The following is a 57,671-nucleotide window of genomic DNA, read 5'->3' on the forward strand; positions in this document are numbered from 1 at the left end:
TATCCCGCAGCCCGCCCCACGCAGGATTTTGTGCCGATGATCTGGGGCAAGGAAAGTGTCCGCCAGAACGCGGTCGCAGAGGTACAGTACGAACTCGAGCTGACCCGGGCCGCGGAACTGCTTGGCTTCAATGAGCCCGACCATCCCGAGCAGGCAGACATGAAAGTGTCCTCGGCCATCAAGTATTGGCCCGAGCTCGAGGCATCCGGGCTGCGGCTGGGCTCGCCGGCGCCCGTTCAGGCACTGGGCGACTGGCTCAAGGAGTTCATGGATGAAGCGTCCTCGAAGGATCTCAGGGTGGACTTCATCACTATGCACTCCTACCCTTCCCCGGACTCCGAGTCCTTCCTGAACAGCGTCCAGGAGCTCTACGACCGGTACGAAAAGCCCATCTGGATCACCGAATACGCCGTCGCGGACTGGAAAGCCTCAGAAAAGTCGCCCACGCGCTACACCGAAAAAGAGATCATGGCGTTCATGAGCGAAACGGCCGCAGGGCTCCGCCAGATGCCGTTCGTGGAGCGCTTTGCCTGGAAGACCCGGGCCGAAGGGGACCCCATCATGGGCGCCTCGGCCCTGTTCCGCAAGGACGGATCGCTCTCCCCCACAGGCGAGCTCTACAAGTCCCTGTAGGGGGCGCGCCGCGCCCGGGACGCCAACATCCGACGCCGTGGTGAGGCTCACCGTCCACTGAGAAAACCTTGCGTTTTTCCTGCGCTTACCCGGGAGTTTCCTGCGTGTTTTCCGTGCTAGGTTTGCTCGAGCTTGAGTGCCGGGGGAGTTGATGCACGTCGCCCGTGGTGCCGGCTAACAATCTGGTCCCTACCGAGAGCGACTCATGGAACGCCGTAAGTTTCTTACCATGCCCTTGGCAGCTATGGCCGCCCCGGGGGCTCTGCTGGCTGCCAACGCGGCAACCGCCGAAGCGGTTGTGAGCGTCCCTTCCATCACCACGCCCGCCAACACCTTGAAGGGTTTCGGGCATGGCGGCAAGGACGCTTTGGCGCTCCAGCAAATCAAGAGCCTCAACCTGAAATGGCACTACACCTGGGGTTCGCACCCTAACGTGACCACCACCCCTGCCTTCGTGCCCATGATCAAGAGCGCCAAGACGATGCTGGAGCAGGACGCCCTTGGCTATGTCACACGCCAGTTGGCCGAAACGAAGGCCACGCACCTGCTCGGCTTCAACGAACCCGACGTCGTGGCACAGGCGAACATGAGCGTGGACCAGGCCATCAGCCTTTGGCCCAAGCTTCAGGCAACGGGCCTACGGCTCGGCTCCCCTGCCACGACCAGTCCGAGCAGCACCTGGTTGGCGGCTTTCATGGCGAAGGCAAAGACGAGAGGCCTCCGCGTAGACTTCATGACCACCCACATCTATGCCTGGCCCCGGGCGGACGACTTCCTGAACAAGCTCACCATGATGCACGAGAAGTACGGGAAGCCGATCTGGGTCACCGAATACGCGGTGGCGGACTGGGACGCCACCGCGTCCAGGCCCTGCAAGTACTCCCGCGCCCAGACAGAGGACTTCATGCGGGCCACCGTAGCCGGAATGCGTGCGCTCCCCTTCGTGGAACGCTTTGCCTGGAAGACCCGCCCAGCAGGCGACATCAAGATGGGATGCTCCACCCTGTTCAACGCGAACGGCACCCTCACCAGCACCGGACGCCTCTACGCGGCGCTGTAAGGCTCTGTAGAGCCTCCCAACAGCGTTCCGGGCCTTGCGGACCTTGGAGCGGCTGCTCTAGCCAAGGAGGCCCCACCGGAGATTTATCCGGTAGGGCCTCCCTCATGTTCGAAGTTGCCGTGCGGTGGAAATATACGGGCAGACTGCTTCGAAGGCACTGGCCGGCCGTTATCGCGGGGGCGCTCCTGCAGCGCCGGCTTGGTGTAATCCGGTGCCTCCGGCCGGGGGCGGCGTTGGCGGGCCTGAACCCGGTCGATGATGTCCTTATCCGGACAGGCAGGCAAGGGCAGGAGCCTAAGGAGCCGGGGCCATCTGTTTCACAGCGTCCGTGGGTTGCCATTAGCAGCTCCCTTGGCCTGACGCCTTCTCGGGGGTGCGATGGCAGTGTCACATGTGAGGTTTGGGAGGTCGAATCAGGGCCCTACTGGGTTCGTTCTGGCCCGGTATCTGCGTGCTGCGGGCATCAACTGCGTCGTTGCGGCGTCCTCGAAACTGCTGCCCCGGGGACCGCGTGAAAACCGACCGCCGCGACGCCCGCGTGTTGGCCGAAATGCTCGCGGTCGGCTCGGTCACCGAGGTCCGCATCCCGGATCCGGACGAAGAAGCACTGCGGGACCTGTCACGGCTGCGCTCCGGCACGGCCGGGGACCTCGCGCACGCCCGCCAGCACTTTGACGAACCGGCACTGCAGTTCACCTACGACGCCGACGTCGAACAGGCCGGAACTGCTCACCGCGCACCCCAGATTCCCCGTGCCATCACGGAGGACCCCTAGAAACCGCCCAGGGGCCGCGGGCCTGCCGACAGTGAACATTCCCGCCGCCGGCGGGATAGTGGTCAGTGGCCGGAACGTCCCGATCCCCGTCGCTACGGGCAACAGCTGACCAGCTAGCCAGCAATGGATGAGGTGTTACCCAACGCGGGACAGTAGATGCTCAGGGCAAGGTTCTCGATTTCAAGCGAAGACCCCTCGAGCGGGGGCTTGTAGCCGTCGAAGCGCCGCTGGCAAGCCTCCGCAGCCCGACCGTAGAACGTCTCGGCCTGCTCGGGAGGGACGTTAGAGCTCAGGCCCGAGCCGTCCATTTTCTCGTGGAACAGGGCTTCCTTGTCAGCGGAATGCCACTGCTTTGCAAGCTCGATAATCTTCGCTGAGTCCGCGGGCGTCGCCTTCGTGTAGTCTCCGGTGAAGTGGACCTTGCCCTCGGCGAGTTGGTTGGGAATGGCGGTCGGCGGCAGTTGCCCCGGAGGCAGCGCCGCGTCCGGGACCACGGCCGAGTCCGTGGATTCGGCCGCGGTCCCCGGCGGCGGCGCTGACGCCGTCGTGGCAGCCGGGCTTTCCGGGGCCGAATTGGTGCCCTGAGACTGACCGGTGCATCCAGTAAGCCCAAAGAGGCCGATTAATGCTACAGCAGTGAGTAGTGAAACCTTCATGGTTGTTTCCCTGGTTCGTTGATCTGAAAACGCGAAGCGGCGTACGGCCGCGCGCTACCCCGCCACTTTAGTGCCAGTGGACTCTTTGGTGACCGTGGAGTAGCCGGTCTTGGAGCCTGTGACCTTGACGGTGATGGTCCTCCCCGCGTCACCAGTGCGGACCTTATAGGTGGAAGCTGTGGCATCACTGATCAGAACGTGCGAGCGGTACCAACGGTACGTCAGCGTCACCGGCGCAGGTCCCCAGGCGCCGGGCACGGCCGTCAGGGTGGACCCTAGCGCCGCGGTGCCCGTGATCTTGGGAATCGGCGCGGCGAGAGTGCCCTTGGCGATGGTAGCGGTGGCGGGGGACGTCTTGGAGGCCGTGTTGAAGGCAGTCTTGGAGCCAGTGACCTTCACGGTGATGGTCCTGCCCGCATCACCGGAGCGCAGCTTGTACGTGGCACTGCTGGCATCGCTGATCAACGTACCGGACCGGTACCACTTGTAAGTCAAGGTCACCGGCGCCGGGCCCCAGGTTCCGGGCACGGCGGTCAGGGTGGACCCGACCTTCCGGGTGCCGGCAATCGTCGGCGTGGGAGCCGCGAGGGTGCCCTTGACGATCGAAGCCGTGGCGGCAGATGTCTTGGAGACCGTCGGGTAGCCGGACTTGGAACCGGTGACCTTCACGGTGATCGTCGCACCCAGATCACCGGCGACAGGAGTGTAGGCGGCGCCGATGGCGCCGCTAATCGCGGTCCCCGAGCGGTACCACTGGTACGCCAGGGTCACCGGCGCCGGGCGCCAGCCGCCAGGCACCGCTGTCAGAATGGCCCCGACCTTCGCCGAACCTTGGATCGACGGCATCTGAGCGTTCAGGGAGCCGTTGTCGACGACGGCGGCGGCGGTGGCCTGCTGGTATCCGGATAGGTAGTTTTTGCCCAGGAATTCGACGCCGGTCCGGGAAAAGTGGATTATGTCGCCAGTATTCGTGCCRCCAGCCATGGCCGCGGCAAATCCGGTGTACGGAACCCGCGACGGGGTTTCCCGGTGCGATCTGTCGACGTTGAGCCGGACCGGATCTGCTGCGATTCCCTCAGGTGCCATTTGCCCCACCACGACGGGGAGGTTCGGGACCGCCAACTGGGACCGGAAGTAAGCAATGACTGTATCCAGCCTGGCATTGTAGCCGGAAGTGGTCAGCGTCGCGTTGTTTTCCCCCTGGTGCCAGAGGACGCCCTTGAGCTCAACCGTACGACCGGACGCCTTGGCCGCCGCGATGCCTTCGAGGGTCTGTTTTACCGCCAGCGCGGAAAGATCGAGTTCCGGGGCGGAGGCCGCGCCGGGAATCCACGTGAGGGTGGACGCGGCAGTGGTGAATCCCGTGCCGCCGTGCGCCGCCGGGATGAGCAGCACCCCGACGTTGCCGGGCTGGGTCTTCAAGTACTCACGGGCAAGAGTTGTGGCCGGCGAAAGCCCGGTCGCGATGTCGTGCATGTCCAGGGGCACACCCGCCTTCTGAAGCTCGCGGTCACTCGCGCCAAACTCAAAAATCCGAGGGTCCGCGGGGTCATCCGTGCTACCGGCGGGCAGGCCCCGCCCGGACATATTCGACTGCCCCGCCGCCAGGAACACATGCAGGACGGTGAGCGTCTCCGCTGCCCGCGCAGGCGCCACGCCCGCGAGCATCAGGGCAGTAACCGCCAGGCCGACCAGCAGCCCTCGAATCCCGCTCGCCAAATTCCTCATTACGGATCCCCATTCCGTCAATGGGCGGCGCACCACCCGAACCTGCAAAGACGCAGAACCCTTAACCCTAGCCCTAAAACACCCTGCCCTGTCCGCGGTTGACGGTCGAGTCGCCGATTAGTTCCTTTCTGCGGTGTCCCTGAGTCTAGATCGGTGACGGAAACCACCGGCACCTATATGCCCTGCTAGTCATTGCATTGGTGGTCGGCCTGATCTTCGGAGGGCGGCCGCCGCCGAGGTCAATACATCTCGACGGTGACCAGATGGGCGTCGACCAAAAACGAGGTTCTGGCCTTGCGCGGGCATCTGCTGTGTGAGCAAGTGACGCTGGTGGTGATGGAAGCCACCAGCGACTATTGGAAGCAGTTCTATTTCCTGCTGGAGGACGGGCTGAACGTGATGCTTACGAACGCCCAACAGGTAAGGAACATGCCCGGGCGCAAGACCGACGTCTCGGACGCGGCGTGGCTGGCCCAGCTCGGCGCGTTCGGACTCGTGCGTGCCTCGTTCGTTCCGCCCGAGCCCGTCCGTCAGCTCCGGGACCTGACACGCACGCGCAYGATGTCCATCCGGCAGCGCGGCAGTGAGATCCAGCGCCTGGAGAAGCTGCTGGAAGACGCCGGGATCAAGCTGTGTTCCGTGGCCACGGATCTGACAGGTGTCTCCTCCAGGGCGATGCTGGGGACCCTCATTGAGGGCCAGGGGATCCGGCCGTACTGGCCGATCTTGCCGTCTACAGCCTGCGAACGAAGATTCCCGCCCTGACCGAAGCACTCAACGGAAGATTCAACGCCCACCATGCGTTCCTGGCCGGACTGCACCTGAACATCATTGACGGACACACCCTGGCCATAGAACAGCTCAGAGCCTGGACTGAAGCAGTCCTGGCACCCTTCGGCCCGGGACCTGCCGGTGTACTTCGGCGCCAAATACCGGCGCCTCGCGGCCAGACGGGGACCCATGAAAGCCCTTGTAGCCGTCGAACATGCAATACTTACCGCGGTCTGGAACATGCTCAGGACCGGGGAACTCTACAGGGCCCCGGACCCGACTACTACACCCGCCTGCAACCGGCCAAAACGCGGGCACGCGCAGCCAGCTCGAATCCATGGGTTTCACGGTCACCATCGAACCCACACAACAAACCGCCTGACCGACCCCTTGGGCGGCCCGATACATACTCGCCCACGCCGTCGCACACCATCCGCGGTCACCTTAATTTTCGTGGGAGCCTTGACACTGCAGTCACCAAAAAGACTCGCCAACACCCCCGTCACCGCGACCGGCGGGCATAGACGAACGTCCCCCGGAACCAAAACTCCAGGAGCCGTTCATCTATGCCTCTTGACAACCGAACCTACATAAATCAGTTGGCGGAAGCGGCCAGGTCCAGCAGTTCGCTCTTGTGGCCGAGCGAGACGATGTCCCAGCCGGCAGCGCTCCACTTGTCGTGGTCCAGGACGTTGCGTCCGTCGAAAATGCGCTTGCGCGAAACCGCAGCAGAGAGTTCCGCAGGATCGACGTTCACGAACTCGGTCCATTCCGTCAGCACCATGACCAGGTCGGCGTCAGCCGCTGCCGTGGCGAGCGAATCGACGTAGTTCAGGCGCGGGTACCGTTTGCCGGCGTTGGCGTTCGCAGCGGGGTCGTAGACGCTGACGTCCGCTCCGCTGTTGAAGAGCCTGGCCGCCACGTCGAGGGCCGGTGAATCGCGGACGTCGTCGCTGTTGGGCTTGAACGCGACGCCGAGGACGGCAATGCGCTTGCCCTCGAGCGAGCCGAGCAACGTTTCGGCAACGTGGACCGCACGGTCACGACGGCGGAGGTTTACTTCGTCGATTTCGTTCAGGAACCGCATGGTGCTGTCCAGGCCGAGCTCGGAGACCCGGGCCTGGAGCGCGCGGATGTCCTTGGGCAGGCAGCCGCCGCCGAAGCCGATGCCGGCGTTGAGGAAGCGGCGGCCGATCCGGGCGTCGAGGCCGATAGCATCCGCCAGGGTGCGGATGTTGCCGCCAACGGTCTCGGTGACCTCGGAGAAGGCGTTGATGAAGGAGATCTTGGTCGCAAGGAACGCGTTTGCAGCGACCTTGACCAGTTCCGCCGTCTCGAAGTCCGTGGCGATGAACGGGGTGTCGCGGCTGATGGCGTCGGCGTAGACCTCACGCAGGGTGGTCTCGGCAGCRTCGGAGTCAGAGCCGATAACCAGGCGGTCCGGACGCAGGGTGTCCTCCACGGCGAAGCCTTCCCGCAGGAACTCGGGGTTCCAGGCGAAGTTGACCTGAACGCCGTCGCGCGATTCTTCGGCGACGAGGCCCTTCAGGCGACGTGCTGAGCCAACCGGAACGGTGGACTTGCCGACGATCAGGGAGTCCTTCGTGGCGGCACGTGCAATCGCTGTCACGGACGCGTCAACGTAGGTCATGTCGGCAGCGTGCTCGCCGGCCCGCTGAGGGGTACCGACGGCAATGAAGTGCACGTCACCGAAGGCGCCGGCTTCTTCGAACGAGGTAGTGAAGCGCAGGCGGCCGGATTCTGTGTGCTTGCGCAGCAGTTCGGGCAGGCCAGGTTCGTGGATGGGTAGTTCGCCTCGGCTGAGGCTATCGATCTTCTCTTTGTCGACGTCGACACCCAGAACTTCGAATCCGAGTTCCGCCATGCATGCCGCATGGGTCGCGCCGAGGTATCCCGTACCGATCACGGTTAGTCGTAGTGTCACTAGTCCCCCAGTAGCCGCAGTTGATTTCTTTGCCTTGGGCGCCAAACAGCGCAACCAAACGCGTCCACTATATAACTGTTGCTCGCGATATCCGATTTCAGTTCGCCACCGTGACCAACGTCATCCCTCTACAACTGGTGTCGCGCACTTGAAGGCCGGATGTCTTGAGTACTGACGCATGATGCTCGCGGGTCTCGATTCCCAAATGGCCGCGGACATTGACTTTCCGACGACAGAGCAAGGCCTGCAGACGACGAGCGGCGCCGGGCTGGGCGGTGGAAGCGCTGGTCCGCTTAGCGGCTCCCAAGCCCGACAGGACGTCAATCCACGTCCACGGTGCCGCTGGATCATCACGGAACGACCAATCACGGAACGATGGACTTCGGGCCCTAATCAGCTTGCTCTGATGTGCTGAGCCCAGAGGCTATACGTAGAGGACGCTACTTATGTCGCAATAGTTCGATCTTCTGTTGATGTTGTGACCCCAGAACCCACCGCCATTCTTGTGGTGGGTCTCGGTAAGTTCGCCGTAGAAGCCCTCTAGCAGATCGTTGAAAGTCGGAATCACGTCGACGGAACGGAGCCCTGCGAAGAAATCAGCCTTTTTCTCCTGAGGATTCAACCAATTACCGCCGCGCCCCTGATCCACCTGTCCCACGGAGAGCTCGTATTGACGCCTCTGCGCGGCCCTCTCCAAGGACATTTCTTGATCCACACTTCTCAGATGGAGCAAACCCAAAGACGTCTCGTACGCAAAGTCCTCGCGAGATCGGTGCAGCCCAGCACCGAATTCACTGCGGGCCTTCCAGATTACGGGCTTTGTGTACCCGGAGGCGAAGAATCCGTAGCCGCGCTGCAATTCAATGTCCTGAGACGGATCAAAAGGCGCCTCTTTCTCCGTGTGCTGGACAATTTCGAAGCCGATTGGCGCGGTTATCCCGTCCAAGGACTGCAGCTTGGGCAACACTTCATCGGCGCCGATCCCCAAGCCGACGAGCAATTCGTCGCAGTCCGTTGCTACGACGATGTCATAGCAGTGCAACAACATCTTGGCAAAGCCGGACATCGCCATCGCCTTGAAGTCGTCGTCAAAGGGCACTGGGGGGATACTGACAAAATTGAGGTTTACACCGTTGTAGCCGGGGCTATTGGCCAGAGACTCCGACAGCGATGGGCTGGAGGCGTGGTCGATCACGTAAAAGGCCGCTTCTGGACAGATGCGAAGCCCGTTTTTTACCCACGCCTCAAGCAGGATGGTCTCATCCCGTGCCATCGTAAGGAAGGCAATGGGAGCCTGGCGGCTTCTCGCCGGCCAAAACTCAAGGCGAAAATCCGCCATTCTAAACTCCACTCGATAGTGATCCAGGCAGATGCTGAATAAGATCAACGACAGTCGCCCTCGCTTCTGAGGGTGTGCGCGGTCGAGGCCCCCAACAGCATAGAACAACTCAAGTGGCTTCCGTACTTTCGCCGTCGCCTCGGGCTGCAGCACCCGTGCGTCGTCGCGCGCCCGCTTTGCAGCGACCGGTGTGAAGGGCTTCCTGGCGCCGTGATGGGCAATCGATTCGTTGAGATAGGCTGAATCGCCCTATTAATGTCCGAGGCTGCGAAGCAGAGGGGTGAGCGGCCACACGGAGCGCGATGCGGTTAGAACCAGGACGACGGCTCAAATCCAGTATGACCAGGATGAAGGAGCCGCAGTGAAGGAATCGGCTCGATTTCGTAGAATCCGACGCACAGTTCGAGGCCGGCGGTACGGCCGTGCTGATCGAGAGGATTCCACCAAGATTAATGGGTCTGAGTCGGGAGTCCATCAAGCGGCGGTCGGTCCCTCTCCTCAAGTACCGAGCAGTGCAACACAAACTAGTCATCGCCAGGATCGCCAGGTGCGCAGCCCAGCCCAGCCCCGCCCAAGCCGGAAGGCTGGGCCTACCGGCAGCCGTTCACATCCAATCAGGCCCGCGCTGATGCCCTGCAGCCATGGCTAGACGTCTACCACATCCACCGGCCCCACAGCAGCCTCGGAGGCAACCCACAAATCAGCAGGTGCAACCAAACTACTGACTGTGTACATCTAGGCTGACGCGTGCGCCGCCTCATATCCGGCCACAACCCGCCGGGCATGTTCGTAACCTCCGTCTGCCAAGGCCTTGAGAGTTTCCAGCGCGGACTGGTCACCCGAACTCAACCGCACCTCCGCCGCCCGCGAGGTGTGCCACGGGTTGCCCGCTGATCGCTCATCATGGAAGGCGGTTGCGGCTTCCTCAAACTCAGCCAATCGCCGCGTTCCATAGAAGTGCTTACCGCCGCGTCGGACGGCGGCCTGAATGTTAAATGCCTGGCTGCCATCGCCGCTGAGGTGGCCGATGACGTAGGCCGCCAGGCTAAAGACGGCCTTTGTAGAATCCTGCACCAGCAGAGCGGGCAGGAGTTGTGCATAGCGGGCATCGCCCTGTGACGCGCCGCCGGAGAGCCTCGCCACGAGGTGCTCGTCGGCCACTATCGTCGCGTTCGGCGACAGATCCTGCCGGAACTTGTCGAGGTCGATATCAAACCCGGACAAGGCTGCAGCACGACCAGTCAACATGGCAGCATCGAGGGCCCGGATGATGCGTTCGCTGTAGCGGAGCATGCCTGTGTCGTCGCCGCCGGAGGCGAAGGTGAACTCGCCGAAGACGGGACCGTTGGGCCCGTCGTAACAATCCACCTTAACAAACCGGGTTTCGAGGTTCAGCGACAATGTCGACGCCATTTCCAGCATCGCCCCCGCGAACCGTGGGAGGACGTGCTGCTCCGGCAGCCATCGATTCTCATCAATCGAATAGTCCTTCCCGAGCTCGAGCGGGATAAATGCCCCGTCGAACAGGGCAACCCGCGGCGGGGACACATTCCGGTCGATTTGGGTGATGTGGCTGACCTGTCCCCGGAAGGCATAGATCTTATAGTCCAACGGAACGGGCTTGCCTGCCGGCAATGACGGAATGCATTCCTCAGCGAGCCAGTAATCAGGCGCGGCACCCACTGCCTTGATGTCGGCGGCAGCGAGGACCTTCATCCTCAACAGGTCGAGGTAGGAGCCTTCGCCGAGTTTCTCAAGCACGTAGACACCGGAAGCCGAATGGCGGTTCGGCTGCTTGATCACGAGCCTGTCCCCGAACAGCTCCCCCGCTGCCAAGGCCTCGGCCGCGCTGCTTGTCCGCGCATACCGCGGGACGGCATATCCGGCCTGCTCAACGTACTTGTAGGCCGTTTCCTTGTCGTCCAGTTCCCACGGTACGGGATCCAGCCCAGGATCGTTTCGCTGGTTGAACCTCTGGCGCATCAGCCCCAGGAACGAAATCCCGTCCATGTGCAGTTCCTTCCCTAACTCTTCGCGCGTGGGCGGACATTGTTTGCCGACCGCCGTTCGGTGGAGTGTCAACCGGCACTCTGCGCTGAGTGCGGTCATCATAATCTCCCCGCGATCTAGCGGTGGCGGAGCACCCAATCGGAGTTCTTGACGGAATTGACCCATCAGAGTGTCGGCGTGATCTCATCGCATATCCTACGCTGGCGGCGGACATGCTGCGTACGCTCCCGGCGGGGACAGCCGGGAAGGCCCTGGAGGCCCAGCATCTGAAGGCACACTGGCCTCGACCACGGCCCGCGACACCCGGCGAGTAGCGCGCCCTTGGTGTGGAAGAATCGAGTCCAGAAAACAGTGATGAGGGAAAAATGCTCAAAGGCTACGTCGATTCAATCTCACCGAACAAGCGGTCGCTCACTGGCTGGGTTCAAGTAGGAGAGGGCGGTGAAGACCCGGATCTCTGGCTCGATCTCGACGGCGAACAGGTTGGAAAAGCTGTCTTCGGTGCCGAACGCGCGGACGTCCGTTCCGCTCTGGGGCTGGCCAACAAGTCCTTCACCCTGACTCTCGAGACACCTGTCCAGAGTCAGAACGTCCTGGCGAAGGCTCACCAAGTAGCTGCGGTGGCCGACGGCGTGAGGAGTTTCATTCCGCTGGGTGGCAGCGCCTACCACCAGATGCTGGCAGATTTCGTCCGGGCCTCGGCCGCCAACGTCAGGGGTGCGCGCGAGGTGATACTTGATGCCCTCGAAGTCAACGAACTCAAGCTCTCAAAGCACTTCGCGGAAGTGAGGGAGTCGTCGGAGGCAGGCGAACTCTCCTACCTTGGATTTCCGGTCGGGTTGCGGTCCAGTGACGACGTCGGACAGATTGGCAAGGACGGCCACCTATTCCTGACGGGCGGCAGCAACGCGCTGCGAGACCAGTACAGGGCGCCCGAAGACGCGGCGGAGGAGGCCCTGCTGGAAAAAAGGGCCACTATGTGGGCCTCGGCGATCCGCACCAACAGCGAGGTGCTGGACGATCTGGGAATCCCGTTCCTTCAGGTCGTCATACCCGAGAAGTTGACGGCCCTGCGGCACCTCGCCCCGCTGGCAATAACTGGCCCGACCCCGCTGTACCGTCGCCTCGATGAACTCATGGCGAATGAGCCCAACTACGTGAGTTTCCTGAGCATGTTCGAGGGCTGGTCGGGTGATATCGGAGCTTGGCAGCGGAACGACACTCATTGTTCCCCGGCCGGCACGTTGGCAATGGCACGTGCACTTCTGGATCGGCTCCCCGGCTGCGATCCAGCCATTCTTGACGGAGTCGAACTGACGGGAACCATATACCGCAACGGCGATCTGGCGCCGAAGTTCTTCGATATCCCGCTCTGGGACAAGCAGCAAATTCCTGCCCCTGGAACACTGGGTGATCCAGAAATCGAACTCGCGTTCTCTCATAGTCCGGGAAATTTCGTCGGCTCGCACAACGTCTGGACTAACGAGAGCGCGCCGATCAAGAAAAAGGTGGTTGTCTTTGGCAACTCATTCTTCGGTAGCGTGACGAGCCCAACCCGGTTGAGCTGGTGGTTCGCCCGTCTCTTCAGCGAATACCACCTGAAGTGGGAAAACACCGTCGACATGGACTACGTGCGGGACGTCCGTCCTGACTATGTCATCGCGCAGTCAATCGAGCGGTTCCTGGTACGGCCACCGAGGATCCCAGGCACGAGCTAGCGGCATAACCGAAGACCCCGGCAGATTCAGTCTGCCGGGGTCTTCGGTTACCGTCGCGAAAGACGTAAGTCCTCTCGTGCTGCCCCAGGGCTTACTTCTGGCTTCCGGCAAGTCGTTGGGTTGCCCGGAGCCAGTTCCGCACGTAGTGTCCGACCAGGTTCTGCTGCCGCGAATGCGCACTCGCCTCTGCTCCTTCCAGCGTCGAAGGCGCCGCCGGGCGTTCGTCCAATGTCAACAACACTTCCTGAAGAGCAGTCGACAGCGTGAATCTCGACAGGTCCCCGGACTTCAACTCGACCGCAAAGTCGGTCGCTGCTTCAATGCCGCTGGCCAGTTCGGTTGCGATATCTTCCGGACTCTTGACTGCGAAGCCCCTGCCCGAAAAGTTATGGAATTCCGCCACGGCAAAGTTTTCAGCATCCAGCCAGCCAGGGCCACCGAATTTGTCGTAGCAATATACCGGCACACCGGCCAGCATCGCGTACTGTACCGTCTTGCCAATTGTCACCACCCCGTCCAGCGCAGCAAGCGTCTCGGGCGTGACGCGGGCGGCGACCGAGTTGGCCACATCGCCACTGCCAATGGGCAAAAAATCCACTCCGGCCGGCGGGTCTTCCAGCACCTTACCCAGCTCGCCAGGGACATGGTTAGAAACGACGCCGATCAACTGCTTCCTGCCCCGGCTCGGCTTGCCCGCCGATCCGAAGGCATCAGGGGCGGGGTTGGCAAATACCTTCATCCGGGCCGGGTCAAACGCCTCTGCCGCCCCGTCTGCGAGATGCGCCTCCAAGGTCTCTGCAGAGTTGTAGACGTGCAAGCCCGCAAGCTTGGCCTCCACGACTGCTGACCACGACGATTCCAGAGGGTGGGCAGACGACATGTGATTGAACACAAACGCCGTCACGCCCGGATTCTGGAGGAGCCACTGAGGGACGATCTGGTGATGGATCCATGCCAGTTGCGGCGGATCGCTCTCTAGCACCTTTGAAAGCTGGTCGTCGTCGATGTCGAAGTAGGAAATATTGGCGCGGTCGGTCAAATGCGACAGTACCGGCCTGCCAGCGCTCCATGTTCCGATGGTTACCTTGGAGCCCGCAGCAGCAAAATGCTCCGCGAGCTCCAAAGTGACCATTTCCGAACCGCCGTAACTTACCAAGTGAGCTTGGGAAATAAAGACGTGGGTAAGCGGCGATGTGCTGTTATTCATGTGCGGGTCTCTCAGTTGGTTCCCGTTGCCTTGGCGAACAGTCGTATCTACAGGGCAGGCGTGCTGTCGTTGTCGGCACCATCCGACACTGATTTCCGGTGCGCCCGGGCTGCCTCCAGCAGGGTCTCGGCACGCTTGTCAAAGTTGTGTTCGTCGCGGATCATCTGGCTGATAGCAGCCATCTCCGAATCATCGGGGAAGCCGCTCGGATCAGCCAGAATTTCGGCAAGCTGCTCGAGCGAAGCATATGTCCGGACGGCGCCCTTGAAGATCTCGTCGATACCGTCCACGTCGTCACTGATCACCCTCGCACCGGAGGCCACGGCATCGTAGAGGCGGTTGTTGGCGAAGCCCCACCTTGCCATGTCTTCAAAATGATCGTTGAGGACAATTGTGGACGAGTTGTAGACAGCAGCAAGGTCATCGTTGTCGATGAAATCGGCCACCACCAATTCTGCCGGGATGAACTGCTCCCACCGGGGGCCCCACACACTGACATTTTGGCCAAGGCCAACACAATCGGCGACGATCTTGCGCCCAATTGGTTTTCGCGGGCCCCCCACGAAAGTCAGGTCGAACTGGGGGCTTCCCTCAGTCGCCGCCGTCGGGTGGAATCGCTTCGGATTCGTGGCCTGAGGCAGGTAATGGGCTTCGATCCCCCACTCGCTGCGGACATACTCGCACCAGATTCCGGACGCCCCGAAAATGAGGTCGAACTCAAGGAGTTCTTCTTTGGCAATCAAGTCCGGCCGGCTGATCGCCCACAGGATATTTGTCTTTCCTGGCTGAGGATCGCAGCGGTGCAGGCCGCGAATGACCACCACAACATCGTCCAGGTGATTGGAGGGCCGCGCGAGGGCTGCGGCCCTGTCGACCACAACCTCCTGGCCGCGGGCAGTGAGTGCCTCTGCAAGGTMCGCCGCATACGGAACGTCGCCCCAGCGGTCTCCGCCGACACTGAACTCAGCGCCGATCTTGATCGCCCATCGCAGACGCTCCGCCGGATCCGACCCGGAGGTCTGCCTGACGACTACCGGCGCCGCAGGCTGGAGCCTCGGGTTTCGTGGCGCAGTGAACGCAACGACGTCCAGGCCAATGTCACGGTAGTGGGCTTCAACCGGCCGCGCAGGCTCCTTGGATGCACTCAGCCAATCCGCATCCGCGGCGGACAAGGAAGGGTGCTCCGCATAAGCATCCGCCGAATGGTCTACTGCGACCGCTGCGCCCTCCACGACGAACTCCCCTGCCCCGGAGTTGCCGAGCCTCCGCAGAAAATCGGTCACTGCCGCTTCGCCGGCAAAGATCGTATTGAATCGTCCTAGCCGTTCGAACGCCTCCCTTCGCACCACAAAGGCGGCTGGTGCCAACTCGTCAACCACCCTGCCGCCGTGGCGCCGGGCATCGGCAATGTTCAAGCCCCGGAACAAGGGGACGGCGAGGCTGTTGCGGTGCGCAACAGCGCCARCGGAGATGACGACTCCAGCGGGATCGGTCAACAGGGGCTGTGCCGCAACGACGGATGGATGGTCAAGCTGTTCCAGGAGCTTGTCTAGGGCACCGGCGCGAAATTCGACATTTTCCTTGGCGAACAGTAGGTTCGCTCCGTCAGCGTGGACGGAACCAATGTTGTAGGCGATCGCTTCCGTGTAGCGTCGCGGCAGCTTGATGTATTTTAAGCCGGACAGGCCAGCGAGAGCGGCCCGCAGGCGCAGCGAAGTGCGGAAGCCCTGGACCTCGTCGAGCACAACCAGTTCGACCAAGTCGGCGTCGACAGTTTCCTGGATCCGGCGAACATTCCGGATCGCCTGGTCGATGTTCTCCGTGATGCGCATTATTACCGACAGGGAAGGAACCCTCACCCGTTCCGGAACAGAATCAGGAACAAACCGCCCTTGAACGTTCTTGCCCAGTACCGCGTATTCCCAGTTCCCGGACTCCTTGCGGGTGATTCTGTCATCGTTGTCGTCGTCTACGTAATCGCAACCGATAAAGGGGAAGTACTCGATGCTGGTCGTCTCGGTAATCCGAAGGACGAGGTCATAGTCAACCCAGCGGCGCAGAGAGTTGTCGAAACCGCCCAACTCCCGGATAAAGGACGTCCGCACCACGAGAACATTGAGATCCACGTAGTTGCGCACCAAGAGTTGATCAGCCGTGATGGGTTGGCCGGTGAATTCCAGCCGGCCGTTCAGCATGCGTACGGCAGAGTAGCCCGCCTGGCCGCCGCTGGCAATGAGCCCGGCATGCATGTTCCTAAGAAAATCCGGTCGCCAGGTGTTGTCGGAATCCAGGAAGGCCAAGAAATCTCCCCGGGCCTCCTCGATACCCCGGTTTCGGGCTGCGCAGACTCCCAGGTGATCCGCCTCAATCAAGCGGATTCGGCTGTCCAGAAGTGCGTACGCGCGCACGACGTCCCGCGTCCCATCGGTACTGCCGTCGTCGACTACGATGAGTTCCCACGCCTTGAGGCTCTGCTGGCGTACCGACTCGATGGCATCCAGAATCGCAGTTTCCCGGTTCCAAGCAGGCATGACGATGCTCACTACCGGTGCCGACCCATTTGACGCCAAAGGTACATGTTTGACGCTCTGAAGCCATTCCTTCTCCGTCACTTCGGACCACGTAGGGAGGCGCAGCGGTTTCTTGCCAACCTCGTAAGTCTTGGCCGTCAGGGCGTGGGCAATAACGATCGCCCTTACTGCCGGCCAAGCCGGGGCTGAGCCGGGCAGCTTGTCTGGAACGGGCAGGGCTCGTGCCTTACCGGGACGGTACCGTGACAGCAGCACGGAACCCGCTGTGCCAGATTCGTCGAGTCCAGCGGGGTCAAAAAGCCAAGACCACGGGTGCTCGCGCGACTCCGGGCTCCGCAGGTAGGCCAGCAGGGACTCGACATCGCCGGTCTTGTAACGGTCCCGAACGGGCGCCGGAAACATCCCAAGATCAAACAATGGATGGAAGCTAAGTCCAGCCTTCATGCCATATTGAACGAAGTGACGTGCAGCCGCCGTCTTCGAGACGAAGTCCCTCCCGCACTCTGCGGCGTAGTACTCGGCGTCGAACACTTCCGTTTTGATCAGCCGCAGGCTGCGGGCTGAAATGGGGTCAAGGACTTGGCTCGAGGCGTTCATTAGTCACGTTTCCTTAGTCTGTTGCAAACTTAGCTGGCGTGCCGTCCGGCGGCAGCATCATCAATCTGGCTCCAACTCGCCGCCCGTGATCCGGACAGCGAGCCGTCGTCAGCCGGCCTCATCGACGCTGACCACGGTTATTGCGGGGCTTCTACGCGAATCTCATTTCCCGTCGTCGGCGAGGACCCCGAGCTCCTCACCGAAGAACGCCTTGTGCGCATCCTGGACGTTACTGCGGAAGCGTCCGCGGGACGGCGGTTCGTGCCCTTCCTGAAGCTCCTGCGGCACGAAGTTAATGCGGCCGGATTCGTCCAGTCCGCCCAGGACGGGATCCACGCCGCGCGCTTCGGCGAAGGGGGTGTAGTGCTTCTCGAAGTGCGAGGCATCAAGGGTGTTCTGCACATACCAGACGAAGTTCCGGTCCCGCGTGTTTGAGTAGAGGTGCCGAAGGTCCAGCCGCATGCGGTTGTTCTCTTCCATGCTGTCGTAGCTCTCGAACTCGGGAAAGCAGACCCTGGAGAAGGTCCGAACGGCCTGCCGCTCGTAGTCCCCCACTCGGGTTTGCGGCGAGAAGCAAACAGCCAGGGAACCGCTGATCTGCCGGGAGATGGCCAATGATGCGAAGCCGCCGCCGCTGGAGCCGGTCAGCAGGATTCGCTCGTATCCTGCGACCGCTGCAATCTCTTTGATCAGCTCTGCCACGTCCGAGGTTAGGTCCTGTGCTTCATTGCCGACGTACCACGCCAGCGGAATGCTGCTGCTGAGGTTCAGGCTGGAATCTGCGATAAAGAGCTGGGCGGCGTCAATGGATGCCAGCGACTTCCGCCATTCAAAGCGCGGGAGCTGGTACTTGGACCGCTGCAGTGAGCCGTGGAAAGTGACGATCAGAGTCTTCGACACTCTGGGCGCGTACAGTGCCACGATATCGAGCGGACCGCCGGAAGCAGCCGGGACCACGAATTCATACGGCTCCGCCGCATTGTGGTCAATCTCGCTGGCCGAGGCGATGCGGCGGATCTCTACATTGTTCCGCTCATCCCAAGCCGTTTCCTGGGTGGTGTTTTGCAAATTCACGGAGCCTCTCCTGCTTCAAAAGCGCCCACATTGGAGCCTGTCAGTGCCAGCGGAGCTTCCTCCGCCGGGGTGTCGGGAATTGTCAGCGTGTCCGGCTGCGCCACGTGGTCGCCGATGGACTTTTGTCCGTGCCCGGACTGCGTGATGATCCGCAGTGTCCGTTCATTGAGCGGAATCCACCGTATGGGGCCGCCAAACACGGCCAACAGGTTGCGTTCCACAGTCCCGACCTCGTACTTGTGTTCATCCGTTTCCCAGTTATAGGGCGGCTCGTCTGTCCACACAGACACTCGTTCCGCCGCATGCCCGCTGCGCAACTCGCGGCTGTACTGGAACGCGGTGGGATCGTAGACGTTGACCGCGGCAGACTGCACACGGTCCGTAACCTCCACCCGGACAAGACGCCCGTCATGGAAAGCCTCCATGACCTCGTCAGAGAATGACCGGTCGATGGCGGCCGTGTGAAGAATGCTCGGGTAGTGCATGAGTCCAACCCGCTGCCCCTTTCCGACCGCAGACGCCAGATGTTCCAGCATCAGCACGCCCACGAGGGAATCAGCGCCGAAATCGCCGACAAGCAGGATATCAAGTTCCAGGTCCTGCTGCTTCGCACCCGCCGGCAGGAACCGGGACGGTGCCGGGAACACCCGCTCGGCAAGCGGGAAGTCCAGGTAGCCGGAGTGTTCGCCCGCCTTGATCCTCTTGTGCCAGTGCTCGTAAGAGTCACGGTAGGACACGCGGTCCGGCGACCTGTAGCCGAGGCGGAAATCTTCCATGGAAAGGTTCGAGGCGCCGACGAGGGACAGCGTCAAGGGCGCCTCGCTTACCTCGAAGGGCTCCTCGCTATTGACGAGGGCCTGGTAGCGGAGAATGAACTCCGTGTCGGCGGCTTTGCGGACGGAATCCCAGTGACCCAAGTGCTCCCGGATGGTGGGAGTGTGGAACATTGTGGATACGTGGGCCGGCGTGATGAAGGCTCCGCGCCATCCGCGGTAGTGGAAGAAAAGGTCTTCGTCCGCGCGCGTCCAGGGAGCGGACACGAGTCTTCCGTCGGTCTGCTCCTGTGACCCCCGGACCAAGAGGGCGATCTTCTGCGGGTGCTGCCAGTCGTCGCCGTCGAAAATCGTCATGAACTCGCCCTGGGCCATGGAGTAGCCAATATTGCGCGACGTGTAGGCACCTGCGTTGGGCTCGTTGAGCACCACCTTGATGCGCCCGTCCACTGCCGGCCATTTGTTGAGCCGTTCGGCCGCATCCCCGCCGGAACCGTCGTCAACGATGATGATTTCGATGTTGCGGTAGCTCTGGTCGACGGCCGACTGAATCGCGAGATCCGTGTACTCGTCCGGCTTGTAGACGGGCATGACAATGCTGACGAGAGGTCCGTCCGTGACCGGTGCCGGCGCTTCCGCCTGCAGGCGGAGGAAGGCCGGGGCGGTACCTTCGGCCAGCGAAAGCCGGGACAGCCCCGCCAGCTGGTAGATGTCGTTGATTTCGGCGAGCCACTCGTCGACATCGACTGAATTGTCCTTGAACGGGTTGGCTGCGTTGGCCCGGTAGAGGTGGAGGTCGTTGGAGTTCATTTCGTCGGCCTTGTAGAGGCCCTGAAGCCGAATTACTTCCTCCCCCTGCCCGGTCCGGGCTAAGGCGTCAAGGAAGAACTCCCCGCGCCGCTTTTCCCGGAACGGCTTGGCTCCGAGTCGCTGAAAGACGTACTTGTACAGCGTGGCTGCGTTGAGGATGTCGTCCTGGAGGATGTTCTGCCGGAAGCAGAGGTCGCCCAAGTGCAGCAGCACGGAGCGCGGTGTCTTGTCCAGGACGGGCTTTACGCTGCGACGGGTCTTCCCCCCGATCCGGTACATTTCCAGGGCTACGGCCATGTCCCGCCAGCCCCATTGGCCGGTGGTTGCCGTGGCGACCAAGATATCGCGGCCGTCAACGGAACGCAGCTTGGTGAGGCGCTGGGCAAGCCGCGCCTCCGGGATGCGGGAGCGTGCACCCCACTCGACAAGGGCACCGGGGCGTGTGTCCTGCTGAACCGGAGCGGGCTTTGCCAGTGCGGCAGATGCCCGCTTCGCCGCCCGCCGGGACGCCTTCAGCAGACGGTCCACGTAGAGCGCGCCGACGGCCAGCGCGGCCGCGAAGACCAGCACCAGCAGGCCTAGGAGCCACGGGTTGCGTGCGTATGCAGCCACCACTACCAAGGCAAGGAGGACGGCGAACGCGGCGGCGGCCACCTTTTTCTTCGGGGACAGCCGCGCAATTCTGCGGAGAGCTTGTTGAAATTTCATTCCCTGAGCCTTCTAAGTATGCGAGTGAGTAGTAAGTGCGGATTGAGCCGGGACTGGAACTGGCACCCGGGCGAAGTGGCTGCGCATGGAACCCAGCCGCGCTCCGGAAGGTGAGCTCGGAACAGCGTCGATCTGCGGCGGCGGCTGGAATCCGTCCCACTGTTCGGCCACACTCTGTAAGAAGATGCTGTCTTCCGGATTCCAGGTATGGCCGCCGTGCGAATCCGCCCCGGAGTGGCGGTGCATCATGTAATTCTGCCCGTGGGAGCGGTAGATGAGTCCCCCGGAGGCCTGGACTGCTTGTAGGAGGCAGCGGTCAACGGCGCGATGGACGGGCCGCCATCCTCCCAGCTGACGCAGCTCATCCCTGCCGAGCATTATAGTGCCGCCCGCGACGTGGTCCGAATATTGCTCCCCGAGTGGGGGCCTGCGCGTGGTGATGTCCAGGCTCTCCAGGTAAACGAACTCAACCTGCGCGCCCACCAGGGTGGCGCCGCTGAATTCCTTGGYGTGGACGAGGTCGCGCAGGTGGTGCGGGCCGTACCAGTCATCGTCGTCCATCTTGCAGACGAGATCGCCGCTGGCGGCGCGCACGCCGGCGTTCAGCACGTCGCCAAAAATCATGTCGGCCGGAACGGTGCGCACCTGCAGCTCGCCGGAAAACGCCTCGACGGCGCGCCGGACCTCGGGCAGGTCGGTGTCGAACCCGTGCAGCACCACCACCACTTCCAGTGCCTCCCAGCTCTGGCGTGCCAGCTGGTCCAGGGCGGATACCAGCTTCTCGGGCCGGCGGGTGGCCAGCACCACGCTCACGGAGGGCACGGGAAGCAGCGGCTTGCCGAGCTGGCCCAGCAGAGTGTTCCAGACGGCCCGCGGGCTGTAGAGGTCCAAGGCCGTCCGTCGAAGCTCGATCGACTTCGATTCCCGCAGCACCCGGGGGTCGCCGGCGTCGAAGGCCTGAATGCGGTCCACCAGCTGCTCGCCGAGCAGGGACCGGACGGGGGCAGGCAACGCCGTCGTCAAGAGGGGCACGCCCGCGACGGCCAGCTGGCTCAGGCGCCGCGCCAGCTGCCAGTCCAGGCCGCCAAAGAGGTCTCCATCAACCTCAACGTAGTTGTGCTCCCGGAGGGCCGCGAGATCGGCTTCGCTCAGCTCTCCCCGGCGGCCGAGCTCGATCGGCCGGAGTGCCCGCGTCGCCTTATCCGGGTACGGCAGGAATCCCAGGGGAGACACGACGGCGGTGTCAACAGGGGGCAGTACCGTCCCCGGCGGAGTCCAGACCGGCGGTGTGACACGTAAGGGCTGGTCCGAGGCTTGCTCGCTGAGCTGCTGGGTGAGCTCGCCGGGTCCGATCAGCACGTCGACGGAATAGATGTCATCCGGCTCGGGCTGCAGGAGCTCTTCGGTCATGAAGCTGCCGAGTGCGTCGCCGGCGAGCCAGGCGGTGGCGGCGGGATCGGTGATGCCGACCCGCAGTCCGCCCAGCACCGGCCGCGGCGCGGCAGGCGAACAGCAGCCCAAGGCGGCGAGGGCCGCAGCATGCACATTCACCCATTTGCCGCCTTCGACCACCACTGCGAAACCGAGCCCCGGCACGGTCATGGCGGATGTGCCGGCCTTGACCTGGAGGCTGCGCGGAGTCCAGACCGGCAGGTCGGCGGCCGGGAAGAGCCCGCGGATGACCAGTACGAAGCGTTGCGCCCGTCCCTCGCTGCGGAACAAGGGAAGCAGCATCCGAGCCTCAGAGAGCGATTGCGTCTGCACAACGTAGTTGTCCCACCACAATTGATCAGCAGGAAGGGCATGATCCCAGTCGGCCCCGCTCCGGGGATCGCGGTGCTCCCAGTCCGTGCGGGCGTAGTCCAGCCCGAGGTCCAACGCCAGCTGCGCCATGGAGTGGTCTGCGGAGCCGACCGCGACGCTCTTGATCTGCATGCTGCTAGCTCCCCGCCCGGCCTGTGCGGGCCTTGAGCCGGCCAAGGATATAGGCCGGGCCCTTGCGGGCAATAGCGCGGGCACGCGAGACGCCGCGGTTCGGGGCAAGCCCCTGCTCCAGGCGGCGGCGCTCGATTTCGGACTTCCTCAGACGGGCCTCCAGCAGGCGGATCTTCTGCTCATAGTCCAGGCGCGTGGCGCTGTCGGCCAGGTCCCGGACCACGATATTCAGGTCAAGGGTTGCCGCGGCGCCCTTGCGCAGGTGCAGTTTGGGCTTGGGCCGCCGGAAATCGTGCAGGCCCAGGGCGCTGCCGGAAACCCAGCGTTCGCCACCGGCGCTGCGCGCGGACTTCTCCGGGTCGCCGGCTTCCGACAGCTCCCGAAGGGTCGCCGTCTGCCACAGTTCGATTGCGCCCGGCTGCCCGTCCACCAGGGCCCTGAGGACCATAGCCTGGGTCTGGCGCAGGGTGTCGATCATGGCTTCCAGTGAGTGCAGGCCCAGGGCCGTTCCGGCGCTGAGCACCAGCGTGTAGGCGGACTCGGCAAGCTGTTGTCCGTCAGCCCGGAGAAACGAAAAGCGGCGGTCGGTGGAGAGCCAGTCTTCCAGCTTGGGCCGGCTGCCGTCCTCGACCAGAATGTCGACGGCGAAGTCCTGGCAAGCAGAGCCGAAAAGCGAGGCGACGGTTCCAGCAACTTCCAGATCCGTAGCCTTCGCGGTCCGGATCAGGATCCGGACAAGCGGGGTCTCGCGCCGCGGCGTGTGCAGGGCCTTGAGTGCAAAGCCGGCATGGCGCAGCTCTTCCTCAATGGACGCTGACACGGCGTGGCTTCCCCTATCCACCGACGCTGGCCCCTACGGGCGTGTGCGGCCGGCTGGCGTCCGCGGGCTCCTGCTGGTTCCAAATGCCCTTGGTATCGATGACGAGTTTTCCTTCGAGGGACAGGGGGTCCAGGGTCAGGAATTCATCGTGGTCCACCAGGAGCATCACGAGGTCCGCCGCGGCGACGGCTTCCTCCATGCCGTGGAGCCTGGTGAGGCCGGATGCTGCCAGCGCCGTCGGGAGTTCCTCGACGTTCGGGTCAACCACCAGGATGGCGCTGTCAGGCAGCTGCCGGACGAGTTCCTGGACGATCGTCACCGACGGCGACTCGCGGACATCGTCGATGTTGGCCTTGAAGGCCAGGCCGAGGACAGCCACGGTGGCGCCCGGCTGGTCGGCCAGTGTCTGCACTGCCTGCCGGACCACGTGGTACGGCTTGGAGTCGTTGACTTCGCGGGCCGTCCGGATCAGGGCGGAGTGCTCCGGGACGGCGTCGACGATGAACCAGGGATCAACCGCGATGCAGTGTCCGCCCACGCCGGGGCCGGGGCGAAGAACGTTCACGCGCGGGTGATGGTTCGCCAGCTCGATCAGCTTCCAGACGTCGATGCCCAAGTTGTCGCAAATCAGTGAGAGCTCGTTGGCGAAGGCGATGTTGACGTCGCGGAAGGTGTTTTCCACCAGCTTGGTCATTTCAGCGGTGGTGGCATCCGTGAGCAGGATTTCACCCTGGCAGATCACCTCGTACAGCCGCTTGGCCAGCTGGGCGCCCTCTTCGGTGAGGCCTCCTATCACGCGGTCGTTGGTGACCATTTCGACCATGATCCGGCCCGGCAGAACGCGCTCCGGCGAGTGCACAATGTGGACATGGTTTAGTCCGGGGCCCGCTTCGAGGGACAGGTCCGGCCGCAGTTCCATGAGGTAGGTGCCGAGGCGTTCGGTGGTGCCTGGAGGCGACGTCGATTCCAGGACCACGAGTTCGCCGCCGCGGAGCTTGGGCGCGAGGGCCTCAAGGGCGCTGCGGAGGTAGGAGAGGTCGGCGCCGTTGCCCTCCGCCAGCGGGGTGGGCACGGCAATGATGAACGCGTCGGCCACAGGCACGGTGGACATGGCGACGAGGTTGCCCAGGCTGACCGCACCTGAGACCACCACACCCATATCGGGTTCCACAAAGGGAACCTCTCCCCGGTTGACGGCGTCGACGGTCGACTGCTTCACATCGACGCCGGCTACGCGCTTGCCTTTGGCGGCAAAGCTGGCCGCGGTGGGCAGGCCGATGTAGCCAAGTCCGATGACGGCAACATCAAAAATCGTCTCGTCCATGTTTCCCTAAACTAAAATATGGTCTTCGGGTGAACCGAAGAACTGAATCTTTGAAGTAGCCAAAAGCTCTTCATTGGTGATGGGCCAGGTGTGCGACGACACGTTGGCGCCGCGCATCTGGCAGTAGTTAAAACGGTCCGCCGAGTAGATCCGGGCTCCCGACTCGACAATGTCGGTCAGGAAGCGCGAGTCCTCTCCACGTTGCAGCTGCTGGAACGGAAAGCGCCTGAACGTGTCAGTGGCGGCGAAAATTGTAGGTCCGGAGACTGCTTCCACGTAACGGTGTTCCAATTGCGGGTTGCGCAGGATCGTAGCACCAGCTCCGGCCAGATGCATGTAATGCGCCCGCTTTCCCACCACCTCGGCCTCGGAATACATCATGGCGTGGACCTGGTCGCCCAGGTACAGGGGGCTGTAGATGTCGTCGTCGTCCCATTTGGTGGCGAACCGGCCGTCGGCACGCGCCACGACGGCGTTGAGGCACTCACCGAGCACCGTTTGCTGCGGCTCATGCAGGACCACGGTGTCCGCGATGCCGGCCAGCTGGGACTTGCGGCGGAACGCGGCTTCGTCTATTTCAAAACCGTGGGCCAGGTACACGAGCTGGACATCGACGCCCTGCTGGGCGGCCACCCCGGCAATGACATGCTCGAGTTGCTGCGGGCGGAAACTTGAAACGAGGACAGAGATCTGGGCGCGGGGTGCCGGGGCGGCCAGCGAGGGCCGTGCCGCAGCGGCGATGGACTGTGCCCGGTGGCTGAATGTATGCTCCGCCCAGATTCTGCGCTGGGCCTTGTGGACGAGGCGCTGGGCATAGTCCGGGTTTGCGGTCAGTGCCCTCAGCAGGTGCGCGGCGTCTTCGCGATTGTCCGCCGTGGGGATTTCCCGCTCCGGGAAGAACTCCGTGATGGCCGCGCTGGGGGTCGAGACAACGCAGGAGCCAGCCGCGGTGATCTCGAAAATCCGCCGGGCGCACATCGACGGCGAGTCCGTGACGGAGTTGACGTTGAGGAACACCTTGTACGCCTTGTAGGCGGTCAGCATCTGTTTGTAGGACAGAGACCCCACAACGTGCTTCTTGAGGATTCCGGGGAACTGATACTGCGGCTGCCTGCCCAGCTGCCGCGAAAAGATCTCAAAACCGGGGCGTTTGCCCGCGGTCGCGTCAACGGCTGCACCCAGCAGGTACTCCATCTGGCGCCGGCGGTCCTCGTATTTGTGCGCAAAATACATTCCGGCGAAGGCGATCTCGCGGGCGTGCCAGCCGTGCCGGGGCCGGGCCGGGTTGTGGATGCGGGGCTGCGCGGCGAAGGGCAGCACGGAAATCCGGCTGTGGCCCAGGTCCTCCCGATAGCTGGGCAGCATGTTGGCATCGGTCGTGAAGACGTGATCGAACAGTTTCGCGGCGGGCAGGAAGTCCTCGTAGTGCGGCGGGTCTTCCTTGTTCCAGAACACCGCCGGGACTCCGGAGACCCGACATCCGTCAACGAGCTCGCGGAAGACCGCCGAAGGGCCGGCGGGGCCGGTGATCTTGCCCCGCCAGAGCCCTGCGTTGCCTGCCCACGCGGATTCGACGACGACGAAGTCCAGCGCCTCGTCGCGCAGCTGCCGCGCCCAGCCGTCGGGCCTGAGCGCCACGACGGTCCACTCGGCGGCGAACGCCGCCGCGGAAAAGTCATCCATGATGATGCCCACGCGCAGCTGCGGATTCCGCGGCTGCGCAACTCCAACAGCAGCTTCCCTGAAGATCAGGTGGCGGCCGCGTCCGATTCCGCGCCAGGCGCCTTCCGCGCCGCGGACACCGGCCAGGCTGGCCTCGTCACGCTCGGCCATGCTGCGGTGCAGGTAGCTCTTGACCTGTCCCATGCCGCCTTGGCGGGCGTGCCACAGCGCACGGCGCCAGTAGGCCGTCTTGTCTCGAAAACTCATTCTCTACCTGGACCGCTTCCAGCCGTTGGGAAGCAGGGTGGTGCGCATTTCGGGGAGGCTTGCCATCAGCTCAGCCCGGATCTTGCGGCCGTAGTCTGCGTTGCCCTCGTTGATGCGCCAGATGAAGTTCCGGTATTCCTTGGCAACTTCGTCGGGCGTTCCGTCCATGATGAAATCGCCCTTATCGATCCAAAGGGCGCGGTTGCACATGGACGTAATGGTGGAAAGGCTGTGGCTGACCACGAACACGGTTCCGGCCTGGCTGGTCACGTGCTCCATCCGCTTCTTGGAGCGCTCCTTGAACTGGGCATCGCCGGTGTTGAGGGCTTCGTCGATCAGCAGGATCTCGGGATCAACTGCCGCGGCGATGGCGAAGCGGAGGCGCGCGCCCATGCCAGATGAATAGGAATTCATCGGGTGGTAGACCTCGTGCTCCAACCCGGACATCTCCACAATGTCATCGAACTTGGCATCGATTTCTGCGTGGCTCATGCCCATGGCAAGGCAGCCGAGCCGGATGTTCTGGGCACCCGAAATGGAGCTGATCAGGGCCGCGTTGACGCCCAGGAGGATGGGGTTGCTCGCGGCATAGACAGTGCCGGAGTCCGGGATGATCAGCCCGGCCAGAACCTTCATGAGGGTGCTCTTGCCTGAGCCGTTGCGGCCAATGACGCCAATTGAATCGCTCTGATTGGCCACGAAGGAAATCTTGCTCAATGCCGTGGTGCGTACCACGCTGTCGCCACGGCGCGGCGTGCGAAGTTTCTTGAGGAACGAAGTCCGGGCGTTGGTCCGCCCGGGAGTCTGGTTCTTGGTCCGGTAGACGACCGAAATGTCGTCTACTACCACTGTTGGCTCCGCGATGTGGCCGATTGTCACGTCAGACACGTCCATAGCTTTCCTCTCCGCGCCAGAAGACAAACAGTCCGGCGGCGACCGATCCCAGCGCCCAGAGACCCAAAACGGCCCACGCCCGCCAGGTCGGTGTTGTGTCGTAAAGTAACGAGTCGCGAATGATCTTGATGACCTGGAACACGGGGTTGACGTCCATCATGGTGCGCATGATGGGGTACTGGTCGAACCTGGTCTCAGCAAAGAAGACTGCCGAGGCATACATCCAGAAGCGCACAACGAAAGAGATCAGCATGCTCAGGTCCGGGATTTTCAGGATCAACGGTGCCAGCAACATGCCGATCCCTAGATTAAATAAGAATTGAAGCAGGATCGCGGGGACAATCAGGAGCCACCGCCACGTGATCTCCTCGGCCGGTGCCGTGAAGATGATGAAGAGCAGCATGACGATCGTCACGGGAACGTTGGAGATCAGTTCCCGAACGTTGAGGGCAATGGGCAGTGCCGCCCGGGGGAACTGGAAGGCCCGGATCATGGACGTATTACTGGTCAGAGATTTAGCCCCGCCCAGGACGGACCGCGTGGTCATCTGGAAGGTAAAGACGCCAATGATCAGGTAGCCGACAAAATTGTCAATGCCCTTGCTGGTGCCTAAGAGCAAACCAAAGATTAGGTAGAAACTGAGTCCGCTCAGTAAGGGCGTCAGAACCAGCCAGGCAGTTCCCAGGTGGGTCTTGTCGTGCTCGCTCTGGACCCGCGCGCGGGCGTCGAAGAAGATGAAACTCCGGCGGTCCCATAGCTGGACCAGATAGTCCAGGAAGTCGGGCCGCTGCCCCACTTTGCTCAATCGGACAAGGTTTACGGGCACAGAGACGGTGGGCGTCTTGGTCTCTTCCGCCCGGCTCTGTTCTTTGGTGCTCATCTGATGGTTACTCCCAGCATTTCCAACTCTCTTGCCAGGGCAACCGCGTTGGCGGCCCATGTTCTCTCCCGCAGCACTCGCCCCCGGCTGGCAGCGCCAAGCGTTGCCGCCAGCGGTGCATCCGAGAGCAGTTCCCGGACCGCTGCAGCGAACGATGCAGGGTCTCCGGCAGTCGCAAGGCGGCCGGTTACGCGGTCCTCGACGATTTCCGCCAATGCAGGCAAGTCGCTGGCAACAACCGGCCGGGCAGATGCCATGGCCTCCACGGGCTTGAGCGGTGTCACGGAACGCGTCACCTCCAGGTCCTTGCGCGGCACAACGAATACATCCAGCGCTTGATGGTACAGGGCTGTCTGACTCCGGGGCACGCGGCCCGTAAAGACAATGCGATCGGCATATCCGCTCCGCTGCGCCTGAATCTGCAGCGAAGGCATGGACGAACCGTCTCCGACAATCAGGAGACGGAGCTGAGGCATGTCCTCAGCCAGCAGCAAAAACGCGGCGAGGAGGTCCTCTATGCCTTCATAGGGTACCAAGCTGCTCACTGTGCCGATAAATTGTCCGTCTTCTGCGAGACCGATCTCACGCCGGGCGCTGGCCTTATCCAGGGGCTCGGACAGGAAGTTCCCGCCGACAGCGTTAGGGGCAATGATTACCCTATTTTCGGGGATTCTGGCAGCAACAATGTTCGCCTTCATGGCCGTCCCGAGGGTCAGCACGAGGTCCGCATCCTGCATGACCTCCGCTTCCCGGCTCTGAAACAGCCGGTACTTCTCGCTGTTGCGGGCCTCCGGCCCGCGGGTGGAGGCCCAAGTGTCGGCCAGTTGGCCGCGGACCTCATAGACCCAGGGTATCCCGAGGGCCTCGGCCACGGCCCGCACCACCAGACCGTTGACGTAATGCGTGGTGGTGTGCAGCACGCTCGGCTTGAACACCAGGGCCACGGCGAGCAGTTCTTCCGCCTGCTGCTGCAGCCGGGCATCAATGGTGTGTGCCATCTTGGCCGGCAGGAGCCGCTGGTAACGGATTCCGTCCACGGTGTCCATGGTTTTCGCGAGGAGCTTCCCCACCTGAACGGGATAGCCCATCCTGGTGACCGCCAGCACATCCCATCCGGCCTCCTGTTGCGCCAGCAGGGTGGAGTGGGAGCGCTGGGCGTAGCCGCTGGCTGTGTGGGGCAGCGAGTTCGTCAGCAGATGAAGGATCCGACCGGGCACCGGTGCGTAGGGGCGGCGCTCCAGCGACGGCGATGCGTTCGTCAGGATCGCCGCCTCGGCCGCCAGACGGGCGCGTTGCCGCAGTCCCGCAGCTCCAGAGCCGTCGAGTGCCGCAACAGCTTCGCTGACGTCGCCGTCGTACCAGAGACGCCGCGCCCGGGCCTGCTTCACATGCTGCGCCGTGCCGGCCTTGGCAAGGAGGACGTCCGACACCGCCGGGAGGTTCGCTGCGAGGGCGACGTCGGCCAGGCGGCGCGCCCGGTCCCCCTCGACGGGTCCGTCGGCAGCGAGGCGCAGCCGGCGTTCGACGTCGGCCTCGTCCCCGGCGGCGAGTGCCGCGAACATCACGGCCGCCGAGGTGGAGTTTTTCGGGGCCCAGCGGCAGAGGCACTTCGCGAGGGGAAGCACGGCCGAGGGCAGCCTGCGCGAAAGCTGCAGGAACAAGATGACGGGATCATCAGTCAGGTGCTGGCGGACCACGCTCTGGGCCAGCCGGACGTTGTTGAGCAGCTGCATCATCGGCTCTCGCGGGTTTCCGCGAGCAGTTCGGTGATGAGTTCCATATAGCGGCCGGCGAGCTGCTCGTATTCGGCGTGCGCTTTGACCCACTGGCGGCTGTCGCCGTTGCGGACCAGGCGGCCGCGGTCGGCAGCCAGTTCGCGCCACAAAGCGGCCAGCTCTTCGGGATTGCTTGCCACGATGTCGCCGGCCTCGGCGTCCGAGACGATTCTCGCGGCTTCGCCACGCACCACGGCAGTGATGTGCCGGCCGATCGCCAGAACCTCATAGGTCTTGGACGGCACGGTGGTCTCGAAGGATTTCCAGTCGTCCCGCAAAGAGACGATGCAGGTGTCCGCCGACGAGTAGCGTTCCAGCATGGCGGCCCCGGTCAGGGGCGGGTGGAACGTGACAGGAGCTTTCAGCTCACGTGCCAGCTTCTCCAGCGCCGGCCTCTGGGTCCCGTGGCCCACCATGTGCAGGTGCATCGATTCCCCCACCAGGGCACTCGCGAGGATGGCGACGTCGAGTTTCTGACTCTCGCCGTGGTTCCCCAGATACAAGGCCTCGAATACGTCCCTTTTCTGTTCCGGGGGCCCAACCACCGGGATGGAGTCAAGGTTCACGCCGTTGCTGACGGTTGCCACGTTGCGGACACCGCGGGAGCGCAACGTCGCCGCGAACCCTTCGGTCACTGTAACCACAAGGTCCGCCCGGTGCTGGACGAAGTCCACCACGTGCTCCACAACGCTCTTGACACTGCCTTGGACGAGCCGGGCGTCGCGGGCCAGGTCCGGCCAGGCATCCCGCATTTCCACGATCAGGGGGACGCGGCGCAATTTTGCCACGGCATAGCCGGCAGCAAGCGAGGGCAGGCCGGGGGCCGTGACAATAACGACGTCGGGCTTGCGGACCATCATTCCGGCGGGGACCGACAAAAAGGCCGAAAAGCACTGGTCAAGCAGCCGCGCGGCACGGGAGTTGCCGTGGCGCAGGTAGGGGACGTGAAGAATCTTTTCGGTGAACTGGCCGTTGCGCTGCCGGAATGGCCTGCCAGCCATCCAGCGCGGGAGTGCCCGCCGCCCGAAGGGGTAGTGCGCCACCGGAGTCACGACATCGACGCCCCAACCTGAGTGGGAGAACTCCTTGATCATGGCGGTCCAGCGGCGCTGTGGAGGACTCTGTTCGGGCCAGTAGGAGTGCGTGATCAGCGTGATCTGCAGGCTGTCATTCACGGACTTAGGCGAAATCGACTCCACGAGGGCTTCATCCTGCATGGATGTCAGGACTTACCGGTCCGGGGTACGCCGGTAGCCTTTTTCGATCCAATGAACCGGAAGTAGGCAAAGCCCATGCCCAGCAGGACCAGCACGGTGATGGCCTGGACGGCCAGGGGGCTGCCCGTAGCGACGGCTACTGCAGCCTGGACTTCAGGTTTCACCATCACCGGAGGTTTGGTGGGGGTGGCGATGACGGCGGGAGCCGTAGACGGCGCCGGCGTCGGGGTGGGCGTCGGTGTCTCCACTGGGACTTCCTGCACAGGAGCCGGGACGACGGGTGCCGGGGCGACGGGTGCAACGACAGGCGGCGTTTCAATGACGGGCGCAGGCGCCACGACGGGCGGAGCCGCCGGCACCACGGGCGGAACCACTGGCGTAGGAACGATCACTGGCTCGCTCGGTACCGGCGACGGCTCGTCCGCGGGCTTGGTCGGCGAAGGCGACGGCGTATCTGTTGACGGCGGCTTGGTCGAGCCCGTCTTGGTGGGCGTCGGCGCCGGAGTGGGCGTCACCACCACCGTTGCAGGGGCGGTAGGCCCGGTTTCCTCGGCGTAAGCGGCTGTCGCCGTGGCCACGACTGAGGCGGCAAGGAGCAAAGCTCCCAGCCCGGTGCGTATGGATTTATTTCGGCTGCACGACGTCATCGACAGTCCCTCCCCCACAGTGCGAGATTGAATCAGGTGTGCGTTATGCGGCCAACACTAACGTCATTGTCGGCAGAGCCCCAGTGGTGCACGAGGTCCCAGTCTACTCGAAGGTAAGAGTCAGGCTGTTCATTTGTGATGCTACCCGCACTCAGGAAACTGTGGCCGCAGCGCCACGCGGACCGGGTTAAGCTGGATGAATGCTCCAGTTCAGCCGCCGTATTTCCGCCCGCATTGCCCTGGTTGCGGCGGCCGCCGCAACCGGCTTGTCCTTGACGTCATGCTCCCCGGTGGTGGACGTAACACCCGCCAAGGATGCCGCGAACGCGGCCTGCGCGCCTATGATGCTGGCCCTACCGGACGCAATCGGCGATGCCAAGCTGCGCAAGACCAATGCCCAGGCCACGGCGGCCTGGGGCGATCCGTCCGCAGTGATCCTTCGCTGCGGGGTCAACGTTCCGGGACCCACAACGGACCGCTGCGTCAGCGTCAACGGCGTCGACTGGGTCATCAAGGAAGGCAGCCCCGTGTGGACGCTGACCACGTTCGGCCGGGAACCGGCGACGGAGATCCTGATGGATCCGGACAAGATCAGTTCGGCCACCGTGCTGGCAGACCTCTCCTCCGCCGCGGTGAAGATCCCAGCAACCCGGAACTGCGTGGGCCAGGAGGACCTGCAGAACCTGCCGACTAGCAAATAGAGCTAGCGCAGGCCGGTCTTGCGGTGCAGGGCGAGGTGGATCAGCTCGTCAATAAGCTCGGCATAGCCCAGCCCTGAGGCCTTCCACATCTGCGGGTACATGCTCTTGGGCGTAAACCCGGGCATGGTGTTGATCTCGTTGATAATCAGTTCGCCATCAGGGGTGTAGAAGAAGTCGACCCGGCTCAGTCCCTCACCGCCGACGGCGTCGAAGGCGACAGCCGCCAGTTCCCGGACCCGGGTGATCGCTTCCTCGGGGAGGTCGGCCGGGCAGCTGAGCGCGGCGGCGTCGTCCACATATTTGGCGTTGAAGTCATAAAATTCGTGCCCGCCGCCGGCGACGGAAATCTCGCCGGGCATGGATGTGCGGGGAGCATCGGTCCCCCGGCCCTCCAACACGGCGCATTCAATTTCGCGTCCCGTGATGCCGGCCTCGATGACCAGCTTGGGATCGTGCTCGCGGGCGGTCTCTATTGCGGCGTCCAGGCCCTCGATGGAATCCACCTTGGAGATGCCCATGGAGGACCCTGCCCGGGCCGGCTTGACGAACACGGGGAAGCCGAGCTGGTCCACGCGCTTGCGGACGGTCTCCGGATCGTTGCGCCACTGCCGGTCGGTGACGGCGATGTAGGGTCCCACGTGGAGCCCGGCCGCTTCAAAGACCACCTTCATGAAGTGCTTGTCCATGCCGACCGCGGACGCCAGCACGCCGGCACCCACGTAGCGGGTGTCGGACAGTTCCAGGAGGCCCTGGATGGTTCCGTCTTCGCCGAAGGGCCCGTGCAGCAGCGGGAACACGACGTCGACGGCGCCGAGCTCCTCTGGGACCGTGTTCGGGGAGGCGACGATCAGCTGGTGCTCGCCGCCGATCTCGGCCAGGGCCACGGTCTGAGCCGACGGCGCCACCTCGGGCAGCGACGACGCCGAGAGTGACCACTCGTTGGTCTCGGCGGAGGCCAGAACCCACTGGCCGGTCTTGGCGATCCCGATCGGGATGACGTCGTACTTGTCCTTGTCGATGGCGCCCATGACACCGGCTGCTGTCACGCAGCTCACGGCATGCTCGCTGGAGCGGCCGCCGAACAGCACCGCCACTCGGGGTTTGGACTGGCCCGTACGGCCTTCTGTGGTCATGTTGTTCTCTGACACTCTCAGTAATCGCCTTCGGGTTTCAGGTCCCGGGACAGCAGCAGCGGACCCAGTTCGTCTACGGACAATTTACCGCCCAGCACAGCGACGACGGCTGCCGTGATGGGCATGTCGACGCCGAGCTTTCCGGCAAGTTCGTGGACCGCCTGGCTGGACTTGATGCCTTCGGCCGTTTGCTTCATTTCGGCAGTGACCTGCTCGAGGGTCAGCCCCTTGCCGAGCAGCCTGCCTGCCGTGTGGTTTCGGGACAGCGGGGAGGAACATGTGGCCACCAGATCACCCAGGCCGGCGAGTCCCGCCATGGTCCGGGCTTCGCCGCCCAGGGCGAGTGTCAACCGGGATGTTTCCGCGAGGCCCCGGGTGATGACCGAGGCCTTGGTGTTGTCCCCCATCTGCTTGCCCTCGCAGATTCCTACGGCCAGGGCGATGACGTTCTTGACGATCCCGCCGATTTCGACGCCGACAACATCGTTCGTGGTGTACGGGCGGAAGTAGGGCGCGGTGCAGCTGCGGGCAATCCAGCCGGCCGTGACCGGATCCGTGCAGGCCACCACGGACGCAGTTGGCTCTTCCCGGGCGATCTCCATGGCCAGATTGGGGCCTGAGACTACGGCGACACGGTTGGCCGGAAGGTCAAGCTCCGCGCAAATGACCTCGCTCATGCGCGCATCCGTGTGGAGTTCGAGGCCCTTCATGAGGGACACCACGACGGCGCCGGGCGCCAGCATGTCCTTCCACGCCTTCAGTTGCGGCCGCAGGGTCTGCGCCGGAACGGCCAGGATGACGACTTCGGCGCCGGCCAGGACCTCGGCGACGTCGGTGGATGCAGTAATGCTGGACGGCAGCGTGATGCCCTTAAGGTACTGCTCATTGCGGTGCTCGGTATTGATCTGGTCGACGACTTCCGGGCGCCGGCCCCAGAGGCGGATGGTTCGTTCGACGCCGGAGGCCGTGGCGGCGTCGGCCACGACCTTGGCGAAGGTGGTACCCCAGGAGCCAGCCCCTAGGACGGCAACGGTGGTGGCGGATTCGGATCCGCGGCCGGTCGCCGTCGTAAAATCCGCCGTCACGCTGTGACGTCCGGGTCAATGCGGCCGTGCGTGGGCTGATTGTGGGCCGCCGGGTCCCAGCGCTGCGCGGGCGGCTGTTCGCCGCGCAGTTCCGCCAGGAGGCCGGTAATGGCGTCCATGATGACATTCGTGGCGGCCGTGAGCGTTGCTTTGTCCAGCGGGCGGCCCGCAAAGGCGCTCAGGTCCACTGGATTCCCGACCACCAGGCGGGAGGTCTTGCGGGGGAAGATGTAGAAACGCTTCGCATACCGCGGGAAGACCTCTTGGGCACCCCAATGGGCGATGGGAACCACGGGAATACCGCTCTCCAGCGCCATGCGCGCGGCACCCGTGTGCCCCTTCATCGGCCAGAGTGCCGGGTCCCTGGTGAGGGTTCCCTCGGGGTAGATGATGATCGCCCCGCCCTCGTTCACGATCTCCTTGGCCAGCTGCAGCGAACGGTTCGCTCCCGCCGTCGAGCGTTCCACCGGGATCTGCTTGGTGTTCCGCAGGACAGCGCCCAGCACTGGCACGTTGAAGAGGCCGGCTTTGGCGAGGAAGTGCGGCATCCGTTTCTGGTTATAGAGCATGTGCCCCACCACCAGCGGGTCGATCTCCGTGCAGTGGTTGGGCGCGGCGATGAAGCCCCCGGCGGGCAGCTTTTCGAGGCCTTCCCACTTCTTGTTCATCAGCAGGTTCATCACTGGCCGGATGATCCCGGCGACCGTCACAAACGTGGCGTGGCTCTTGGCCGATTCCTTCACTTCGGTCCCCGCTACTTGGCCGACGTGATGTCGAAATCGGCGCCGAGGCCCGCGAGCTTCTCAGTGAAGCGCTCGTAGCCGCGGTTGATGATGTCGATTCCGGTGACGCGGGAGGTGCCGGTGGCGGCCAGGGCGGCGATGAGATGGCTGAATCCGCCGCGCAGGTCCGGGACGTCGATATCGGTGCCCTTGAGCTGCGCCGGTCCGGAGATTACGGCCGAGTGCAGGAAGTTGCGCTGGCCAAAGCGGCACGGCACGCTGCCGAGGCATTCGCGGTGGACCTGGATGTTGGCGCCCATGCGGATCAGTGCATCGGTGAAGCCGAACCGGTTCTCATACACGGTCTCGTGGACGATCGAGACGCCCTCGGCCTGGGTCAGGGCGACGATGAGGGGCTGCTGCCAGTCCGTCATGAAGCCGGGGTGCACGTCCGTTTCGAGCACCAGCGGGTTGAGCTTGCCGCCGCGGTGGTAGAAGCGGATGCCGTCGTCGCCGATGTCCATTCCGCCGCCGACCTTGCGGTAGGTGTTAAGGAAGGTCATCATGTCGCGCTGTGTGGCGCCTTCGACAAAGATGTCGCCGCGGGTGACCAGGGCAGCGGATGCCCAGGAGGCTGACTCGTTGCGGTCCGAGAGGGCCCGGTGGTTGTAGCCGCCCAGGTCCCGGACGCCTTCAATCCGGATGGTGCGGTCAGTCTGGACGCTGATGATCGCGCCCATTTTCTGCAGCACCGCGATGAGGTCCACGATTTCCGGCTCGGTGGCCGCGCCGGAGAGTTCGGTGATGCCCTCGGCGCGCGTGGCGCTCAGCAGGACCTGCTCGGTGGCGCCGACGGACGGGTAGGGCAGGACAATCTTGGCGCCCTTGAGCCCATTGGGCGCGGAGATGTGGATGCCGCCTGGACGCTTTTCCACCACGGCACCGAACTGGCGCAGGACATTGAGGTGGTAGTCGATCGGACGGTCGCCGATCTTGCRCCCGCCCAGATCGGGGATGAAGGCCTCACCGATGGCGTGGATCAGTGGCCCGCACAGCAGGATCGGGATGCGCGAATCGCCGGCGTGGGCGTCGATGGCCGTGCTGGAGGCGGTCTTGGCGCCCTTCGGGTCAAGCGTCAGATCGCCGGTCACGGGGTCCTTGTCGACCCTGACGCCGTGGAGCTGAAGCAGGCTCGTGACAACCTCGACGTCCTTAATTTCAGGCACGTTGCGCAACACCGATGGCTCGTTGCCCAGAAGGGCAGCGACCATGGCCTTGGGGACAAGATTCTTGGCCCCGCGAACGGTGACGCGACCAGTTAGCGGGACGCCTCCGCGGATTGTCAGAACACTACTCATATACCGGTTTCCTCACGACTACTCGCCCCCAAATCCTTACAAAGGCTCCAGCTAAGCATAGGAGCATCCGTTACCGATCTGAAATACGGAGCGGTGCAAGATACCCGTCCAGGGCGCGGTGAGCACGGAAAATGGCGTGCAGCCGGGCCGCTGATGTGGCTGAGGGGCCGGACGGGGGCAGGCTGGCTTTCGACTGCTGGGGGCGGACGTGGCATCGAGGCGGGGGCAGCGACGTCGCGGCACCTGATCCCAGCCATTGCGCCAGGCCCGCACCGTTTGCCGGCTCTCGTCTGAGAATGCGCCCCTAGCGAGCCACCATGCCCGCTCTCTGCATACCCACGTCCGCCGCCCAAGGTTTTCCCATGCTGCTCTCCCTAGAGTCTGTTTTGCCATGGGGGAAGTACCGCAAGGAGGCGCAGATGGAACGTTGGGCGGCGCACCGGCAACAGCGCACGAACGGTAGCCATGGAAGTCCACCGGCCAATGCAGCCTTGGAATCTGCTAGAAACCCCACTCCTGCAATTTGCCAAGCAACGCCAAGTGGGATGCGAGCTGCATTCCGGCGGCCGCGGCCTGCGATCCTGAGGGTGCTGCATGCTGAAATTCGCCGCGTGTTCTTACTTCTTGTCGGATCGCTGCTAATCATGGCGTTCGTGGCACTGGTTCTGCACATACCCGCGGGCGCGGCGGGCTCGCATGTGCACAGCGCGGGGCTGCCAGCGACGGCGGCGACCCTGGACAGCTCCACGGACGTGACCGGAACGCACATTCACAACACTGTGCTTCCAGCTGCCGCCTTGGAGGCCGCTCCGGCTCCTCTGCCACGGACCGGATGGACCGCTTCAGCCAGCGACGAGGAAACCATCCGTGTGAACGGCCAGGCCAGCAATGTGCTGGACGGAAGTGCCACCACGATGTGGCACAGCCGGTGGTACCCGGCGCCGGCGGCGGCATTGCCGCACACCATCACGATCGACACCAAGGYGACCCGAAGCATCGGGGGACTCCGCTATATCCCGCGTTCTGACGGCGCGAACGGTCGGGTCGGCAGCTTCGAGATCCGGGTGAGCACCAACGGCACCACCTGGAGTACGCCGGTCGCTCGCGGGACCTGGCCGGACACCAATTCTGAGAAGGAAGTGACCTTCGCTTCGGTCAGCACCCGATACGTCCGGCTGATTGCGACCACAGAGGCCGGCAACCGCGGCCCGTGGAGCAGCGCCGCCGAGATCAACCTGCTCGCCGGACAAACCACGCCTCCAACCGATGTGCTGCCGCGCACCGGCTGGGTGGCCAGCGCCAGCGATGAAGAGGTCACCGGCGCGAACGGCCGAGCCAGCAATGTGCTCGACGGCAGTGCATATACATTCTGGCACAGCAGGTTTTCCCCGGCGCCGGCGGCGCCGCTGCCCCACTCCATCACGATCGACACCAAGGTGACGCGAGGCATCTCGGGTTTCCGCTATCTCCCGCGACCTGACCCACCGAACGGGCGTGTCGGCGGCTTCGAGATCAGGGTGAGCACCAACGGCACCACCTGGAGTACGCCGGTCGCTCGCGGGACCTGGCCGGACACCAATTCGGAGAAGGAAGTGACCTTCGCTTCGGTCAGCACCCGATACGTCCGGCTGATTGCGACCACAGAGGCCGGCAACCGCGGCCCGTGGAGCAGCGCCGCCGAGATCAACCTCCTCGGCCCGTCGCTGGGGTCTTGGGGTCCGACGATCGGCTTCCCGATCGTCCCGGCCGCGGCGGCGCTATTGCCTGGCAACCGGCTGCTGACCTGGTCGGCCTATTCCCCCACCGCCATCGGTGGCAGCAGGGGCTATACCCAGACGTCCATCCTGAACCTCAGCACCGGCGCGGTGACCCAGGCCCAAGTGGCCAACACCGGTCATGACATGTTCTGCCCCGGAACCTCGCTGCTACCGGACGGGAAGATCCTAATCAGCGGCGGCAGCAACAGCTCGAAGACCACCCTGTACAACCCTGCGACGAACGCCTGGACCCCGGGGCCGGACATGAAGATCGCCCGCGGCTACCAGTCCAACGTGACCACATCCACCGGTGAGGTATTCACCATCGGTGGGTCGTTTTCGGGCGGTATCGGCAACAAGAACGGTGAGGTGTGGTCCGCCGCCGGCGGCTGGCGAACGCTGACGAATGTGCTGGCCGACAACATCCTGACCGCCGATCCCCGTGGCGCCTACCGTTCCGACAATCACTCCTGGCTGTTTGCCGCCCCCGGTGGCCGGGTGTTCCACGCGGGGCCGAGCCGCCAGATGAACTGGATCTCCACCACCGGCAATGGAAGCATCACCTCCGCCGGGCCGCGCTCCGATAGCCCGGACGCGATGAACGGCGACGCCGTGATGTACGACGTCGGAAAGATTCTGACCGTGGGCGGGTCGACCGCCTACGAGAAAACCCCGGCTACGGCGCGGGCGTACACTATCGACATCAATAATGGGGTCAAAGCGGCCCGGACCGCAGACATGGCCGTCACCCGGTCGTTCGCGAATGGCGTCGCGCTGCCCGATGGCCAGGTGTTCGTGGTCGGCGGTCAGGCCACCCCCGTTGTGTTCACCGACACCGCCGCCAGGATGGCTCCAGAAATCTGGAGCCCGGCGACCGGAAAGTGGACCACGCTGGCCCCGATGGCCGTCCCCCGCACGTATCACAGTGTCGCACTGCTCCTCCCTGATGGCCGGGTTTTCGTCGGCGGTGGCGGGCTGTGCGGCAGCTGCACGATCAACCATCTGGACGGAGAGATTTTCACGCCGCCCTACCTGCTGAACGCAGATGGCAGTGCGCGCACCCGGCCGAAGATTTTGACCGCACCGGCCACCGCCGCAGCCGGCAGCACGATTGCTGTGACCACCGGAGCGCCGGTCACCAAGTTTTCCCTGATGCGGATGAGCACGGTGACGCATACGGTGAACACCGACCAGCGGCGGATTCCGGTGACCGCAACTGCGGTGTCGGGCAACACCGCTTCGCTGAAGTTGCCGGCGGATCGCGGCGTGCTGGTCCCGGGCACGTATATGCTCTTCGCATTGGACGGCAACGGGGTTCCCAGCATCGCCTCGACCATCTTGATCAGCTGATGACGCCGCACGTCAGCATCAATCAGCCGGCCAACGTCGTTGCGGGTACTACTTCAGATCCTCATTGCTTGCTTCCATTGCGCTATCACTTGGAGTCCTCTCGGGGGCGGGCAGAGTCATATGGTCGCAGCAACGCTCTCATCGATGGAGCGTTAGATGGCCAGAGTGTTTTCCCTGGATGCGCGCACTGAGTTCTTCGATTCGGTATGCGCAAGGATGTCGGTCCTGGGTGCCGCCCGGCGTGTCGGTGCGTCGGGCGGCACCGGGACGAATTGGTGGGCCGAGTCTGGTCAGATGACGATAGTTATGGGTCCCGGCGGCGGTCTCGCGGATCCGGTTCCCGCCCCGGAAGGGCCGGGAGGGCGGGCCTTGAGCGCGGAGGAGCGGGGCATGATCCAGATGGGCCGGCGGAGCGGGCTCAGTTATGCCGGGATTGCCAGGGCGATCGGCCGCAACAAGTCCGTGGTCTGGCGTGAGGTGAACCGCAACACGGGCCCGGACAGGGAGTATTACGCCTCGGTGGCCCATGCGAAGGCCCATCAGGCCCGGCGCCGGCCCAAGCCGTTGAAACTCGCCCTGAACGAGCCGCTCTGCGGGCTGATCGGGGTGTGGATGGATGACGGGTGGAGCCCGAAACTGATCTCCTCGATGTTGGCGTTTCACTTCGGCGGTGATCAGACTATGCAGGTGAGCCACGAGACGATCTACTAGGCGCTATACGTTCAGACCCGCGGAAGTCTGCGGGCGGACCTGGCGGAAAAGCTCAGCCTGAAACGGAAAAAACGCGTTCCCCACACCGCGGACCGGCACCAGAACAGCCCCTATAAGGAAGCGTTCAAGATCAGTGAGCGCCCCGCCGAGGCCCAGGACCGGGCGGTCCCCGGGCACTGGGAGGGGGACCTCATCATCGGCTCCGACGGGACAGCGATCGGCGCCCTGGTCGAACGCTCGACCCGGTTCACGATCCTCCTCCACCTCCCCGGGAACCACACCGCCGACACCGTTGCGGCCGCGATGATCCGGGAGATGGGCCAGCTCCCGGACCACCTGCGACGGTCGATCACCTGGGACCGGGGCTCGGAACTCGCGGAGTATGCCCGGATCCAGACCGTCCTGGACACCACGCTCTACTTCTGCGACCCGCACTCACCCTGGCAGCGCGGGTCCAACGAGAACACCAACCGCCTCCTCAGGTTCTGGTTCGAGAAAGGCTCAGACCTCTCCGTCCACACCCCCGAGGACCTCCGTCTGGTCGCCGCGAAACTCAACCGCCGCCCCCGGCCCACCCTCAACCTCGAAACCCCAGCCAGCCGGCTGAACCAGCTGCTGCACGCAGCCTGAACCCCGGCGTTGCTCCCACCAGTTGACTTTGCCGGCCCGAGAGCCACGACAAAGCCTAGCGCAATGGGTGTAGGCGCGAACATGAGCCCGCACAAAGACGAGTGCCGCCSTCGAGTCTTGAAGACTCGACGGCGGCACGTCATCACTTGGCGGTTGCCCGAGACCCTGCCGTCCTGGGCTCCAGGTTGGAGCCCAGATCTGGAGCCTCAGGACAACCGGGCAGGCAGCGTCTTGGGCTTGAAGGAAGGCCGGGTCGCCTCGTACGCGGTGATATCGGATTCGTGCTTGAGGGTCAGCCCAATGTCGTCCAGGCCTTCCAGCAGGCGCCACCGTGTGTAGTCGTCAATCTCGAACGGCGCCACAATGTTGCCGCACTGCACGGTCTTGGACACGAGATCCACCGTAACTTCGGTGCCAGGGGCGTTCTCGAGTTCTTTCCAGATGAGCTCGATGTCGTCCTGGGCAAGCTCGGCGGCGAGCAGGCCCTGCTTGCCCGAGTTGCCCCGGAAGATATCGGCAAAGCGGGAGGACAGGACCGTCTGGAAGCCGTAGTCCTTCAACGCCCACACGGCATGCTCGCGGGACGAGCCCGTGCCGAAGTCGGGGCCGGCCACCAGAACGGATCCTGCGCTGAACGGCGCCTGGTTCAGGATGAAGGACGGGTCTTTGCGCCACGCGGCGAAGAGCGCGTCCTCAAAACCCGTCCGGGTGATGCGCTTGAGGTACACCGCGGGGATGATCTGGTCCGTGTCGACGTTGCTCTGGCGCAGCGGGACACCGATTCCGGTGTGGGTGGTGAACTTTTCCATGGCGGATCCTTGGGGACTGTATGGATGGGGGCTGTATGGATCGGGCTGTGCGGATGGGGGCTATGTGAATAGAGCCTGTGGGTCCGGGCTTCAGATCCGGGCAGGAACTACGCGGCGTCGACTCGGACCGCCGCGGACTCCGGAGCAGGGTCCAGATCCGACGGCGAGCTCAGCGTGCCGCGGACCGCCGTGGCCGCCGCGACTACCGGCGAGACAAGGTGGGTGCGGCCGCCCTTGCCCTGGCGCCCCTCGAAGTTGCGGTTGGACGTTGAGGCGCAGCGCTCCCCCACCTCCAGCTGGTCCGGGTTCATGCCCAGGCACATGGAGCAGCCGGCAAAGCGCCACTCGGCACCGAAGTCCTTGAAGACCTTGTCCAGGCCCTCGGCTTCGGCCTCGAGCCGAACGCGGGCGGAGCCTGGCACCACCAGCATGCGCACCGCGGGATCCTTGGTGCGGCCCCGGATGATGTCAGCGGCGGCCCGGAGATCCTCCATCCGGGAGTTGGTGCAGGAGCCCAGGAACACCGTGTCCACCCGGATGTCCTTCATAGGCGTGCCGGCCTCAAGCCCCATGTACTGCAGGGCGCGTTCGGCGGCGGCCTTGGCGTTTTCATCGCCGAAGTCATCCGGCGACGGAACCTTGGCGGACAGCGACACGCCCTGGCCCGGGTTGGTTCCCCACGTCACGAACGGCTCCAGGGTGTCGGCGTCGAGGTCCACCTCGACGTCAAACGCCGCGCCGTCGTCGGTGCTCAGCGTGTTCCAGTATTCGACGGCGGCATCCCAGTCGGCGCCCTGGGGCGCATGCGGGCGCCCGTACATGTAGTCGTAGGTGGTCTGGTCCGGAGCCACCAGCCCGGCGCGCGCGCCGGCCTCGATGGACATGTTGCAGATGGTCATCCGGGCTTCCATGGACAGCGCACGGATGGCGGAGCCACGGTACTCCAGCACGTAGCCCTGTCCGCCGCCGGTGCCGATCTTGGCGATGACGGCCAGGATGATGTCCTTGGCGCTCACGCCGGGGCGCAGCGTGCCCTCGACATTGATGGCCATGGTCTTGAACGGCTTCAGGGACAGCGTCTGGGTGGCCATGACGTGCTCCACCTCGGAGGTGCCGATGCCCATGGCCAGCGCTCCGAAGGCGCCGTGGGTTGACGTGTGCGAGTCGCCGCAGACTACGGTCATGCCGGGCTGCGTGAGGCCCAACTGCGGGCCCACCACGTGCACGATTCCCTGCTCGGCGTCGCCGAGGGAGTGCAGGCGGACGCCGAACTCCTGGCAGTTGTTGCGCAGGGTCTGGATCTGGGTGCGGCTGGTGAGATCGGCAATTGGCTTGTCGATGTCCAGCGTGGGAGTGTTGTGGTCCTCGGTGGCGATGGTGAGGTCCGGCCGGCGCAGCTTGCGGCCAGCGAGGCGCAGGCCTTCAAATGCCTGCGGCGACGTCACCTCGTGCACCAGATGGAGGTCGATGAAAAGGAGGTCCGGCTGGGCGTTGGCTCCTTCGCCGTCCCCCTTGCGCACTACGTGCGCGTCCCAGACTTTCTCGGCCAGTGTCTTTGCCACGGCCTGCTCCCTTCACTGCGGTAAGTATTGGCGTTCCTACGGACTACTGCCTCCACTGAACCAGCACAGCCAAGTAATACGCCAGCGCGTTGACTTGCATCTCAGATAATGAGACGTCAATATCATTACATGGACAATTCTAGTGGAGTCGGTGTCATCGATAAAGCGGCCCATGTGCTTGACGCACTTGAGGCCGGCCCCACCACCCTGGCGCAGCTGGTGGCGGCTACGGGACTGGCCCGGCCCACCGTGCACCGGTTGGCCCTCGCCCTGGTGCACCACAGGCTTGTGAGCCGCGATATCCAGGGCCGTTTCGTGCTCGGGAGCCGCCTGGTGGAGCTGGCCTCCGCAGCCGGCGAGGACCGCCTCATCGCCTCCGCCGGCCCCGTGCTCATGCAGCTGCGCGATGCCACCGGCGAAAGCGCCCAGATCTTCCGCCGCCAGGGCGACTGGCGCGTCTGCGTGGCCTCCGCCGAACGCCCCATTGGCCTGCGCGATACGATCCCCGTTGGCACCCAACTGTCGATGAAGGCCGGCTCCGCCGCCCAGGTGCTGCTGGCGTGGGAGGACCACGACCGTCTCCTGGAAGGCCTCCAGTCCGCCCGCTTCACCCCCACGGTCCTGGCGGGAGTACGACGCCGGGGCTGGGGCCAGAGTCTGGGCGAACGCGAGCCGGGGGTCGCCAGCGTTTCGGCACCGGTCCGCGGGCCGTCCGGCCGCGTGATTGCCGCAGTGTCCATCTCCGGCCCGATCGAGCGCCTGACCCGCCAGCCGGGGCGGCTGCACGCCGAAGTGGTCTGCAACGCCGGCCGTGTCCTGACTGAGGCGCTGCGCAAGACCAACGATTAAGTATGCTGTGCCCATGAACAGCTATGCGGTGTTCCTGCGGGGCATCAACGTGGGCGGCATCAATATCAAGATGGCCGATCTCAAGAGCGCACTGAATTCGCGGCCGTTTTCAGATGTAAAGACCCTGCTGGCAAGCGGCAACGTGGTGCTGGCCAGCGAGCTGGATCCGGGTGGAGTCAAGCAGGAGTTCGAGGCGTGCCTGAGGGAATCCTTCGGCTACGACGCCTGGGTGGTGGTGCTGACCGCGGCCCGCGTGGCAGCCCTGGTGGAGGCCTGCCCCTATCCGCCCGACGACGCGTCCACCCATACGTACCTGACGCTCGCCTCTGAGGAGGCTGTGCTCTCGGAACTCTTTGAGTCAGGCAGCGGCCTGGACGGGGCCCAGATCACCCGGCTGGGCCCGGAGGCCCTGGCGTGGCTAGCGCCCGCCGGCGGAACCCTCGACAGCCCTTTCAGCAAGCTTTCCTCGAAGGCCAAATACAAGGCTGCCACCACCACCCGCAACCTCCGCACCATGATCAAGGTCCGCGACGCCGCAGCCGGGCTTTAGCGCGGCGGCCAGCGGGCGAGCCGCACAGGCGGCACACTAGCGCCCCGCAGCGGCCTTCAGAGCGGCGGTGAACTTCGCCAGGCGGCTGACCTCACGTTCCACGGGCGCCACCACGAGTCGCTCCGCGACATCGGCGACGGCGGCTTTCAGCCGCTTCCTTGCCACGGCACTCCGTGACGCCGCCGCGGCACCGACAATAAACCGCGCCGCAATTGCCAGGACGATGCCCAGCAGCACTCCCCCGGCGATCATCACGGTCGGAACCGGCCACCCCTGGACCCGCGGGACCTCGGGCACCGGCAGCTGCAAGTAGCCCAGCGCGGCCAGGACTCCGAGCCAAGCGAACCCGGCCAGCGCCGTCACCAGGGCGAGCCACTGAACCGTGTTGAACACGCCCCACCACCAGGACTTCCTGCCCGCGGACAGGTCCGTGGAGACAATCGCCTGGTCCACAGCGTCCGGCAGCCGGTCACTTCCTTCACGGGCAGCGCCGCGGATGGCCGCCCGCCACGGCCCGGGGGCACCAGCGGACGCCGCCTCGGCGAATTCCCGGACGGCGGCATCGGTCCGCGCCCGCTCCGGCGCCCCTGCGGGAGGAAGCGAGGTCCGGTTCAGCTCAGGCTTGGCTCCCTCGCGGCGCAGGTTCAGTCGCCGCAGCGGATCCGGCCGAAATCTGGCCAGCCAGCGGGTCACGGGCCAGCCCGTACGCCGGGTGGCCTCCAACCGGTAGGACCGCGCGACGGCGTCGACCACCAGCGGCACATTGGCGGCGACGGCCAACTCCCCGGCCAGCCGTGCCTTGGACGCGCTCGTCGCTCCGGCCGCCATCCCGCCACCTGCCGCTTTCGGGTCGCCGGCGGATAATCCTGACGCCTCTGCAAGCCGGGCGGCGGCCTGCGTAACATCTGCCGCGAGTCGCTGTGACATTGCCTGCCGCTGCACCGCTGCCTGGCGGATGACGGCCCGGACCTTGTCTACCCCTGTCCCAAGCACCGCGGAAGCTGCGTGGACCTGAATCTTGCCCAGCCCGTCGCGCGCCAGGATGTCTTTGAGGGATTCCAGGACCGGCCGGACCTCGTGTTCCGGGAGCCTGTCGATCTGGTTGAGCACAACGATCGTTACGGCTCCGTGCGAGGACAGCGGTGCCAGGAAGTCGTCGTGCACGGCGGCGTCGGCGTACTTCTGCGGATCGAGGACCCAGACGAGGACGTCCACGAGCCCCACCATCCGCTGCACGATCTCCCGGTTGGCCGCCCTCGTCGAGTCAAAGTCGGGCAGGTCCAGCAGGATCAGCCCGGTGCCGTCGTCGGCGAACCCTTGAACCGGGCCCGCGGCATGGCGCTTCCGTACCTCCAGCCAATCCAGCAGCGCCTCGCTGCCCTGGACGCCCCAGATGCCCGCCAGCGGCTCGGTGGTGGTCGGTCGGCGCACGGCCGCCGTCGCGATCTCCTCCCCGCTGACGGCGTTGAAGAGCGATGACTTGCCGCTGCCGGTGGCACCAAAAAACCCCACCACGGTGTGGTCTCCGGACAGCGCCCGCCGCGAACTCGCGCGGTCCAGCACCTGCAACACCGGGTCCAGAGCCTCCTGCGGGAGAGCTCCGGACGCGAGCTCCCTGGCGCTGTTGAGCGCCGCAAGCCTGCGATCGAGCTGGGATGTCTCGCGGGCGGCGCCAAGACGGCTCATGCCGTGGCCGCCAGCCGGCGCAGTGCCGCCGCACGCCCGGCAATGGCTAAGGGCTGCACGCCGCCGTCGACGTCCAGCCGGGTCAAGAACCGCCGGCACTCCGCCGCCAGCAGGCTCTGGCAACGCAGATGCAGGTCTTCGCGCGCGGTCCGGGCAAGCCGGCGGACGGCATCCTCCCCGAACACTGCCTCCAGGAGGCGCTGGCCCACGACGGCGGTGCCGCCGGCGACGCCGATTTCGAGCCCGGTCAGGCCCGCGGTCATGGAGAACACCACGATCATGAGCGCCGCGCCGAGGCCGTTGATGCCGAAGGACAACCAGCGGGCCTGGGTGCGCTTGCCTTGGCCTTCGGTGCGGATGAGTTCCATCAGGCTTCCCTGCCAGGCGCGGATCTCGGCCGCCACAGCGTCCGCGAAGCCCGCGGATGCACCCGAGGGATCGTCGGTGCCCAGCAACTGCCTGCCCGCGGGATCCGAACGCCAGCGCTGGTCGGTGTGCTCCGCGGCCTTGGCGGCTTGATCGACGATGACGGCCTGCAGTCCTGTTTCGATCGCGGTTTCCACCCTGACCGCAGGCTCCGGTTCGCCCCGGAAGAACGCGCCCACACGGTCCCGGAAGCGTCCAATGTTCTGTTCCATGGCGCGGAAGAACTCCCCTGTCCCGACGAAGTCCTGCCACCGCGCCAACACTTCGCCGCGCAACAGCGCGCCATCGCGGGTGGCTTCGAGGATCCTGGCCACGGCGTCGTCATACGCATTGCGGGCGTCGGCTACGAGAACATCGGCTGCGTGCTGCTGTTCGGACAGCGCCCGCTCCGCCGCTTCGACGCGGTGGGCGAGTGCGACGAGGGTGCCGTTGACGGTGCGCCGGGCAATCTCCGCCCGACCGGCGGCGTTCCCTGCCAGCTTGCCGAGCCAAACACGCAGCGGCTCCACGGCCGCCGCAGGAAGCATCCCTGCGGCATCCAATGACAGCTCCGGCACCACGAACATCCGGGCTGCACCGAGGCCTTCCCGGCTGAGCATCGCCTGCAGATCCGCGCTGATTTCCGCCTCCGCCGCGGGCGGCACCCGGTCCAGCACCACGGCCACCATGATGTCGCGGGAGGCCGCATCCAGGAGCAGGCGCCAGGGCACGGCGTCGGCGTAGCGGTTGGCAGTGGTGACAAACACCCAGAGATCGGCGGCGGCGAGCAACTGCCCGGCCAGCTGACGGTTGTTCTCGGAAATGGAGTCGACGTCGGGCGCGTCAACGAGGGCGATTCCGGGCGGGACCGCGGCGTCGGCGACCAGGACGAGCGACGTCACCGGGCCGGAGTGCGGAACGGGATCGGCGGGGGTCAAGGGCTGACTGCCGGTGTAGGTACCCCGGATGCGGCCCAGGGCCGGCAACACCCGCTGGCCCTCAAACCAGGCGCCGTCCCCGGGATGGTGCAGCAGGATGGGCTGGCGTGTGGTGGGGCGGATCGCGCCGGCCCGCGTGACGGGGTGGCCTACCAGCGCGTTGACCAGGGTGGACTTCCCGGCCCCTGTAGAACCGCCCACCACAGCCAGCAGGGGCGCGTCGAGGCTGCGGTACCGGGGCAGGATGTAGTCATCGAGCTGAGCCACTGCCTTCCGCAGCTCCTGGCGCATTTGGTCCGCCCCGGGCAGAGCGAGCGGCAGCCGGATTGTCGCAAGGTCCTGCCGCACTGCGTCAAGGAGCGCGACGCCGGATGCGGCCTCGGGGACGGTTTCATGGGAGCTCACAGCATCATCATGCCAGTTCAGCACGTGGTGTCTGTGGGGGGCACTGCTGACGGGGAACCACTGAGCGATGCGCAACGCGAAATGGGTAACGGGGATCCGAGGGCCAGGGAAAAGCAAAACGGCCCCGGGCAGATGCCCGGGACCGTTTCCGTGGTGACCCCAGCGGGATTCGAACCCGCGTTACCGCCGTGAGAGGGCAGCGTACTAGGCCGCTATACGATGGGGCCGCGTACTTCCTGAACAGCACTTCTGCCATTCAAGCCAAATGATTGTTTCATACATTTGGCCAAGGTTTCAAATCGGACCAGCCGATTCATAACCTCCGAAATTCAGCGGAAACCCGCAGATTTTCGAAGCTGGGATACCAGGACTCGAACCTAGAATGACGGTACCAGAAACCGTAGTGTTGCCAATTACACCATATCCCAATGGCACATTCGGTCCGGATGTTTAGGCCTAAACCCTCGCTCCCGGCGCCTCAGCACGAGTAATTACTTTACCCGAGAGTTATCACTTCCACAAATCGGCCGTCCCGACGCGTGCCGTACGCCCGCGAAGGTTCCGCATCCCCGGCCGTCTGAACGGCGCAGCCCCGGAAATCGCCGTCAATCCGGCTTGTATCTCTTAAGTACCCCCTGTTGAGGTGGGTGGTCGTCGTTTACGGTGGCCTTGGGAGGGGCCGGGGTGGTTCCGGTTTTCGGCTGGGCGTCATGGCCCGTGAAAGAGATCGTCGCCCCCGGCCTGTCTTCCAAGCAGACCCGATTGAGGGAATTGGTGGCCGGAGGAGAACGGTGCGCAGCACCGGTTTTCGTCCGGGCAGGCACCGGATGACTCACAAGCGCGGGAGCTGTATCCAACGCTTCCTCAGCAGTTGCGGGCGTGTGAGGGAGGTCGCCGCGGGCGCTCGAGTTAGCGCATGACGGTTCTCCTAAGGTGGGATGCCCGGCCTGGTGACTCGGCTGGTGGACCGGCAACGACGGGTTGTCCCATCGCACGTATTCGATGCGAGGAGGAGAACCATCATGCAGGATCAGGATAAGCCCGCCGGGCTCGTGCGGGCAGTGGCAGGTATCGACGCGGCCATCACGGCACGGCACCATATCGCGGTGCGGGAGTTTTTTGATGACGGAACAGAGCATCTGAGCCGTTTCACGGTTGACCCGACACTGGCCGGGCCGGAGAGACTCTCGCAGCGGCTGGCCGCAGTTCCGGCACCGGTGACCGCTGTCGTGGAACCAACCTCGATGACCTGGCTGGCGCTGGCCCTCGCTGTCGAACGGGCCGGCGGTCAGATGGAGATGATCGGTGCCCGGCACTCCTCACGGCTGCGCGGGGCCATCATGGGCAAGAACAAATCCGACGTCATCGACTCCGAAGTGCTCACCCACGTCGGGGAGATCTTCGACCCGCCACCCCTGGTTTTGGCATCTCCGGACACACCCGCCCGCGCCCCGGGGGTGGGCGGATTTCTGGGACGGTCACCTGGACCTGGACGCGCTGGCCGTGGATGTCAGCAAGCACCTGGCTGATCTGCAGGAGTCCCGGGCCAGGGTGGAGCGCTTCAGCTCCCATGCACGCCAGTGGTGGGAGCGTCTCTACGGCGATGACCCGCTGGTCCTTTCCCTGCCCGGCGTGGGCCCGGCAACCGGTCCCTGCATCCGCGCCTACTTCGGTGACGGATCCGGGTTCGACAGCGCCAAGAAAGCAGCGAACTATGTCGGGATCACCCCTTCAAACTGGTCGTCCGGGACGATGAACCAGTCCCGCCGGGCCATCAGCAAGGAAGGACCCGCTCCGCTGCGCCTTGCGTTCTACCAGGCCGGCAGCGTCGCCCGGACCATGGATCCGCAACTGGCCGCGTTCTATTACCGGCTCATGACCGAACACGGCCACTGCCACACCCAGGCCACCATCGCGGTGGCCAGGAAACTGGCCGAAAGAACCTGGAAAACCCTCACCACCGGGCAGATGTATGAGCTGCGCGACCTCGCGGGGCAGCCGGTCACCAAACGGGCCGCGAAAGAACTCATCGCCTCCCATTACACYGTCACGCCCAGGCAACGCACCCAGTCGCGGTCCCACACGATCGAAGCGAAACGGGCACGCCTGACACGGTAACTATCGCGACCACCGATACCGCTTGGCGACCCGACCCAGAGGCCACTGGCGCTCTTCCGCCCACCACCAGCCGCGGGGGCGTCAACGGGGCCGGCGAAAGTCCGTCCCGGACGTACAGCACCATCCGTCACCGGCCGAACACGGGTGACGGTGCACTCAGTCTGCCTGCCATCCAGAGCCCAAAAAAGGCTTGACAAGCGTTAGGGAATCTCTCCGTGGTTCGTGGGGAAATGATTCCGTGTCGTAGCTAAAAAAGGGGCCCGTGGCCCTGCTGGGATGAGTGTGTCTAGCATTCAGCCAGGAACAGGACCACGAGCCTTGACTGAGCCTACCGTTGTGGCGTTCGACGCTGCCACCAGCATCTTCAACCTGCCCGACTACCGCGTCATCTCCGCCACCGTGCTGGCTGATGGCCGGCGCCAGATCATCGTTGAAACAGACCAGCCACCGGGCTGCCCGAGCTGCGGTGTCGTCGCGACGCGGCGGAAGGAACGGCGCTTCCAGCGGATCCGGGACATCCCTGTCGCCGGCGCCGTAGAGGTGCTCTGGTCCAAGTACCGCTGGCATTGCGAGGAACGGGCCTGCCCGCGGCTCTCGTTCTTTGAATCCACCGCCCAGGTCCCGCGCCGTGCCCGTTCCACCGGACGGCTCCGGGAGCACGTCGTTGACGCGGTCATCAGTTCCGGCCGGGCCGTGTCCGAGACCGCCGCGGCGTTCGCGGTGTCCTGGTGGATGGTCCGTGCCGCGCTGACCGAAGCCTGTCTTCTCACCCTGCCGGACGTGGATGAGCTCAGGCCGCGGATGCTGGGCATCGATGAACACCGGTTCCGGTCGGTGCGGTATTTCCGGGACCCTGAGGCCAGATCGTGGGTCCGGCACGAGCCGTGGATGACGACCATCGTGGATCTGGACACCGGCCAGATCCTGGGCGTGGTCGACGGCCGGGACCACAGTGGCGTCGGGGACTGGCTCTTCGCCCGGCCGCTTCAGTGGCGGCTGGGCGTGCAGGTCGTCGCGATCGACCCGTCGGCGGCGTTCCGGAAAGCGTTGCGGATGTGGCTTCCCCGCACCGCTGTCGCGGTCGATCATTTCCACCTGGTCTCTCTGGCCAACCAGGCCATGACTGAGGCACGGCAGAACCTGTCCCAGCAGGTGAAAGGACGCCGCGGCCGTGGCGTCGACAAGGCATGGGCGCACCGGATGCTGCTCCTGCGGGCCGGCGACAAGCTCTCCGATACTGCAGCCCACCGGCTGGCTGAGGTCTTCGCCGCCGACGACCCGACCGGCAAACTGCAAGCCGTGTGGAAGGTCAAGGAGCAGCTGCGGGCGCTGCTGCGCACCGACTCTCTGGCCGACGCCGCCGTGGCGAAAGAGGAACTCAAGATCCTGGTTGAAGCAGCCGGACGGCCGGAGACCAACAAGCTCTACCGCACGGTCTGCCGGTGGTGGAACGAGATCGAAGTCCTCATCGTCACCGGCGCAACCACCGGCAAGGTCGAGGCAAACAACACCGGCATCAAGCACATCAAACGAACCGCCCGCGGCTACCGGAACCCCGGCAATTACAAATCGGATATTCTCATGAGAAGTGCCGTCCGGACGGCGGCATGACACTCATCCGGGAATCCCCTTCCCCATGAACCGCGAAGAGCCTGCAGCGTCGCGGCAGCCGCACCGGCCAACGGCGGGTCAGCCCTGCCGCCGGCCTATCAGCCCTATCTGGCGACCTAGGATATCCCGGCCGACGTCTTGGAAACGGTCGTGTAGCCAGCCTTGGACCCCGTAACCGTTACCGTGATCGTGCGGCCCGCATCACTGGTGCGGGACTTGTAGGTGGCGGCGGTGGCCCCGACAATCGCGATGTGCGAACGGTACCACTGATATTTCAGCGTGACAGTTCCAGGACCCCACACGCCCGTCACGGCAGTGAGTGTGGACCCCACCTTCACCGTGCCCTGAATCGAGGGCACCGAAGTGGTCAGGGTGCCTTTAGAGACTTGGCTTGTGGCGGACGAAGTCTTCGTAGCAGACGTGTAGCCCGCCTGGGTGCCGGTGACCTTCACTGTGATCGTATGGACCACATCACCCGCACCCGGCTTATAGGTGGCACCGGTGGCTCCAACAATCGCAGTCTCTGACCGGTACCACTGATACGTCAGCATGACAGTTCCCGGACCCCACACTCCCGTCACGGCAGTGAGCGTTGACCCCACCTTCGCGGTGCCCTGAATCAAGGGCAGATTTGTGGTCAGGGTGCCCTTGGCGATCTGGCTGGTGCCGGCCGATGTCTTCGAATCAGACGCGTAGCCCGTCTGGGAACCGGTGACCTTTACGGTGATAGTCCGGCCCGCATCACTCGCACCGGGCTTGTAAGTGGCACCGGTGGCTCCCACGATCGCGACCTCCGACCTGTACCACTGATACGCCAGCGTGACAGTTCCAGGACCCCAGACGCCGGGAACGGCCGTGAGTGTGGACCCAACCTTTGCGGTGCCCTGAATCGAGGGCACCGAAGTAGTGAGGGAGCCGTTGGAGATCTGGCTTGTGCCGGCCGAGATCTTCGAAACCGACGTGTAGCCCGCCTGCGAGCCGGTGACCTTCACCGTGATCGTCCGGCCGGCGTCGGCGGGGCCGAGCGCGTAAGTGGAGCCCGTGGCGCCCGTTACCGCGATCTGCGAGCGGTACCACTGATAGGCCAACGTGACCGTTCCGGGACCCCAAGCGCCGGGAACGGCCGTGAGCGTAAACCCCACCTTCGTGGTGCCCTGAATCGAGGGATCCGCGGGGCTGAGGGTGCCGCTGGCGATCGGGCTGGTGCCGGCCGACGTCTTCGACACCGGCGTGTAGCCCGCCTGGGCGCCCGTAACCCTTAAAGTAATCGTAAGACCCAGATCAGCAGCTCCGGGAGTGTAAGTTGCACCGGTGGCACCTGCAATCGCGATCTGCGACCGGTACCACTGATACGTCAGCGCTACCGTTCCGGGACCCCAGGCGCCGGGAACTGCAGTGAGCGTGGACCCCACCTTCGCAGTGCCCTGAATCGACGGATTCCCGGGGTTAAGGATGCCGTTGGCGATCAGGCTGGTGCCGGCTGACATCTTCGACGCAGTCGTATAGCCCGCCTGGGAGCCAGTAACTTTCACCGTGATCGTTCGGCCTGCATCACTGCCAGCAGGAGTGTAGGTGGCGCCGGTGGCACCCGGAATCGCGACCTGCGAGCGGTACCACTGATACGTCAGCGCGACATTGCCAGGACCCCAGGCACCGGGTACCGCAGTGAGCTTGGAGCCGACCTGCGCGGTGCCCTCAATGACGGGCACCGCGGAGGTAAGCGTGCCGTTGGCGACCGCGCCCGTGCCGTCCGAAGTCCTCGAAACGGACGTGTAGCCCGCCTTGGAGCCGGTAACCGTCACCGTGATCGTTCCACCCAGGTCAGCGACGCCGGGAGTATAGGCGGCGTCGGTGGCGCCGCTGATTGCGACGTCCGAGCGGTACCACTGATACGTCAGCGCGACATCCTCAGGTCCCCAAACCCCCGGCACCGCGGTCAGCGTGGACCCCACCTTCGGCGTCCCGCTGATCGTAACCTTCCCGGCGCTGACTGGGATCACGGTAATGTGCGCGGCCTGCCAGAAAGCGGAAAGGTAGGTCTCCCCCAAGTAATCTGCCCCGATCCTGGAGAAGTGGGTCGTGTCGTTTGCATACACTCCCCCGGTCATGGAGGCGGCGAATCCGGTGAAGGGAACGCGTGCGGGAGTCTCCTGGTGGCTTGTGTCCACGTTGATCCGGCCCGGCATGGCCGCGATCCCCTCCGGTGACATGCGGCCGACCACAAAGGGAAGTTCGGGCGCCCCCAGGGATGTCCGGAAGAAGGCAATCAGCTGATCCAGCTTCACGCTGTATCCGGCCGTGGACATCGCTGAGTTATTTTCGCCCTGGTGCCAAAGAACGCCTTTGAGCTCCGCGACGTAGCCGGCAGCTTTCGCTGCCGCGATGCCCTCGAGAGTCTGATTGACCGCCAAGGTGGGGAGGTCGAGCTCCGGAGCAGAGGCTGCACCCACAGTCCACGTAAGCGAGTCTAGGGCAAATGTGAACCCGGTTTGGCCGTGCGCGGCGGGAATGATGAGCACGCCCACATCGTCGGGCTGGGTTTTCAGGTAGTTCCGAGCCATGGCTGTGGCGGGCGAGAGTCCGGAAGCAGTGTCGTGCATGTCCAAGGGAACCGTAGCCGCCCGCAATGAGCGGTCCTTTGCACCGTATTGGAAGATCCTCGGGTCTTGCGCATCCGCGGGGCCGCCGATTGGCAGCCCCCGGCCGGACATATTCGACTGTCCTGCTGCCAGGAAGACGTGCAGGACTTTGACGGACGCCCGTGCTTGCACCGGCGCCACGCCAGCCAGCATCAGTCCGACAACCGCCAAGCCGATTACAAGACCTCGAAAGTGTTTGGCCATACCGCTGTACACGGATCCCCTATCCGTTGCCGGGCGCGAGCCGCCCTTGCCACTATTTGTCTAAAACCCTATTTAAAGCCAAACGAAATATTACAGTGCCTTGAGAAACCTGACTGACACTAAGACGCCCCCAACAGGCTACGCCAGCAGCTCCAGCAGGGAGCCGACCTCGCGCCCGACGAAGCCCGGGGCCGGCTCCCCGCCGCGGTTCAGCCAGACACCCAGGAGGCCGGCGGCCGTCGAGCCTTCCGCGTCGAGCAGCCGGTTGTCACCGACGTACAGGGTTTGGCCGGGTCCGGTACCGATCCGCCGGACCCCCTCCAGGTAGATGGCCGGGTCCGGTTTTGCTACGCCGACAGTATCGGTGCCCACCAGAACGGCAATCCGTTCCAGCCCGGCCGCGTCCAGCTTCACGCGCTGGTAGTCGTGGACGTTGTTGCTCACGGCACCGTAGGGTATGCCGGCGGCGTCCAGGGCGTCCAACAGCGGGCCGACGTCGTCGAACGCCCGGATGTAGCCGTGTTGGCGGCTCGCGTAGGAACTCACCCAGTGGTGGGCCTGTTCGCCGTCCGCAAGTTCGACGCCGAAGTACCCCAGCGCCGCCCGGCCGCGGAGCAGCCGCTGCTCATTGAACGTCAGTTCGCCGGCCAGGTAGCGGTCGTAGAAGTGAGTGGTCTCGTGGGTGAAGATCCGCCCGAACCTCTCCCACCCGGCCTCGTCCAGGCCGGGCAGGAGGTGCTCGCTGACGTCGCGGAGTGCAGTCGTCATGGCGAACTCGAGGTCCACCAGGGTGTCATCGATGTCGAACAGAACCCCGTGGACCACGCCGCCGCCCAGGCCCGCTGCCAGCACGTCAGCCGCGGAAGGCGCGGAGGCGGGCCAAGGATGAATCCTTGCCCAGGATGACCATGGATTCGAACAGCGGCGGGGAGATCCGCCGGCCCGAGACGGCCGTGCGGACCGGGCCGAAGGCCAAGCGGGGCTTGACGCCGAGGCCTTCGACGAGGGCCTCCTTCAGGGCAGCCTGGATGTTCTCGGCCGCCCACTCAGCGACGGGCTCCAGCGCGGACAGGGCGGCGTCGAGCACTTCGGTGAGGTTCTCCGGCAGGCCCTTGCGGGCGTCGTCGGCGACGTCGATCGCGTCATCGGCCTTGAACAGGAACGCGAGCATTTCGGGGGCCTCGCCCAGCAGCGATATGCGTTCCTGGATCAGCGGTGCGGCCTTGGCCAGGATCTCCTCCTCTCGGGCTGTGAGGCTCTCCCCGACCAGGCCGGCGGCCTGCAGGTAGGGCACCAGGCGGCCGCGGAAGTCCTCAGCGTCGAGCATGCGGATGTGGGTGCCGTTGATCGCCTCGGCCTTCTTGATGTCGAAGCGGGCCGGGTTGGCCAGCACATCGTTGACGTCGAAGTGCTCGATCAGCTGGTCGACGGTGAAGATGTCCTCGTCGGCGGAGAGGCTCCAGCCGAGCAGGGACAGGTAGTTGAGCAGGCCTTCGGGGATGAAGCCGCGGTCCCGGAGCAGGAACAGGTTCGACTGCGGGTCGCGCTTGGAGAGCTTCTTATTGCCCTCGCCCATGACGTACGGCAGGTGGCCGAAGACCGGCATGTAGCTGGCCACGCCGATATCCATCAGCGCCTGGATCAGCACCACCTGACGCGGCGTGGAGGAGAGCAGGTCCTCGCCGCGGAGCACGTGGGTGATCCCCATGAGGGCGTCGTCCACCGGGTTGACCAGGGTGTAGAGCGGGGATCCGTCGGCGCGCACAATGACGTAGTCCGGGATGCTGCCGGCCTTGAACGTGATCTCGCCGCGGACCATGTCGGTGAAGGTCACGTCTTCAATGGGCATCCGGACGCGCAGGACGGGCTGGCGGCCCTCGGCCTTGAACGCGGCAAGCTGTTCCTCGGAGAGCTCGCGGTCGAAGTTGTCGTAGCCCAGCTTGGGATCGCGGCCGGCTGCCCTGTGGCGGGCTTCGACTTCCTCCGGCGAGGAGTAGCACTCGTAGGCGTAGCCGGCGTCGATCAGCTTGGCCACCACGTCCTTGTACAGGTCCAGCCGCTGCGACTGGCGGTAGGGCTCGTGGGGACCGCCGACTTCCACGCCTTCTTCCCAGGTGATGCCGAGCCATTTGAGGGCCTCAAGCAGCTGCTGGTAGCTTTCCTCCGAGTCGCGGGCCGCGTCCGTGTCCTCGATCCGGAACACAAAGGTGCCCTTGGTGTGCCGGGCGTGGGCCCAGTTGAACAGGGCGGTGCGGATCAGGCCGACGTGCGGGGTACCCGTAGGCGACGGGCAGAACCGGACACGGACCGGGGTGTCAGCGGTGACTTCACCGGTGGAGGCAGCAAGGGCGGAGCTGGAAACGGCGTCGGACGCGGAAGCAGTAGTCATAGTGGTACCAACATTACCAATCTCTCCCATCGCTACTCGCCCGGAATGCCGCTACGAAAAAGGACAACCGCACCGTGGATCCACGGTGCGGTTGTCCGAAATCGGCGCTGCTTCTTCGGATTCTTCGGATCGAAAGGCGGTTAGCGGCGGACCACCGGGTTGGAGAGGCGTCCGATGCCCTCGATCTCGACCTCATAGCGGTCGCCGGCCTGCACGGCGCCGACGCCGGCCGGGGTACCGGTCATGATGACGTCGCCGGGGAGCAAGGTGAAGGCCTGCGAGACGATGGAGACGAGCTCCCGG

Annotated in this window: 42 protein-coding genes, 2 tRNA genes and 3 pseudogenes (2 of these 47 cut by a window edge); 15 read left to right on the forward strand and 32 right to left on the reverse strand. The window is 64.5% G+C overall.

The genetic code is table 11. The features are described from left to right. From AC1DR1_RS03185 to AC1DR1_RS03195, 3 genes are all read left to right on the forward strand, one after another. A protein-coding gene (locus tag AC1DR1_RS03185) for a glycosyl hydrolase (protein ID WP_229992689.1) crosses the window boundary here: on the forward strand, nucleotides 1–633 show its 3' portion. Its footprint begins 240 nt before the window's first position; the window shows 633 of its 873 coding nt (coding positions 241–873); the start codon falls outside the window, past its left edge; it ends in the stop codon at nucleotides 631–633. Nucleotides 634–862: 229 nt separating this feature from the next. After that, nucleotides 863–1,693 carry a glycosyl hydrolase gene (locus AC1DR1_RS03190; protein ID WP_229992690.1) on the forward strand — a complete coding sequence of 277 codons (831 nt, stop codon included), beginning with the start codon at nucleotides 863–865 and terminating at the stop codon, nucleotides 1,691–1,693. A gap of 511 nt (nucleotides 1,694–2,204) precedes the next feature. Further along, nucleotides 2,205–2,468: an IS110 family transposase gene (locus AC1DR1_RS03195; RefSeq protein WP_229992691.1), complete on the forward strand. Its 264-nt coding sequence runs from the start codon at nucleotides 2,205–2,207 to the stop codon at nucleotides 2,466–2,468. Nucleotides 2,469–2,581: 113 nt separating this feature from the next. Here AC1DR1_RS03195 and AC1DR1_RS03200 read toward each other — a convergent pair whose 3' ends face one another. Beyond that, on the reverse strand, nucleotides 2,582–3,124 hold the full coding sequence (locus AC1DR1_RS03200) for a hypothetical protein (protein WP_229992692.1): 543 nt from the start codon (nucleotides 3,122–3,124) through the stop codon (nucleotides 2,582–2,584). 54 nt (nucleotides 3,125–3,178) lie between these two features. Beyond that, complete coding sequence (locus tag AC1DR1_RS03205) at nucleotides 3,179–4,852, reverse strand: sialate O-acetylesterase (protein ID WP_364747994.1); 1,674 nt, start codon at nucleotides 4,850–4,852, stop codon at nucleotides 3,179–3,181. Nucleotides 4,853–5,077: 225 nt separating this feature from the next. Here AC1DR1_RS03205 and AC1DR1_RS03210 point away from each other — a divergent pair. Then, nucleotides 5,078–6,005: pseudogene (locus AC1DR1_RS03210) on the forward strand (IS110 family transposase); the annotation flags it as partial. A gap of 213 nt (nucleotides 6,006–6,218) precedes the next feature. Here the strand turns inward: AC1DR1_RS03210 and AC1DR1_RS03215 are convergent. Together AC1DR1_RS03215 and AC1DR1_RS03220 are read right to left on the reverse strand one after the other, a co-directional pair. Then, nucleotides 6,219–7,568, reverse strand: coding sequence for a UDP-glucose dehydrogenase family protein (locus AC1DR1_RS03215; RefSeq protein ID WP_290369324.1), 1,350 nt, complete (start codon nucleotides 7,566–7,568; stop codon nucleotides 6,219–6,221). A gap of 424 nt (nucleotides 7,569–7,992) precedes the next feature. Further along, nucleotides 7,993–8,907, reverse strand: a complete 915-nt coding sequence (locus tag AC1DR1_RS03220; protein WP_229992694.1) for a hypothetical protein — start codon at nucleotides 8,905–8,907, stop codon at nucleotides 7,993–7,995. Between the two features lie 585 nt (nucleotides 8,908–9,492). Here AC1DR1_RS03220 and AC1DR1_RS03225 point away from each other — a divergent pair. Next, nucleotides 9,493–9,651 (forward strand): annotated as a pseudogene (locus tag AC1DR1_RS03225) (IS481 family transposase); the annotation flags it as partial. Here the strand turns inward: AC1DR1_RS03225 and AC1DR1_RS03230 are convergent. After that, nucleotides 9,643–11,016, reverse strand: coding sequence for an ATP-grasp fold amidoligase family protein (locus tag AC1DR1_RS03230; protein WP_229992695.1), 1,374 nt, complete (start codon nucleotides 11,014–11,016; stop codon nucleotides 9,643–9,645). The pseudogene AC1DR1_RS03225 and the gene AC1DR1_RS03230 overlap by 9 nt on opposite strands. Before the next feature lie 266 nt (nucleotides 11,017–11,282). Between AC1DR1_RS03230 and AC1DR1_RS03235 the strand changes: the two genes are divergently transcribed. Beyond that, a complete protein-coding gene (locus AC1DR1_RS03235) occupies nucleotides 11,283–12,635 on the forward strand; it encodes an alginate O-acetyltransferase AlgX-related protein (RefSeq protein WP_229992696.1) in 1,353 nt (450 codons plus the stop codon). Between the two features lie 91 nt (nucleotides 12,636–12,726). On the opposite strand, the gene AC1DR1_RS03240 is transcribed toward AC1DR1_RS03235, so the two are convergent. From AC1DR1_RS03240 to AC1DR1_RS03300, 13 genes are all read right to left on the reverse strand, one after another. Further along, nucleotides 12,727–13,842 carry a hypothetical protein gene (locus AC1DR1_RS03240; protein ID WP_476992173.1) on the reverse strand — a complete coding sequence of 372 codons (1,116 nt, stop codon included), beginning with the start codon at nucleotides 13,840–13,842 and terminating at the stop codon, nucleotides 12,727–12,729. A 47-nt stretch (nucleotides 13,843–13,889) separates the two neighbouring features. Next, nucleotides 13,890–16,970 carry a glycosyltransferase gene (locus AC1DR1_RS03245; RefSeq protein WP_476992174.1) on the reverse strand — a complete coding sequence of 1,027 codons (3,081 nt, stop codon included), beginning with the start codon at nucleotides 16,968–16,970 and terminating at the stop codon, nucleotides 13,890–13,892. A 162-nt stretch (nucleotides 16,971–17,132) separates the two neighbouring features. Continuing rightward, nucleotides 17,133–18,044 (reverse strand): hypothetical protein, encoded by a 912-nt coding sequence (locus AC1DR1_RS03250; RefSeq protein WP_364748003.1) that lies wholly within the window; start codon nucleotides 18,042–18,044, stop codon nucleotides 17,133–17,135. Continuing rightward, nucleotides 18,041–20,335 carry a glycosyltransferase family 2 protein gene (locus AC1DR1_RS03255; protein ID WP_229992700.1) on the reverse strand — a complete coding sequence of 765 codons (2,295 nt, stop codon included), beginning with the start codon at nucleotides 20,333–20,335 and terminating at the stop codon, nucleotides 18,041–18,043. The genes AC1DR1_RS03250 and AC1DR1_RS03255 overlap by 4 nt, the downstream gene beginning before the upstream one ends. A gap of 12 nt (nucleotides 20,336–20,347) precedes the next feature. Next, a complete protein-coding gene (locus AC1DR1_RS03260) occupies nucleotides 20,348–22,270 on the reverse strand; it encodes a glycosyltransferase family 2 protein (RefSeq protein WP_476992175.1) in 1,923 nt (640 codons plus the stop codon). Nucleotides 22,271–22,274: 4 nt separating this feature from the next. Then, complete coding sequence (locus tag AC1DR1_RS03265; RefSeq protein WP_476992176.1) at nucleotides 22,275–23,090, reverse strand: hypothetical protein; 816 nt, start codon at nucleotides 23,088–23,090, stop codon at nucleotides 22,275–22,277. 13 nt (nucleotides 23,091–23,103) lie between these two features. Then, nucleotides 23,104–24,414, reverse strand: a complete 1,311-nt coding sequence (gene wecC / locus AC1DR1_RS03270) for a UDP-N-acetyl-D-mannosamine dehydrogenase (RefSeq protein ID WP_476966677.1) — start codon at nucleotides 24,412–24,414, stop codon at nucleotides 23,104–23,106. Between the two features lie 6 nt (nucleotides 24,415–24,420). After that, nucleotides 24,421–26,343 carry a glycosyltransferase family protein gene (locus tag AC1DR1_RS03275; RefSeq protein WP_476966678.1) on the reverse strand — a complete coding sequence of 641 codons (1,923 nt, stop codon included), beginning with the start codon at nucleotides 26,341–26,343 and terminating at the stop codon, nucleotides 24,421–24,423. A gap of 3 nt (nucleotides 26,344–26,346) precedes the next feature. Beyond that, nucleotides 26,347–27,237, reverse strand: a complete 891-nt coding sequence (locus tag AC1DR1_RS03280; protein WP_476966679.1) for an ABC transporter ATP-binding protein — start codon at nucleotides 27,235–27,237, stop codon at nucleotides 26,347–26,349. Continuing rightward, on the reverse strand, nucleotides 27,224–28,117 hold the full coding sequence (locus tag AC1DR1_RS03285) for an ABC transporter permease (RefSeq protein WP_476966680.1): 894 nt from the start codon (nucleotides 28,115–28,117) through the stop codon (nucleotides 27,224–27,226). The genes AC1DR1_RS03280 and AC1DR1_RS03285 overlap by 14 nt, the downstream gene beginning before the upstream one ends. Next, nucleotides 28,114–29,850, reverse strand: a complete 1,737-nt coding sequence (locus tag AC1DR1_RS03290) for a glycosyltransferase family 4 protein (RefSeq protein WP_476992177.1) — start codon at nucleotides 29,848–29,850, stop codon at nucleotides 28,114–28,116. The genes AC1DR1_RS03285 and AC1DR1_RS03290 overlap by 4 nt, the downstream gene beginning before the upstream one ends. Beyond that, nucleotides 29,850–31,109: a glycosyltransferase family 4 protein gene (locus tag AC1DR1_RS03295; protein ID WP_229992707.1), complete on the reverse strand. Its 1,260-nt coding sequence runs from the start codon at nucleotides 31,107–31,109 to the stop codon at nucleotides 29,850–29,852. Before AC1DR1_RS03295 ends, AC1DR1_RS03290 begins: the two co-directional genes overlap by 1 nt. A 5-nt stretch (nucleotides 31,110–31,114) precedes the next feature. Beyond that, a complete protein-coding gene (locus AC1DR1_RS03300) occupies nucleotides 31,115–31,357 on the reverse strand; it encodes a hypothetical protein (protein WP_229992708.1) in 243 nt (80 codons plus the stop codon). Between the two features lie 70 nt (nucleotides 31,358–31,427). Between AC1DR1_RS03300 and AC1DR1_RS03305 the strand changes: the two genes are divergently transcribed. After that, entirely contained in the window at nucleotides 31,428–31,667 is a 240-nt protein-coding gene (locus AC1DR1_RS03305) for a hypothetical protein (protein ID WP_229992709.1), read from the forward strand. Between the two features lie 289 nt (nucleotides 31,668–31,956). After that, on the forward strand, nucleotides 31,957–32,457 hold the full coding sequence (locus tag AC1DR1_RS03310) for a DUF3515 family protein (protein WP_229992710.1): 501 nt from the start codon (nucleotides 31,957–31,959) through the stop codon (nucleotides 32,455–32,457). Nucleotides 32,458–32,459: 2 nt separating this feature from the next. Here the strand turns inward: AC1DR1_RS03310 and AC1DR1_RS03315 are convergent, their stop codons facing one another. From AC1DR1_RS03315 to murA, 4 genes are read right to left on the reverse strand one after another with little or no spacing between them, the layout of a single operon-like run. Beyond that, complete coding sequence (locus AC1DR1_RS03315) at nucleotides 32,460–33,590, reverse strand: D-alanine--D-alanine ligase family protein (protein ID WP_414645557.1); 1,131 nt, start codon at nucleotides 33,588–33,590, stop codon at nucleotides 32,460–32,462. A 17-nt stretch (nucleotides 33,591–33,607) separates the two neighbouring features. Further along, nucleotides 33,608–34,675 carry an NAD(P)H-dependent glycerol-3-phosphate dehydrogenase gene (locus tag AC1DR1_RS03320; RefSeq protein WP_229992712.1) on the reverse strand — a complete coding sequence of 356 codons (1,068 nt, stop codon included), beginning with the start codon at nucleotides 34,673–34,675 and terminating at the stop codon, nucleotides 33,608–33,610. Continuing rightward, the gene (locus AC1DR1_RS03325) at nucleotides 34,672–35,418 is read right to left on the reverse strand and encodes a lysophospholipid acyltransferase family protein (protein WP_229992713.1); all 747 of its coding nucleotides are present in this window, start codon (nucleotides 35,416–35,418) and stop codon (nucleotides 34,672–34,674) included. The genes AC1DR1_RS03320 and AC1DR1_RS03325 overlap by 4 nt, the downstream gene beginning before the upstream one ends. Nucleotides 35,419–35,429: 11 nt before the next feature. Further along, a complete protein-coding gene (gene murA, locus AC1DR1_RS03330) occupies nucleotides 35,430–36,755 on the reverse strand; it encodes a UDP-N-acetylglucosamine 1-carboxyvinyltransferase (protein ID WP_476992178.1) in 1,326 nt (441 codons plus the stop codon). Between the two features lie 362 nt (nucleotides 36,756–37,117). Between murA and AC1DR1_RS03335 the strand changes: the two genes are divergently transcribed. Further along, on the forward strand, nucleotides 37,118–39,862 hold the full coding sequence (locus tag AC1DR1_RS03335; RefSeq protein ID WP_476992179.1) for a discoidin domain-containing protein: 2,745 nt from the start codon (nucleotides 37,118–37,120) through the stop codon (nucleotides 39,860–39,862). 156 nt (nucleotides 39,863–40,018) lie between these two features. Beyond that, nucleotides 40,019–41,203: pseudogene (locus AC1DR1_RS03340) on the forward strand (IS30 family transposase). 206 nt (nucleotides 41,204–41,409) lie between these two features. Here AC1DR1_RS03340 and leuD read toward each other — a convergent pair. Both leuD and leuC read right to left on the reverse strand, forming a co-directional pair. After that, complete coding sequence (leuD, locus tag AC1DR1_RS03345; protein WP_476966682.1) at nucleotides 41,410–42,012, reverse strand: 3-isopropylmalate dehydratase small subunit; 603 nt, start codon at nucleotides 42,010–42,012, stop codon at nucleotides 41,410–41,412. 107 nt (nucleotides 42,013–42,119) lie between these two features. Continuing rightward, nucleotides 42,120–43,574, reverse strand: coding sequence for a 3-isopropylmalate dehydratase large subunit (gene leuC / locus AC1DR1_RS03350; protein ID WP_229994611.1), 1,455 nt, complete (start codon nucleotides 43,572–43,574; stop codon nucleotides 42,120–42,122). 129 nt (nucleotides 43,575–43,703) lie between these two features. Here leuC and AC1DR1_RS03355 point away from each other — a divergent pair, with 129 nt between their 5' ends. Both AC1DR1_RS03355 and AC1DR1_RS03360 read left to right on the forward strand, forming a co-directional pair. Next, complete coding sequence (locus AC1DR1_RS03355; protein ID WP_026266447.1) at nucleotides 43,704–44,423, forward strand: IclR family transcriptional regulator; 720 nt, start codon at nucleotides 43,704–43,706, stop codon at nucleotides 44,421–44,423. A gap of 13 nt (nucleotides 44,424–44,436) precedes the next feature. After that, nucleotides 44,437–44,973, forward strand: coding sequence for a DUF1697 domain-containing protein (locus tag AC1DR1_RS03360; protein ID WP_229994610.1), 537 nt, complete (start codon nucleotides 44,437–44,439; stop codon nucleotides 44,971–44,973). 36 nt (nucleotides 44,974–45,009) lie between these two features. On the opposite strand, the gene AC1DR1_RS03365 is transcribed toward AC1DR1_RS03360, so the two are convergent. The 4 genes from AC1DR1_RS03365 to AC1DR1_RS03380 all read right to left on the reverse strand — a co-directional run bounded on the left by AC1DR1_RS03365 (nucleotide 45,010) and on the right by AC1DR1_RS03380 (nucleotide 48,835). Continuing rightward, entirely contained in the window at nucleotides 45,010–46,659 is a 1,650-nt protein-coding gene (locus AC1DR1_RS03365) for a GTPase (RefSeq protein ID WP_229994609.1), read from the reverse strand. After that, nucleotides 46,656–48,428, reverse strand: a complete 1,773-nt coding sequence (locus AC1DR1_RS03370) for a dynamin family protein (protein WP_476992244.1) — start codon at nucleotides 48,426–48,428, stop codon at nucleotides 46,656–46,658. The genes AC1DR1_RS03365 and AC1DR1_RS03370 overlap by 4 nt, the downstream gene beginning before the upstream one ends. A 130-nt stretch (nucleotides 48,429–48,558) precedes the next feature. Beyond that, nucleotides 48,559–48,634, reverse strand: a tRNA-Glu gene (locus tag AC1DR1_RS03375). 129 nt (nucleotides 48,635–48,763) lie between these two features. Next, nucleotides 48,764–48,835: transfer RNA gene (locus AC1DR1_RS03380), tRNA-Gln, on the reverse strand. A 594-nt stretch (nucleotides 48,836–49,429) separates the two neighbouring features. On the opposite strand from AC1DR1_RS03380, the gene AC1DR1_RS03385 reads away from it, so the two are divergent. From AC1DR1_RS03385 to AC1DR1_RS03395, 3 genes are all read left to right on the forward strand, one after another. Further along, nucleotides 49,430–49,936 carry an IS110 family transposase gene (locus AC1DR1_RS03385; protein WP_476992180.1) on the forward strand — a complete coding sequence of 169 codons (507 nt, stop codon included), beginning with the start codon at nucleotides 49,430–49,432 and terminating at the stop codon, nucleotides 49,934–49,936. After that, entirely contained in the window at nucleotides 49,911–50,525 is a 615-nt protein-coding gene (locus tag AC1DR1_RS03390; RefSeq protein WP_476992181.1) for a transposase, read from the forward strand. The genes AC1DR1_RS03385 and AC1DR1_RS03390 overlap by 26 nt, the downstream gene beginning before the upstream one ends. A 318-nt stretch (nucleotides 50,526–50,843) precedes the next feature. After that, on the forward strand, nucleotides 50,844–52,136 hold the full coding sequence (locus tag AC1DR1_RS03395; protein ID WP_476992182.1) for an ISL3 family transposase: 1,293 nt from the start codon (nucleotides 50,844–50,846) through the stop codon (nucleotides 52,134–52,136). A 116-nt stretch (nucleotides 52,137–52,252) separates the two neighbouring features. On the opposite strand, the gene AC1DR1_RS03400 is transcribed toward AC1DR1_RS03395, so the two are convergent. From AC1DR1_RS03400 to AC1DR1_RS03415, 4 genes are all read right to left on the reverse strand, one after another. Then, complete coding sequence (locus tag AC1DR1_RS03400; RefSeq protein WP_476992183.1) at nucleotides 52,253–54,979, reverse strand: sialate O-acetylesterase; 2,727 nt, start codon at nucleotides 54,977–54,979, stop codon at nucleotides 52,253–52,255. Nucleotides 54,980–55,117: 138 nt separating this feature from the next. After that, nucleotides 55,118–55,831 carry an HAD family hydrolase gene (locus tag AC1DR1_RS03405; protein ID WP_229994607.1) on the reverse strand — a complete coding sequence of 238 codons (714 nt, stop codon included), beginning with the start codon at nucleotides 55,829–55,831 and terminating at the stop codon, nucleotides 55,118–55,120. 1 nt (nucleotide 55,832) lies between these two features. Next, nucleotides 55,833–57,368 carry a glutamate--tRNA ligase gene (gene gltX, locus AC1DR1_RS03410; protein WP_476992184.1) on the reverse strand — a complete coding sequence of 512 codons (1,536 nt, stop codon included), beginning with the start codon at nucleotides 57,366–57,368 and terminating at the stop codon, nucleotides 55,833–55,835. Nucleotides 57,369–57,508: 140 nt separating this feature from the next. Then, nucleotides 57,509–57,671: the 3' portion of a fumarylacetoacetate hydrolase family protein gene (locus AC1DR1_RS03415; protein WP_364748032.1), read on the reverse strand. The gene runs 614 nt beyond the window's last position; the window shows 163 of its 777 coding nt (coding positions 615–777); the start codon falls outside the window, past its right edge; it ends in the stop codon at nucleotides 57,509–57,511.

Source organism: Arthrobacter sp. P4_F10 (genome assembly GCF_056401435.1).

Bases quoted from the DNA above. Each gene is read 5' to 3' on its own strand.
- AC1DR1_RS03305 (WP_229992709.1), top strand. From the start codon at position 31,428: ATGACGGGCGCAGGCGCCACGACGGGCGGAGCCGCCGGCACCACGGGC.
- AC1DR1_RS03295 (WP_229992707.1), bottom strand. From the start codon at position 31,109: ATGCAGGATGAAGCCCTCGTGGAGTCGATTTCGCCTAAGTCCGTGAAT.
- AC1DR1_RS03235 (WP_229992696.1), top strand. From the start codon at position 11,283: ATGCTCAAAGGCTACGTCGATTCAATCTCACCGAACAAGCGGTCGCTC.
- AC1DR1_RS03355 (WP_026266447.1), top strand. From the start codon at position 43,704: ATGGACAATTCTAGTGGAGTCGGTGTCATCGATAAAGCGGCCCATGTG.
- AC1DR1_RS03190 (WP_229992690.1), top strand. From the start codon at position 863: ATGCCCTTGGCAGCTATGGCCGCCCCGGGGGCTCTGCTGGCTGCCAAC.
- wecC (WP_476966677.1), bottom strand. From the start codon at position 24,414: ATGGACGAGACGATTTTTGATGTTGCCGTCATCGGACTTGGCTACATC.
- AC1DR1_RS03315 (WP_414645557.1), bottom strand. From the start codon at position 33,590: ATGACCACAGAAGGCCGTACGGGCCAGTCCAAACCCCGAGTGGCGGTG.
- AC1DR1_RS03220 (WP_229992694.1), bottom strand. From the start codon at position 8,907: ATGGCGGATTTTCGCCTTGAGTTTTGGCCGGCGAGAAGCCGCCAGGCT.
- AC1DR1_RS03360 (WP_229994610.1), top strand. From the start codon at position 44,437: ATGAACAGCTATGCGGTGTTCCTGCGGGGCATCAACGTGGGCGGCATC.
- AC1DR1_RS03290 (WP_476992177.1), bottom strand. From the start codon at position 29,850: ATGCAGCTGCTCAACAACGTCCGGCTGGCCCAGAGCGTGGTCCGCCAG.
- leuD (WP_476966682.1), bottom strand. From the start codon at position 42,012: ATGGAAAAGTTCACCACCCACACCGGAATCGGTGTCCCGCTGCGCCAG.
- AC1DR1_RS03280 (WP_476966679.1), bottom strand. From the start codon at position 27,237: ATGGACGTGTCTGACGTGACAATCGGCCACATCGCGGAGCCAACAGTG.
- AC1DR1_RS03285 (WP_476966680.1), bottom strand. From the start codon at position 28,117: ATGAGCACCAAAGAACAGAGCCGGGCGGAAGAGACCAAGACGCCCACC.
- AC1DR1_RS03255 (WP_229992700.1), bottom strand. From the start codon at position 20,335: ATGAAATTTCAACAAGCTCTCCGCAGAATTGCGCGGCTGTCCCCGAAG.
- AC1DR1_RS03385 (WP_476992180.1), top strand. From the start codon at position 49,430: ATGCAGGATCAGGATAAGCCCGCCGGGCTCGTGCGGGCAGTGGCAGGT.
- AC1DR1_RS03275 (WP_476966678.1), bottom strand. From the start codon at position 26,343: ATGAGTTTTCGAGACAAGACGGCCTACTGGCGCCGTGCGCTGTGGCAC.
- gltX (WP_476992184.1), bottom strand. From the start codon at position 57,368: ATGACTACTGCTTCCGCGTCCGACGCCGTTTCCAGCTCCGCCCTTGCT.
- AC1DR1_RS03200 (WP_229992692.1), bottom strand. From the start codon at position 3,124: ATGAAGGTTTCACTACTCACTGCTGTAGCATTAATCGGCCTCTTTGGG.
- AC1DR1_RS03400 (WP_476992183.1), bottom strand. From the start codon at position 54,979: ATGGCCAAACACTTTCGAGGTCTTGTAATCGGCTTGGCGGTTGTCGGA.
- AC1DR1_RS03230 (WP_229992695.1), bottom strand. From the start codon at position 11,016: ATGACCGCACTCAGCGCAGAGTGCCGGTTGACACTCCACCGAACGGCG.
- AC1DR1_RS03365 (WP_229994609.1), bottom strand. From the start codon at position 46,659: ATGAGCCGTCTTGGCGCCGCCCGCGAGACATCCCAGCTCGATCGCAGG.
- AC1DR1_RS03310 (WP_229992710.1), top strand. From the start codon at position 31,957: ATGCTCCAGTTCAGCCGCCGTATTTCCGCCCGCATTGCCCTGGTTGCG.
- AC1DR1_RS03240 (WP_476992173.1), bottom strand. From the start codon at position 13,842: ATGAATAACAGCACATCGCCGCTTACCCACGTCTTTATTTCCCAAGCT.